The organism is Paenibacillus vietnamensis (assembly GCF_020169515.1).
GTDB classification, from domain to species: Bacteria; Bacillota; Bacilli; order Paenibacillales; family Paenibacillaceae; genus Pristimantibacillus; species Pristimantibacillus vietnamensis.
In genome coordinates this window covers 1-57,671 of the sequence record NZ_JAHMHW010000020.1, presented here as the reverse complement: position 1 = coordinate 57,671, position 57,671 = coordinate 1, and the positions used below count along the sequence as shown (strand labels likewise).

53 protein-coding genes, 1 pseudogene, 1 riboswitch and 1 other annotated feature (1 of these 56 running past the window's edge) are annotated in these 57,671 nt (G+C 54.9%); of the genes and pseudogenes, 37 read left to right on the top strand and 17 right to left on the bottom strand.

What is annotated here, in order from left to right:
• The 4 genes from KP806_RS23915 to KP806_RS23900 all read left to right on the top strand — a co-directional run.
• Positions 1-298: the 3' portion of a beta-galactosidase gene (locus tag KP806_RS23915; RefSeq protein WP_224726274.1), read on the top strand. 206 nt of this gene lie to the left of the window's left edge; 298 of the gene's 504 nt are visible here — the last part of the coding sequence; its start codon lies off the left edge, out of view; the stop codon is at positions 296-298.
• A gap of 14 nt (positions 299-312) precedes the next feature.
• A complete protein-coding gene (locus KP806_RS23910; protein WP_224726273.1) occupies positions 313-1,275 on the top strand; it encodes an ABC transporter permease in 963 nt (320 codons plus the stop codon).
• Between the two features lie 24 nt (positions 1,276-1,299).
• Entirely contained in the window at positions 1,300-2,196 is an 897-nt protein-coding gene (locus KP806_RS23905; protein ID WP_224726272.1) for a carbohydrate ABC transporter permease, read from the top strand.
• Positions 2,197-2,306: 110 nt separating this feature from the next.
• Positions 2,307-4,070, top strand: a complete 1,764-nt coding sequence (locus KP806_RS23900; RefSeq protein WP_224726271.1) for a type 2 periplasmic-binding domain-containing protein — start codon at positions 2,307-2,309, stop codon at positions 4,068-4,070.
• Between the two features lie 164 nt (positions 4,071-4,234).
• Here KP806_RS23900 and KP806_RS23895 read toward each other — a convergent pair whose 3' ends face one another.
• Both KP806_RS23895 and KP806_RS23890 read right to left on the bottom strand, forming a co-directional pair.
• On the bottom strand, positions 4,235-4,513 hold the full coding sequence (locus KP806_RS23895; RefSeq protein ID WP_224726270.1) for a DUF2277 domain-containing protein: 279 nt from the start codon (positions 4,511-4,513) through the stop codon (positions 4,235-4,237).
• Between the two features lie 25 nt (positions 4,514-4,538).
• Complete coding sequence (locus KP806_RS23890) at positions 4,539-5,486, bottom strand: helix-turn-helix transcriptional regulator (protein ID WP_224726269.1); 948 nt, start codon at positions 5,484-5,486, stop codon at positions 4,539-4,541.
• Positions 5,487-5,567: 81 nt separating this feature from the next.
• Here KP806_RS23890 and KP806_RS23885 point away from each other — a divergent pair, with 81 nt between their 5' ends.
• The 5 genes from KP806_RS23885 (at position 5,568) to KP806_RS23865 (ending at position 11,755) form a co-directional block, all read left to right on the top strand.
• Positions 5,568-7,451: a beta-L-arabinofuranosidase domain-containing protein gene (locus tag KP806_RS23885; protein WP_224726268.1), complete on the top strand. Its 1,884-nt coding sequence runs from the start codon at positions 5,568-5,570 to the stop codon at positions 7,449-7,451.
• Positions 7,452-7,582: 131 nt separating this feature from the next.
• Positions 7,583-9,163 (top strand): spore germination protein, encoded by a 1,581-nt coding sequence (locus tag KP806_RS23880; RefSeq protein WP_224726267.1) that lies wholly within the window; start codon positions 7,583-7,585, stop codon positions 9,161-9,163.
• Positions 9,164-9,169: 6 nt separating this feature from the next.
• Positions 9,170-10,321, top strand: coding sequence for a Ger(x)C family spore germination protein (locus KP806_RS23875; protein WP_224726266.1), 1,152 nt, complete (start codon positions 9,170-9,172; stop codon positions 10,319-10,321).
• A 13-nt stretch (positions 10,322-10,334) separates the two neighbouring features.
• Complete coding sequence (locus KP806_RS23870) at positions 10,335-10,580, top strand: hypothetical protein (RefSeq protein ID WP_224726265.1); 246 nt, start codon at positions 10,335-10,337, stop codon at positions 10,578-10,580.
• Positions 10,577-11,755, top strand: coding sequence for a GerAB/ArcD/ProY family transporter (locus tag KP806_RS23865; RefSeq protein ID WP_224726264.1), 1,179 nt, complete (start codon positions 10,577-10,579; stop codon positions 11,753-11,755). The genes KP806_RS23870 and KP806_RS23865 overlap by 4 nt, the downstream gene beginning before the upstream one ends.
• 1 nt (position 11,756) lies before the next feature.
• On the opposite strand, the gene KP806_RS23860 is transcribed toward KP806_RS23865, so the two are convergent.
• Positions 11,757-12,626, bottom strand: a complete 870-nt coding sequence (locus tag KP806_RS23860) for a helix-turn-helix domain-containing protein (RefSeq protein WP_224726263.1) — start codon at positions 12,624-12,626, stop codon at positions 11,757-11,759.
• A gap of 139 nt (positions 12,627-12,765) precedes the next feature.
• Between KP806_RS23860 and KP806_RS23855 the strand changes: the two genes are divergently transcribed.
• The 6 genes from KP806_RS23855 to KP806_RS23830 all read left to right on the top strand — a co-directional run bounded on the left by KP806_RS23855 (position 12,766) and on the right by KP806_RS23830 (position 18,525).
• Positions 12,766-14,739 carry a glycoside hydrolase family 127 protein gene (locus KP806_RS23855; protein WP_224726262.1) on the top strand — a complete coding sequence of 658 codons (1,974 nt, stop codon included), beginning with the start codon at positions 12,766-12,768 and terminating at the stop codon, positions 14,737-14,739.
• An 88-nt stretch (positions 14,740-14,827) separates the two neighbouring features.
• Positions 14,828-15,139, top strand: a complete 312-nt coding sequence (locus KP806_RS23850; RefSeq protein ID WP_224726261.1) for a hypothetical protein — start codon at positions 14,828-14,830, stop codon at positions 15,137-15,139.
• Positions 15,140-15,274: 135 nt separating this feature from the next.
• A complete protein-coding gene (gene kduI, locus KP806_RS23845; protein ID WP_224726260.1) occupies positions 15,275-16,105 on the top strand; it encodes a 5-dehydro-4-deoxy-D-glucuronate isomerase in 831 nt (276 codons plus the stop codon).
• Between the two features lie 25 nt (positions 16,106-16,130).
• Positions 16,131-16,925: a DeoR/GlpR family DNA-binding transcription regulator gene (locus KP806_RS23840; protein ID WP_224726259.1), complete on the top strand. Its 795-nt coding sequence runs from the start codon at positions 16,131-16,133 to the stop codon at positions 16,923-16,925.
• 5 nt (positions 16,926-16,930) lie between these two features.
• Positions 16,931-17,686 carry a 2-dehydro-3-deoxy-D-gluconate 5-dehydrogenase KduD gene (kduD, locus tag KP806_RS23835; RefSeq protein WP_263575860.1) on the top strand — a complete coding sequence of 252 codons (756 nt, stop codon included), beginning with the start codon at positions 16,931-16,933 and terminating at the stop codon, positions 17,684-17,686.
• Positions 17,687-18,120: 434 nt separating this feature from the next.
• Entirely contained in the window at positions 18,121-18,525 is a 405-nt protein-coding gene (locus KP806_RS23830) for a secondary thiamine-phosphate synthase enzyme YjbQ (protein ID WP_263575859.1), read from the top strand.
• 86 nt (positions 18,526-18,611) lie between these two features.
• Here the strand turns inward: KP806_RS23830 and KP806_RS23825 are convergent, their stop codons facing one another.
• Together KP806_RS23825 and KP806_RS23820 are read right to left on the bottom strand one after the other, a co-directional pair.
• Positions 18,612-19,037, bottom strand: coding sequence for a hypothetical protein (locus tag KP806_RS23825; protein ID WP_224726258.1), 426 nt, complete (start codon positions 19,035-19,037; stop codon positions 18,612-18,614).
• A gap of 5 nt (positions 19,038-19,042) precedes the next feature.
• A riboswitch (cyclic di-AMP (ydaO/yuaA leader) is annotated at positions 19,043-19,206 on the bottom strand.
• A gap of 135 nt (positions 19,207-19,341) precedes the next feature.
• Positions 19,342-19,665: a winged helix-turn-helix transcriptional regulator gene (locus KP806_RS23820; protein ID WP_224726257.1), complete on the bottom strand. Its 324-nt coding sequence runs from the start codon at positions 19,663-19,665 to the stop codon at positions 19,342-19,344.
• A gap of 146 nt (positions 19,666-19,811) precedes the next feature.
• On the opposite strand from KP806_RS23820, the gene KP806_RS23815 reads away from it, so the two are divergent.
• The 3 genes from KP806_RS23815 (at position 19,812) to KP806_RS23805 (ending at position 22,431) form a co-directional block, all read left to right on the top strand.
• A complete protein-coding gene (locus tag KP806_RS23815; protein ID WP_224726256.1) occupies positions 19,812-20,576 on the top strand; it encodes a DODA-type extradiol aromatic ring-opening family dioxygenase in 765 nt (254 codons plus the stop codon).
• Between the two features lie 28 nt (positions 20,577-20,604).
• On the top strand, positions 20,605-21,351 hold the full coding sequence (locus tag KP806_RS23810; RefSeq protein ID WP_224726255.1) for a GTP cyclohydrolase II: 747 nt from the start codon (positions 20,605-20,607) through the stop codon (positions 21,349-21,351).
• A 117-nt stretch (positions 21,352-21,468) separates the two neighbouring features.
• Positions 21,469-22,431 carry an aldolase catalytic domain-containing protein gene (locus KP806_RS23805; RefSeq protein ID WP_224726254.1) on the top strand — a complete coding sequence of 321 codons (963 nt, stop codon included), beginning with the start codon at positions 21,469-21,471 and terminating at the stop codon, positions 22,429-22,431.
• A 68-nt stretch (positions 22,432-22,499) separates the two neighbouring features.
• Here KP806_RS23805 and KP806_RS23800 read toward each other — a convergent pair whose 3' ends face one another.
• Entirely contained in the window at positions 22,500-22,802 is a 303-nt protein-coding gene (locus tag KP806_RS23800; protein WP_224726253.1) for a hypothetical protein, read from the bottom strand.
• 155 nt (positions 22,803-22,957) lie between these two features.
• Between KP806_RS23800 and KP806_RS23795 the strand changes: the two genes are divergently transcribed.
• A complete protein-coding gene (locus KP806_RS23795; RefSeq protein ID WP_224726252.1) occupies positions 22,958-24,268 on the top strand; it encodes a vWA domain-containing protein in 1,311 nt (436 codons plus the stop codon).
• A 324-nt stretch (positions 24,269-24,592) separates the two neighbouring features.
• On the opposite strand, the gene argS is transcribed toward KP806_RS23795, so the two are convergent.
• The 4 genes from argS to KP806_RS23775 form a co-directional block, all read right to left on the bottom strand.
• The gene (argS, locus tag KP806_RS23790; RefSeq protein ID WP_224726251.1) at positions 24,593-26,299 is read right to left on the bottom strand and encodes an arginine--tRNA ligase; all 1,707 of its coding nucleotides are present in this window, start codon (positions 26,297-26,299) and stop codon (positions 24,593-24,595) included.
• 61 nt (positions 26,300-26,360) lie between these two features.
• Positions 26,361-26,590 (bottom strand) — a binding site (T-box leader).
• A gap of 69 nt (positions 26,591-26,659) precedes the next feature.
• On the bottom strand, positions 26,660-28,039 hold the full coding sequence (locus KP806_RS23785; RefSeq protein ID WP_224726250.1) for a Glu/Leu/Phe/Val family dehydrogenase: 1,380 nt from the start codon (positions 28,037-28,039) through the stop codon (positions 26,660-26,662).
• A gap of 150 nt (positions 28,040-28,189) precedes the next feature.
• A complete protein-coding gene (locus KP806_RS23780) occupies positions 28,190-29,479 on the bottom strand; it encodes a glycoside hydrolase family 27 protein (RefSeq protein ID WP_224726249.1) in 1,290 nt (429 codons plus the stop codon).
• A 122-nt stretch (positions 29,480-29,601) separates the two neighbouring features.
• Positions 29,602-30,486, bottom strand: coding sequence for an AraC family transcriptional regulator (locus KP806_RS23775; protein ID WP_224726248.1), 885 nt, complete (start codon positions 30,484-30,486; stop codon positions 29,602-29,604).
• A 71-nt stretch (positions 30,487-30,557) separates the two neighbouring features.
• Between KP806_RS23775 and KP806_RS23770 the strand changes: the two genes are divergently transcribed.
• Positions 30,558-30,971, top strand: a complete 414-nt coding sequence (locus tag KP806_RS23770; RefSeq protein WP_224726247.1) for a gamma-glutamylcyclotransferase family protein — start codon at positions 30,558-30,560, stop codon at positions 30,969-30,971.
• Here KP806_RS23770 and KP806_RS23765 read toward each other — a convergent pair.
• The gene (locus tag KP806_RS23765; protein WP_224726246.1) at positions 30,968-31,111 is read right to left on the bottom strand and encodes a hypothetical protein; all 144 of its coding nucleotides are present in this window, start codon (positions 31,109-31,111) and stop codon (positions 30,968-30,970) included. The genes KP806_RS23770 and KP806_RS23765 overlap by 4 nt on opposite strands.
• A gap of 256 nt (positions 31,112-31,367) precedes the next feature.
• On the opposite strand from KP806_RS23765, the gene tnpA reads away from it, so the two are divergent.
• From tnpA to zapA, 12 genes are all read left to right on the top strand, one after another.
• Entirely contained in the window at positions 31,368-31,796 is a 429-nt protein-coding gene (gene tnpA, locus KP806_RS23760) for an IS200/IS605 family transposase (protein ID WP_224726245.1), read from the top strand.
• A complete protein-coding gene (locus KP806_RS23755) occupies positions 31,780-32,598 on the top strand; it encodes an RNA-guided endonuclease InsQ/TnpB family protein (RefSeq protein ID WP_224726244.1) in 819 nt (272 codons plus the stop codon). The genes tnpA and KP806_RS23755 overlap by 17 nt, the downstream gene beginning before the upstream one ends.
• 139 nt (positions 32,599-32,737) lie before the next feature.
• A complete protein-coding gene (locus KP806_RS23750) occupies positions 32,738-34,165 on the top strand; it encodes a copper resistance D family protein (RefSeq protein ID WP_224726243.1) in 1,428 nt (475 codons plus the stop codon).
• A 22-nt stretch (positions 34,166-34,187) separates the two neighbouring features.
• The gene (locus KP806_RS23745) at positions 34,188-35,039 is read left to right on the top strand and encodes a sensor histidine kinase (RefSeq protein WP_224726242.1); all 852 of its coding nucleotides are present in this window, start codon (positions 34,188-34,190) and stop codon (positions 35,037-35,039) included.
• Entirely contained in the window at positions 35,039-35,758 is a 720-nt protein-coding gene (locus KP806_RS23740) for a response regulator (protein WP_224726241.1), read from the top strand. Before KP806_RS23745 ends, KP806_RS23740 begins: the two co-directional genes overlap by 1 nt.
• 11 nt (positions 35,759-35,769) lie before the next feature.
• Positions 35,770-35,931 carry a hypothetical protein gene (locus KP806_RS23735; protein ID WP_224726240.1) on the top strand — a complete coding sequence of 54 codons (162 nt, stop codon included), beginning with the start codon at positions 35,770-35,772 and terminating at the stop codon, positions 35,929-35,931.
• An 88-nt stretch (positions 35,932-36,019) separates the two neighbouring features.
• Positions 36,020-36,256, top strand: coding sequence for an MmcQ/YjbR family DNA-binding protein (locus KP806_RS23730; protein WP_224726239.1), 237 nt, complete (start codon positions 36,020-36,022; stop codon positions 36,254-36,256).
• A gap of 37 nt (positions 36,257-36,293) precedes the next feature.
• Positions 36,294-37,169: a hypothetical protein gene (locus tag KP806_RS23725; protein ID WP_224726238.1), complete on the top strand. Its 876-nt coding sequence runs from the start codon at positions 36,294-36,296 to the stop codon at positions 37,167-37,169.
• Between the two features lie 109 nt (positions 37,170-37,278).
• The gene (locus KP806_RS27700; protein WP_263575858.1) at positions 37,279-37,401 is read left to right on the top strand and encodes a hypothetical protein; all 123 of its coding nucleotides are present in this window, start codon (positions 37,279-37,281) and stop codon (positions 37,399-37,401) included.
• Positions 37,402-37,598: 197 nt separating this feature from the next.
• Entirely contained in the window at positions 37,599-38,633 is a 1,035-nt protein-coding gene (pheS, locus tag KP806_RS23720) for a phenylalanine--tRNA ligase subunit alpha (protein ID WP_224726237.1), read from the top strand.
• A 24-nt stretch (positions 38,634-38,657) separates the two neighbouring features.
• Positions 38,658-41,099 carry a phenylalanine--tRNA ligase subunit beta gene (pheT, locus tag KP806_RS23715; RefSeq protein ID WP_224726236.1) on the top strand — a complete coding sequence of 814 codons (2,442 nt, stop codon included), beginning with the start codon at positions 38,658-38,660 and terminating at the stop codon, positions 41,097-41,099.
• A 521-nt stretch (positions 41,100-41,620) separates the two neighbouring features.
• On the top strand, positions 41,621-45,283 hold the full coding sequence (gene zapA, locus KP806_RS23710) for a cell division protein ZapA (RefSeq protein ID WP_224726235.1): 3,663 nt from the start codon (positions 41,621-41,623) through the stop codon (positions 45,281-45,283).
• A 159-nt stretch (positions 45,284-45,442) separates the two neighbouring features.
• Here zapA and KP806_RS23705 read toward each other — a convergent pair whose 3' ends face one another.
• The 5 genes and pseudogenes from KP806_RS23705 to KP806_RS23685 form a co-directional block, all read right to left on the bottom strand.
• Entirely contained in the window at positions 45,443-46,465 is a 1,023-nt protein-coding gene (locus tag KP806_RS23705; RefSeq protein ID WP_224726299.1) for a Leu/Phe/Val dehydrogenase, read from the bottom strand.
• Positions 46,466-46,887: 422 nt separating this feature from the next.
• A pseudogene (locus tag KP806_RS23700) lies at positions 46,888-47,621 on the bottom strand (transcriptional regulator).
• A gap of 721 nt (positions 47,622-48,342) precedes the next feature.
• Positions 48,343-49,023: an SDR family NAD(P)-dependent oxidoreductase gene (locus KP806_RS23695; protein ID WP_224726234.1), complete on the bottom strand. Its 681-nt coding sequence runs from the start codon at positions 49,021-49,023 to the stop codon at positions 48,343-48,345.
• A gap of 232 nt (positions 49,024-49,255) precedes the next feature.
• The gene (locus tag KP806_RS23690) at positions 49,256-49,642 is read right to left on the bottom strand and encodes a cupredoxin domain-containing protein (RefSeq protein WP_224726233.1); all 387 of its coding nucleotides are present in this window, start codon (positions 49,640-49,642) and stop codon (positions 49,256-49,258) included.
• A gap of 305 nt (positions 49,643-49,947) precedes the next feature.
• The gene (locus tag KP806_RS23685; RefSeq protein ID WP_224726232.1) at positions 49,948-50,307 is read right to left on the bottom strand and encodes a phage holin family protein; all 360 of its coding nucleotides are present in this window, start codon (positions 50,305-50,307) and stop codon (positions 49,948-49,950) included.
• 178 nt (positions 50,308-50,485) lie between these two features.
• Between KP806_RS23685 and KP806_RS23680 the strand changes: the two genes are divergently transcribed.
• The 5 genes from KP806_RS23680 to cysK all read left to right on the top strand — a co-directional run bounded on the left by KP806_RS23680 (position 50,486) and on the right by cysK (position 56,354).
• Entirely contained in the window at positions 50,486-52,855 is a 2,370-nt protein-coding gene (locus KP806_RS23680; RefSeq protein ID WP_224726231.1) for an endonuclease MutS2, read from the top strand.
• A 64-nt stretch (positions 52,856-52,919) separates the two neighbouring features.
• Positions 52,920-53,342 (top strand): DUF350 domain-containing protein, encoded by a 423-nt coding sequence (locus tag KP806_RS23675; RefSeq protein ID WP_224726230.1) that lies wholly within the window; start codon positions 52,920-52,922, stop codon positions 53,340-53,342.
• Between the two features lie 110 nt (positions 53,343-53,452).
• Positions 53,453-54,058, top strand: coding sequence for a hypothetical protein (locus KP806_RS23670; RefSeq protein ID WP_224726229.1), 606 nt, complete (start codon positions 53,453-53,455; stop codon positions 54,056-54,058).
• 133 nt (positions 54,059-54,191) lie between these two features.
• Positions 54,192-55,403, top strand: coding sequence for an MFS transporter (locus KP806_RS23665; protein WP_224726228.1), 1,212 nt, complete (start codon positions 54,192-54,194; stop codon positions 55,401-55,403).
• A gap of 33 nt (positions 55,404-55,436) precedes the next feature.
• Entirely contained in the window at positions 55,437-56,354 is a 918-nt protein-coding gene (gene cysK / locus KP806_RS23660) for a cysteine synthase A (RefSeq protein WP_224726227.1), read from the top strand.
• Here cysK and KP806_RS23655 read toward each other — a convergent pair.
• On the bottom strand, positions 56,351-57,421 hold the full coding sequence (locus KP806_RS23655; RefSeq protein ID WP_224726226.1) for a CotH kinase family protein: 1,071 nt from the start codon (positions 57,419-57,421) through the stop codon (positions 56,351-56,353). The two genes, cysK and KP806_RS23655, sit on opposite strands and share 4 nt — an antisense overlap.
• Between the last annotated feature and the right edge of the window lie 250 nt (positions 57,422-57,671).

Here is a 57,671-nt window from a genome sequence, read left to right as displayed (position 1 = left end):
TGAGCTTGCGGTCCGTTACGGCTCCAATCCCTCCGTCATCGGTTGGCAAACCGACAATGAATTCGAAATGACGTTATGCAATTGCGCCAGCTGCGATGCCGGCTTCCGGGAGTGGGTGCGCCGGAAATACGGAACGCTGGAGACGGTGAACCGCGAGTGGGGCCTTGCGGTCTGGAGCGGCGAATACAGCAGCTGGGTCGAGCTCGACCGCGCTTACGAGAGCATCTTGTACGGGAAGACCGCAGAAGAGAGGATCCAACTGCAGCCGTTCGGCGTTGAAATTTTAGAATATAAATAAGGAGGGGAGCCAGCTTGCAAAATTCTATCCAGGCTCAGGCTAACGTTAAGACGATGAGCGACAAGAAGCTGTTCCATATCAAAAGCAAGCACACTCTATTTCTGATGGCGCTGCCGTTTCTCGTGCTCGTGTTCATATTCTCGTATATGCCGCTCTACGGCTGGATCTACGCATTCTACAATTTCCGGCCGGGCATTCCGCTGAGTGAGACCGACTTTGTCGGCCTGCAGTGGTTCAAGTCGATCTTCAGCAATCCGACGCAGACGGGGGAAGTGCTGCGCGTCATGCGGAACACGGTAGCGATGAGCTCCCTTAACATTGCAGCCTCCGTGCTTCCGGTCATCTTCGCCATCTTCCTGAGCGAAATGAGATCGGCGCGCTTCAAGAAGACCGTGCAGATTTTGACGACGCTGCCGAATTTCATCAGCTGGGTGCTCGTGTATTCCTTTGCGTTCATGCTGTTCTCGGTGGACAACGGCCTCGTGAACCAGATTTTGATCAATTTGGGGATCATCGACGCAGGCGTCAACTTTCTTGCTTCCGACAGCTACACCTGGCTTAAAATGGCGCTGTGGGATTTATGGAAAGGGCTTGGCTGGGGCGCCATTCTGTATATGGCAGCTATCGCGGGAATCGATCAGGAGCTGTACGAGGCCGCCAAAGTAGACGGCGCTTCCAGGTTCCGCTCCATCTGGCATATTACCGTTCCGGGCATTATGCCGACCTATTTCGTTCTTCTGCTGCTGACCATTGCCAATTTCATCAATAACGGCCTGGAGCAGTACTTCGTCTTCCAGAACGCGATCAACAAGGATCAAATCGAGGTGCTGGATTTGTACGTCTACAATGTCGGCCTGCTCGGCAGCAATTTCTCGTTCGCCACGGCCGTCAGTATGTTGAAATCGTTCATCAGCATCGGGCTGCTGTTCTTCGCCAACAGCTTGTCCAAAATCGTTCGCGGCGAGAGCATCATTTAATCGGGCAGCAAGGAGGAGAACCGAATGCACAAGAAACTCAGCGCAGGAGATAAAGCGTTCCATGCCGTCAACTATTTCGTGTTCGCGGTCATCGCTCTGCTTTGCATTTTTCCATTCTATTATTTGTTCATCAATACGATCAGCAATAACGATCTGAGCAGCCGGGGGCTTATCCACTTCTTCCCGCAGGAAATTCACTTCAGCAACTACGGACAGGTGCTGCATATTCCGGGCTTCGCTCATGCCGGTCTGGTGTCGCTGGGGCGGACGGTCATCGGCACGGTGCTTACGGTCGGCGGTGCGGCTTTCCTCGGGTTTCTTTTTACAAAGCAGGAAATGTGGGGAAGGAAATTCTGGTACCGGTTCATCATCGTCACGATGTACTTTAACGCCGGGATTATTCCGTGGTATATCACGATGCTTAATCTGAAGCTGACCAACAACTTTCTGGCGTATATTTTGCCCGCTATCGTATCCCCGTTCTTCGTCATCCTGGTCAAAACGTTTGTGGAATCGCTTCCGGCGGCGCTTCAGGAATCCGCGCAGATCGACGGGGCCGGCTACTGGACGATATTCACCCGCATCGTGTTCCCGCTCATTACGCCGATTTTGGCCACAATTGCGATCTTCTCGGCAGTCGGCCAGTGGAACTCGTTCACGGATACGCTGTTCCTTATGACGGATCAGAACCTGTACACGCTGCAATTCGTGCTCTACAAATATATGAACGAGGCTTCGTCGCTGGCGGCCATCGTGCGCAATTCCTCAGGCGGACAAGGGCTGGATCTGGCCAACCTGCAGACGCCGACTTCGATCCGGACTACCGTGTCCATGATCGTTGTGTTCCCGATTTTGCTGGTTTACCCGTACTTTCAGCGTTTCTTCGTCAAAGGAATTATGATCGGAGCCGTAAAAGGGTAACAAAGGTTTGGCGGAACGGCTTGAGAGGGGGAATGCCCAAGCTTTTTGTTCGGAATATTCACAATGTTCCAACTATTGAATCGCCTGAATAATAGGGAGGTCGAACACAAATGACGATTTTACTTAAAAAAGCGACGATTATTGCAGCGGCATCCGTGATGCTATTTGGCTCTGCGGCATGCTCGAACGGCGGCAGCGCAGGCAATACAGGCGGCAACAATGCGGCCGGAGCGGACAATGCGTCAGGGAAAAAGGAGCTTTACAAGATCGAGGTGCTGTCGCAGCTTGCGAACTTCGCCGGCGAGCAGGGCGGCTGGTACGGCAAAATTTTGAAGGATAAATTCGGACTTGAGGCGAACATTACGGCCCCGAACCTGGCGGGCGGCGCAGCCAAATTCGCAACCCTGATGGCATCCGGCGACCTCGGCGATCTCGTCATTTTCGGCAACGACGGCCAGGAGTACAGAGACGCGATCAAAGCGGGTCTGCTTCTCGACTGGACAAAGGACGGCCTGCTGGAGAAGTACGGCAAGGACATTCTCGCGAACGTTCCGGAAGCGCTTGAGAAGAACAAAAAGAACTTTGGCGAAGGCAAGGCGATATACGGCATCGGACATGACGCTTCGAACATGCCTCCGGGCCCTTCCGAGGGCAACACGATGACCTACCAGCTCGACATGCGCTGGGATCTTTATCAGAAGCTCGGCAGTCCGAAGCTGACGAAGATGGAGGATATTTTGCCTTTGCTCCAGAAAATGAAGGAGCTGGAGCCGAAGAGCGACAGCGGCAGACCGACATACGGCTTCTCGATGTGGGCCGATTGGGACGGCAATTACATGACGCTGGCGAAGCAGTTCGCCACCATGCACGGCTATGATATCGGCGACGGCTTTAACCAAGGCAGCCTGCTCGAGATCGCAGCCCATGAAGACAAATACCAGGGCATCCTGGACGAGAACAGCTATTATTTGCGTACGCTGAAGCTTTATTACGACGCGAATCAGTTGGGGCTTATGGACCCGGACTCCTTAACCCAGAAGTTCGACGATGTCGTGAACAAGTTCAAGGACGGACAAGTGTTGTTCTCCTGGTTCCCGTGGCTGGACAGCTCCTATAACACGCCGGCCCACACCGATGCAGGCAAAGGCTTCCAGATGGTCGGGTTCGAGGAGCAGAAAATTTACTCCTACGGCTTCTCTCCGCTGGGCAGCAACCGCATCTGGGCGATCGGCGCCAAGGCGAAGCATCCGGAGCGGATTTTGGAATACATCAACTGGCTGTACACGCCGGAAGGCATGATGGCGACGACCAACGGTCCGGAAGGCTTGACGTGGGAAATGAAGGACGGCAAAGCGGTGCTGACCGACTTCGGCAAGCAGGCGCTGAAGGACAATTCGGTGCAGGTGCCAGATGAATTCGGCGGCGGCACTTACAAGGACGGCGGACCGAAATTCAACAACTCGACGCTGAAGACGTCATCGATTAATCCGAACACGAACGAGCCGTACGACTGGAATATGTGGACGTCGGTGCTGCAGGACAATCCGAACCCGGTAGATAAATCGTGGCGCGAGGCGACGGGCGCATTGACGCCGAAGGATCTGCTGGTGAAAAATAACCAAATCGCGCTCAACAACCCGATCTCGACGACGGAGGCGCCGGCGGTTATGGATTCCATGCTGTCGCAGAAGCTGAGCCAGGTCGGAGCGATCATCAAGGAGCAGTCGTGGAAAATGGTGTTCGCCAAAAACGAAGCCGAATACAACAAGCTGAAGGACGAAATGATCCAGAAAGCGAAAGGACTCGGCTACGACGAAATTATCGATTGGCAGGTTGAGCAGACGGAAAAAGTGTTTGCATTGCGGAATAAGTAACGATTGCAGCAGACCGGGACAGGATATTTCTTGTCCCGGTCATAGCCGTGGTTACCTTCAGCCCGAAAGGGCGATAGAATGTTCGTTATGCTGCCTCAGCATCAGCCGAAGTTTCCCCGAACAGCCCTTAATCAGACCTCAGCCATGGTTACAGCTCTTTGGATTCATGCCCCGCCGCCACCGAACCGCTTGGCGTTTCTCTCGCGGGCGCGCTCGAGCTCGATCTCGCGGTTTTTCGGGTCGGCGTTTGTGACGAGCGAGTCGAGCAGCGTATGGGCGGCCGCCGCCACCTCGCGGATGGCGCGCTCGAAAGCCTCTTCGTTCGCTTTGGAAGGCGACTGGAAGCCCGACAGCTTCCTTACGAATTGGAGGGATGCGGCACGGACTTCCTCTTCCGTCGCCGGCGGATCGAAATTAAACAGCGTTTTAATATTGCGGCACATAACTTAACTCCTTTCAGGTTAACCGTTAATCGGATCTGTAGAAATGGCGGGAATACGTCGAAGGCGCTTCGCCCAGCACTTTCTTGAACACGCGGCTGAAGTAATACGGATTTTTGTAGCCGAGCCGTTCGCTGACCTCGGCGACGTTCATCGGAGTGTTCCGCATCAGGTCGATGGCCTTGTTCATGCGGAGCTTCGTATGAGCTTCAATGACGCTCTGGCCGGTGAGCTTCTTGAACGTCGCGGACAGGTAGCTGTAATTCAGGCTCAAATGCGAGCTTAATCGCTCCGATTCAAAATCCTTATCCGCATGGAGGGACAGATAGGACATCACTTTGCCGACGAGCATATCCCTCTTTCCCCCTGCGCTTTGCCCGGATTCGGGCTGGATGATGGCTTGATGAAGATCCAGGAACAGCCCGCACGCCTGCATGCTGATTCTGGTCATGCCGTGCCCTTGGGGCAGATGGTACTCATCCAGCAGCTTCATAAGCCTGTTTTCCAGGGTGTTGTGAAACGGCGAAGTGCCATGCTTCGGCAGCATGAAACGATATTCGTAATGCCGGGGATCGTAAAGGCCGAGCTCGGGGATCGGAAGATGCTCCTTGTAGGTGATCTTATCGTCCGCAACACTCCTAAAATGGATCCAATACCATGACGTTCCCGGCTCGGTTCCGGGCAACCCCCAATGGCGAAGCCCGCTTTTCAAAAATAAATGCTCCTTTTCTCCCACGAAATATTCCGTCTCATCCTCAATGACCTGCATGCTGCCCTTCGTGACGAATAAAAAAACATCGTAATCCAGCAGCCGGTCGGGATGCGTATACGCGCTTGCCGTCCGGTTCCAGCCAATGTCCCGGACGAGCGGCATACGGTCTGCGGTTAAATAAACGGCGTTGTCGATATCCGGCACCTCTCTTGCGGCAGCAAGCCTGTTTCTGTCCAGTATAAAACCTAAAAAAAGTATATGCAATCTAAGGTTTCGTGCATTTCTCCACGCAGGACCAGCCGATAAAATAGAACTAGGACAAAATGAACAGGAGGCTGACTACGCATGCTTCAAGCGTTATCCGAATTCCGGCCGGGACAGGCCCGGCTGATCGACGGGCCATTGGCAGCGCGATTCGAGCTTAACAAAAAATATGTAATGAGTCTGACCAATCAAAACCTGCTTCGCAATTTTTATTTGGAAGCCGGTCTTTGGAGCTACAGCGGGAATGGAGGAACTACAACAGCTTCCGCCACATCGGTGGACGGTCCCGAGCATTGGCATTGGGGCTGGGAATCGCCGACCTGCGAGCTGCGCGGTCATATGATGGGACACTGGCTTTCGGCGGCAGCGCGCATTTATGCGCAGACAAAGGACGGGCTCGTCAAAGCCAAAGCCGACCACATCGTCGCGGAGCTGGCCAAATGCCAGGATGCGAATGGAGGAGGGTGGCTGGCGGCATTTCCTGAAACGTTTATGCACAGGCTGATGAACGGGAAATGGGTCTGGGCTCCGCACTATACGGTACACAAGCTGCTTATGGGTCTTTATGAAATGTACGAATTGGCGGACAACGAACAGGCGATGCTGATTATGAAAGGAATGGCGGACTGGTTTGACCGCTGGACAAGCGGCTTCTCGCAGGAGCAGCTGGATGAGCTGCTCGATATGGAAACCGGCGGCATGCTGGAAACCTGGGCGGATTTATATGGAGTGACAGGTGAAGAGAAGCATCGCCGGCTGATGTACCGATATGACCGCCGCCGTTTCTTCGATCGGCTTCTTGCGGGCGAGGACGTGCTGACGAACAAGCATGCCAATACGCAAATTCCGGAAATTTTAGGCGCGGCCAGAGCCTATGAGGTAACCGGAGACGAACGGTTCCGAAAAACGGTCGAGGCGTTCTGGGCTTGCGCCGTTACGGATCGGGGATATTTGTGCACCGGAGCGGGGGACAACGGCGAGCTGTGGATGCCGGGCGGCGAGATGGCGGCGAGGCTGGGAGTCGGCCAGGAGCACTGCGTCAATTACAATATGATGCGCTTATCTCAGGTTCTGCTGCGCTGGACGGGGAATCCGGCTTACGCGGATTATTGGGAAAGAAGATTCGTCAACGGCGTCCTTGCCCATCAGCATAGCGAGACAGGAATGATCTCTTATTTCCTCGGGCTCGGAGCGGGCAGCAGCAAAACCTGGGGCTCGGAGACGCAGCATTTCTGGTGCTGTCACGGGACCCTTGTCCAGGCGAACGCTTCCTATGAGTCGCAAATTTATATGGAGGACGAGCAAGGCCTTGCCGTTTCGCAGTGGATTCCATCTCAGATTGCACTTGAGCGCGGAGACATCCGAATCGGACTCCGGATCGAGCAGGACGGACAAAACGGGCTGTATCCGCTTAATAAATGGTCGGTTACCGGTATGGAGGCGATCACGAGAGTGCACGTGAAGCCGATTCCGGTACGGCGGCCGGACCGCTTCATCTACCGTCTGACCGTTTCTTGCACCGAACCGGCTGCATTCCGTTTGAAGCTGCGGCTTCCGTGGTGGCTGAACGGCGATGCGATCATTACGGTAAACGGGGTGGAGCAGGAAGGGCCGTTCCATGCCTCGTCCTATTACGGGATTACCCGGCTTTGGGAGGACGGCGACATCGTAGCCGTAGAGCTGCCGATGAAGCTGACGGCGGAGCAGCTGCCGGGAGAGCCCGGTACGGTCGCCTTTATGGAGGGGCCGATCGTCCTTGCCGGCTTGGCAGAAGAGGAGCGGCTGCTGTACGGCGACCCTGACCGGCCGGAAAAGCTGCTTGTGCCGGACCGCGAACGGAACCATTCCTGGTGGAATCCGGGTTATTACCGGACGGTCCGGCAAGATCGCGGCTTCCGCCTCGTCCCGCTGTTCGAGATTAAGGATGAAGCTTATACGGTGTATTTTCCGATCCTGGAAGCATAGCAAGTAATCGATAAGGGATGCGCATACCGGCGCATCCTTTTTTTGTTTATCCGCTCACCGTTATGTCAATAATGAAATACATGCTCGAACCAACACAGAATATTTGAGAAGCGATAAAGCGAGGCATGCACATGACAGAGGGCGGAAATCAGGGAGAAACAGTCAGTCAGGGCGCTGCGGCGAATTCGACTTTAAAGGGCAGCGGCAAAGACAGCGGAGGAGCAAAAACGCCAATCTCGAAAAGCCTTGATGAAAACCGGCAGCTCATAGAGGATACCTTCAGCGGCTGCTACGATTTGGTATACCTGCCTTGGAGCTACGGTCCCAAGCTTGGTTTTAAAGCTTTCTCCGTCTATTTCGATACCTTGGTGGAAGAAAAAAAAGATAATTACATGAAGTCCGTGCTGCAGGATCTGGTGACCCATGAAATCGGGCCGGGTACCGATATTACGCTCGCGGTTATTATGGATTTTTTCGAAAAAAACGGAGTCTCCAGACAGAGCGGGCAGCTTATTGACGATTTTGAATTTGCGGTCGCCAGGATGTTGAGGGGCGATCTTGTTGTTTTTATTGACGGTTGGGATAAAGCGCTGAGCTTTCAGACCGTTATGGTTCAAGGCAGACAAATTACCGAGCCGATCTCCGAGCCGGTCGTTCTTGGCCCCCGTGAAAGCACGGTAGAAAATCTGAAAAAAAACATCGGCCTCATCCGAACCCGTGTAAGATCTCCGCGCTTTAAGCTGGAAGCGATATCGGGCGGCGGCGAAACTCAAACACAGGTCGTATACGGCTATATCGACGGCAGCGTCAATCCGGAAACGCTGGCCGAATTTAAACGTCGAATTGGCGTGATCACAGACAAGGAAATTTTGGATATCTCGTTTGTGGAAGAGCTGATCGAGGATTCGACGTACTCCCCTTTTCCGCAATTCCGGTACACCGAGCGTCCGGACGTTGTGGCGGCGGCGCTTATCGACGGCAAGATTGTCGTCATGTGCCAAGGCACCGGGATGATGATGCTTTGTCCGGGCTTGTTCTCCGAGCTGCTGCAGTCCAGCGAAGATTATTATCAGCGGACCGTTGTGTCCACGCTGATCCGGCTGCTGCGTTTTATCGCGTGCATCATTGCCTTGACATTGCCCAGCATCTACATTGCCTTAACGACGTATCACCCCGAATTGATTCCATCGGTGCTGCTCCTGGCGATAGTCGATGCGAGGGAGGGCATTCCGTTTCCGGCTTTCTTCGAAGCGCTCATTATGGAATTTTTCTTCGAGCTGCTGCGGGAAGCCGGAGTCAGGCTGCCTCGTCCGGTCGGCTCCGCCGTCAGCATCGTAGGCGCGCTGGTGATCGGGGAAGCGGCCATTTCGGCCGGAATCGCCTCCCCGATCATGGTCGTCATCGTAGCCTTGACGGGTATTGCTTCCTTCGCCGTTCCGCAGTATAACACGGCCATTTCCCTAAGACTGCTGCGATTTCCGTTAATGGCGGTTGCCGCTCTGCTCGGTGGCTTTGGCCTGTTATTCGGTTTGATGCTCATCTTGCTGCATCTTGTAACCTTACGTTCGCTCGGGCAGCCTTATTTTGCTCCGATCGCTCCGATTAGACCGCGGCAGCTCCTTGACGTGTTTGTCCGTGCGCCGCTCAAGCAGCTTGTGCGCTCGCCGCGCAACCGGCATATGCATATGTCCATCAATCGCAAGAAAGGATGACCGGGGTTGAGAAAGCTTTATACGAAGCTGCTTTTGTCGGCAATGGTTCTTCTTTCTTTAACGGGCTGCTGGAGCAAGCTGGAGCTTCCCGAGAGGGCCTTTATTATGTCCCTGGGCGTTGACGAAGGCAAAAACGGCAATATCCAACTGACGGCACAGCTGTATAAACCGAACACCGGTCTAAAAGAAAAAAAAGGCGGCGATGCGTTTGTCAACGTGCAATCCGAGGATGAGACGATGTTCGAAACCGTACGCGATTTGACCCTGCATATGGGGCGCAAAGTCCATTGGAGCCATATGCGCATCATTGTCATTAGCGAACAATATGCCAAGAACAGAGGCCTGAGCGAGATTTTGGATTTCTTTTACCGCAATTCGGAGCTTCGGCTTACATCCTATGTCCATATCGCCAAAGGGAAAGCGAGCGAATACATGACGACCAAGCCGCTCATTGAGAATACGCTCGGTCAGCAGCTGCTCACGATTCAGGAAGTGGCGTATAAATATTCCGGAAAAACGGCGAATGTCACCTTGCTCGATCTCGGATTTCAAATGAAGGGCCAGGTCGACGATGCGATGATCCCTTATCTTTACAAGAGAAAGAGAATTACATCGACAACGCCGGTAGCCGGGGCCGCCCTTCTCAAAAAAGGGAAAATGATCGGCAAGCTTTCATCCAAGGATATGGAAAGCGTCTTAATGCTCCGTGATGAGTACGTTCATGGCGTGTTCGAAATTCCATGTCCAGACCAGCCGAAAAGGAAGGAAACGGTTCAGATCATTTCCACAAATACTCAGCTTTCTCCCGAAATCAAAAATAAGTCGTTGACGGTGAAGGCATCCGTCACGCTGGAAGGCACGATTGCGGAGCTTAAATGCTCGAAAATCACGACAAACGAAGAGGAAGTAAAATTTATCAACGAAATTAAGTCATTTATCGAGCAGGAATTGCAGAAATCGTATAAAGTGCTGCAGCGGAAAAAAATTGACGTCCTCAATCTCGGCAACATCATTTACCGAAGGCATCCGGCGGTGTGGAACAGCGTGAAAAAAGACTGGGACAGCATTTTTGCGAGCAGCAAGCTGGTGATCCAATCCGATGTGAGGATTATCAACACCGGGACGATTACCGGGAAATCGGTGCTGACCAATAAATAGGAGGGTAATCCGCGTGCTGGAGAAAATGATCGTTCTGATTACCATGTATTCGCTTATGCTTGCAAGCGACATACCAAGAATCAAGCAGCTGCAGAAGCGGGAGAAGCTTGGTTACGGGGCCGTCATGCTGCTCGTTGTTTATTTCAGCGTGGATTATATGACCAGAATCGATCTGCCAAGCCTGCACCGGATTGCCGTTCACCTGCTTGAAGGGCCGGCTGAGCTGATCGTGAATTATTTAAAGGCGGGAATCTCTTGAAAAACCAGGAAACCATCACGGCTGGACAACTGGCCCGTTTATTTTTTACGTTTATGACGGGATCTTCCATCATTAATATTCCGGCACCGCTTATCTCTTTCGCCAAAAACGATGCATGGATGTCTCTTCTTGTTTCAGCGGTGCCGGGGCTGCTGCTGCTTAGCTGCCTCTTATATATGAATAAGCAGTATCCCGGATTAACCTTTATCGAATATAGCAACAAGGCGGTCGGCAAATGGGTCACCTTTATTTTGGCCATCCCGTTTTGCACCGCTTTATTCCATATGACCGCTTCCATCGTGCTCGATGTCGACTTGTTCATGACCAGTTCCATGATGGACGAAACGCCGATGTATGTCTTCTCGATTATCGTCATGTCGGCGGCCGCCATTACGGTAAGGGCCGGCATCGAAGCGATGGCCAGAATGTTCACGATAATGATAGTGGTTACGATCAGCTTAATTTTCGTTATTTTCATATTGGCGATTCCCGATTACCGCCCGGAACAATTGCTTCCGCTTATGCCGCAAGGCATCAAGCCGATGCTGCACGGGGCTTATTTTACATACGGATTTCCTTTCGGCGAGGTCATCGTATTTACCATGCTGCTCAAGTTCGTCCGCAAGCAGGACGGCAAAGTGTTAAACAAATACATGTATACGTCGCTGATCATGAACGCGGTGGTGTTAATCATATCCGTGGTATGCACGATTATGATGTTCGGCCCGATGGCAGGCGAGAGAAAATATTCGCTGTATCAATTTGCCCGCATTATCCAGGTCGTCGACATTATCGAAAGAATTGAGTCTATCATCGCAATGGCCTTAATCGCAGGCTCTTATATGAAAGCTACAATTACCCTTTTTGCACTTAACTTGACGATAACCCAGCTGCTGAAGCTGAAAGATGACCGGATTCTCGTCCTCCCCATCTCCGTGATCTGCGTGCTGCTCTCGCTAATACTTTCCGAAGGGATGGCCCGGTTCGAAGAAACGGTATCGTCGGTGCATCCGCTCTTTATTACGGTGTCGTACGTGATTCCGCTGCTAATCGTTATGATCGTCAGTATGTTCCGCTCCCATAAGGCCTCAGGACAAGGCGCGGGATCAGGCTCGAGTGCGGAATCGGGCTCCAATGCAGGATCAGGCTCCAGCCCAGGCTCCAGCTCGGGCTGATTCAGGTCGTAAACTGCTTGCGGTATTTGCTTGGCGGAATTCCGATATGGCCCGTGAAGCAATTGGAAAAGTAGGGCACGTTCTCGAACCCGACGTGAAGCGCGATTTCGGAGACCGGCCATTCGGTCTTAAGCAAAAGCAGCTTCGCCTGCTCGAGCCGGAATTTCGTCAAATATTCGACCGGCGTCATGCCGTAAACCTGCTTCATGCAGCGCGTAATGTAGTTGTAATGAAAATTGAGCGAATCCGTCAGCGTTTGACTCGTAATTTCCGAGCGGTAATTGTTTTTGAGATAAGCCTCCGTTTTTTCCGCCAGGGTGACGACAGGGCTCGTATAGCTCTCGTTCTGCCGCAGGTCCATCATGCGCAGCAGCTCCTCGAACGCCTGCTGCCGCGTCCAGAAGGCGCTCGACTGGCGCTCGCCGCCCGCTCTGTTCAGCGTCCGCATCAGCCGGAACGCCTGCTCGGGATAGGGGAGCGTCCACTGCTTCGGCAGCGTGAGCGAATACGGCGAAGTCAGAAACTGCTGGTTATGGGCGTCATGGCTTAAGCTCGCGTGCTCCTGATCGGATTGCTGCCACTCCCCCAAGGCTTGGAAATGCACCCAATAGAAATGCATGTCCTCCTCGGACGGCTTTACCGAGTAATGGTACCGGTCAGGCAGCAGCAGCAGCGTCTGCCCGGCCGCCAGCGTCCAATGCCGCTCCTCCTCGCCGATAAATAACCGCCCCGATTCCACCATAATCAGATCGAACACGCCCAGCTGCTTGCGGCTCGGATGCTGATCCCCGGGCACATAGTGCGTTTCTCCGCTTTCAAGGTAATAGGGAAGGGGCGGCGCTGCGAAATAGACCTGATCCTTTCTTTCCATGGAAGGACTCTCCTCTACGCTTGTGTGAAATTTTATAAGAAACAGGTTTCTATCCTTTATCGATTTGTTTTATTGTAACGCATAAAATAGAAGCCAGCAGCAGCAATATTATAAGTTTTCATAAGAGGAGCGATTCGGTATGGGACAAACGGCAAGCGCGGCGAAAGCAAAGCCGGTTTCTATGAAGCAGGTCAATATTCAGGATGATTTCTGGAATTATTATATCCGTCTCGTCAGAGACGTCGTCGTTCCGTACCAGTGGGAAGCGATTAACGACCGTGTCGAAGGTGCCGAGCGCAGCGGCGCCGTAAGCAACTTCAAAATCGCAGCAGGACTGGAGCAGGGCGATTATTACGGATTTGTGTTCCAGGACACTGACGTCGCCAAATGGTTGGAAGCGGTTGCATATTTGCTCGCTGCGAAACGCGACGCCGCGCTGGAGCAGGTGGCGGACGAGATGATCGACGTGATCGGACAAGCGCAGCAGCCGAGCGGCTACCTGAACACCTATTTTACAATCAAGGAGCCGGAAGGCAAATGGACGAATTTGACGGAGTGCCATGAGCTCTACACGGCGGGTCATATGATCGAAGCGGGCGTCGCTTATTATCAGGCGACGGGCAAGCGGAAGCTGCTCGATATCGTATGCCGGATCGCGGACGATATTGCGGTCGTGTTCGGAGACGGGCCGGGCCAAATTGCCGGCTATGACGGCCATCAGGAAATTGAGCTTGCGCTGGTCAAGCTGTATGAAACGACGGGCGAGCGCAAATATTTGGAGCTCAGCCGTTACTTCATCGATAAGCGCGGCCAGCAGCCTAGCTTCTTCGTGGAGGAAGCGGAGCGCAGAGGCTGGACGACGCATTGGAGCAAAAACAAAATTCATATCGATCCGGAATATTTCCAGGTCCATAAGCCGGTAAGGGAGCAGGAGGCGGCGGTCGGCCATGCGGTCCGCGTCGTGTATATGCTGGCCGGGATGGCCGACGTGGCGCGCGAGACGGGAGACCGGTCGCTGCTGGAGGCCTGCCGCAGGCTGTGGGACAACATCGCTTCCAAGCAAATGTACATTACGGGCGGCATCGGGTCGATGGCGCACGGCGAAGCTTTCTCGTTCGATTACGATTTGCCGAACGACACGGTGTACTCGGAAACGTGCGCATCGATCGGACTGATCTTCTTCGCTCACCGCATGCTGCAGCTCGAGCCGAACAGCCGTTATGCGGATGTCATGGAGCGTGCGCTTTACAATACGGTCATCGCGGGCATGTCGCGCGACGGCAGACATTTCTTCTACGTCAACCCGCTTGAGGTGACGCCTGACGTATGCGAAGGACGCAACAAAAACTTCAATCACGTGAAGCCGGTGCGCCAGGAATGGTTCGGCTGCGCCTGCTGCCCTCCGAACATCGCGAGGCTGCTGGCGTCGCTCGGCGAGTATGTGTACTCCGTAAAGGAGAATACGGTCTATTCGCATCTGTATATCGGAGGTCAAGTCGAGCTTGAGCTCGGCGAAACGAAGCTTACGCTGAATCAGCAATCCGGCCTGCCTTGGGAAGGGAAAGTCCGCTTTGAGGTGGCGCTGCAGCATTCTGCGAAGTTCGCGCTGGCGCTCCGCCTGCCGGATTGGTCCTCGAAGCAGGAAGTGCTCGTAAACGGCCAAGCGTACGACATTTCCGGCAAAATCGCGGACGGCTACGCGATGATCGAAAGGGAATGGGCGACGGGCGATGTGGTGGAGCTCGTGCTTGAAATGCCGGTCATGCGCGTCAGAAGCCATCCGCTCGTCAAGCAAAATGCGGGCAAGGTCGCGCTGCAGCGCGGACCGCTCGTCTATTGCGTCGAGGAGGCGGATAACGGCGCTCAGCTGCAGGAGCTTATTTTGCCGCAGGATTCGAAGCTCGAAGTAAGTGCCGACGACAGCCTTGCAGGCGGGCTGAAGGTCATCACCGCCGAAGCGCTGCGCCTCGACACGGAGCAATGGGGCACGCAGCTGTACCGTACGGACGCAGATGTCAAGCTGAAGCCGGCGGCCGCAACCTTCATTCCATATTACGCTTGGGCGAACCGCGGCAAAGGCGAAATGGCGGTATGGGTGAAGGAGCGCGTTTAAGGAAGTCAGCCGGAAAATGAAAATGAGGATAACCAGTAGCTGCATATCTATATAAATGAGGTGATTATTTTTCGCAAAGGAGACCGCCATGAATCTGCTGAAAAAAATAATCGGCCGAACGCTGCTGTGCGCGCTCTTGATCCTATTCATTGCTCCGGCGCTTCTGTTTTCCGTGTTGGTGATAGAATTGGCGGAGTCTGCGGAGACGGGCGCCGTCATGCTCGGATCGCTTCTGGTCCTTGTGATCGCCCTCATGCTGTACGATTTGACCCGCCCTTCGGCCCCGTCGCGCAGAAAAGCGCCGCCGTCGCTGCAGGATATTTACCGGGAGCTCGGCTCCCTGGATCCGGATGCGGATCTGGCACGCCAGGCGACGCGCGGGAACCGGAAAAAATATTGAATATTTTCGACAGTCCTTAGCCATAACAGGCGAAGGGCTGTTTTTTTTTCTGAAAGAATGGTACTGTTTAGGTTCGTAAATGTGTGTTATGATTATAAACGAACAATATCAAACCTATTAGGAGGTTTTACCCCAATGGAAGTGCGTCACACAACTAACCCTACGGATGTAAAGCAATATACGACTGAACGCCTGCGCAGCGAGTTTTTGATCGAAAGCCTGTTCGTGCAGGATCAATTGAAAATGACATATACACATTATGACCGTATGGTAGTCGGCGGAGCGTTCCCGGTTAACGAAACGCTTGAGCTTGAAGCGGCGGCTACGCTCAAAACCGAATATTTTCTGGAGCGCCGCGAGATCGGCTTCCTGAATATCGGCGGCCCGGCCCAAATTTCCGTTGACGGAGAAGTTTACGAGCTGAACAAGCTGGACGTGCTGTACGTCGGCAAAGGCAAGCGTCAAGTGCAGGTGTCGAGCCCGGATAAAACGAACCCGGCGAAGCTGTACTTCTGCTCCGCGCTGGCGCACAAAGAAATCGCAACCCGCAAAATGACGATGGAAGAAGCGAACCCGACGCATCTTGGCTCCCAAGAAACGTCCAACGAACGCATTCTTTACAAATATATCCACGCAGACGGCATTCAAAGCTGCCAGCTGATGCTCGGCGTAACAAGCCTGCAAACGGGAAGCGTATGGAATACGATGCCTTCTCATGTGCATGACCGCCGCATGGAAGCTTACCTGTATTTCGATATGAACGCCGATACCCGCATTTTCCATATGATGGGCGAGCCTTCGGAAACAAGACATCTGGTCGTTGCGAACGAGCAGGCGATCATTTCGCCTCCTTGGTCGATCCATTCCGGCGTCGGCACAAGCAACTACACGTTCTGCTGGTCGATGGCAGGCGAGAACTATACGTTTACGGACATGGACGCGGTACCTGCCAGCGAGCTAAAATAGATTCATTCGCTACGGGAGGTGCACCATGCTTGCTGCAGAGAGGCATCGCAAGATTATAGAAAAACTAGAGCAGCTTGGCGCGGTCAAAGTATCGGAGCTTAGCGAGCAGTTCCAGGTCACCGAGAAGACCGTCCGGGAGGACCTGGAGAAGCTGGAGGAGAAGGGGCTGCTGAAGCGGACGCACGGCGGGGCGGTGCTCGAGCAGGGCGGCGAAGACAGCCTGTTCCCGCTGCAGTTTCCGAACAGCAAGCATCAGCAGGAGAAGGAAGCGATCGCTTCTCTTGCGCTTACCTGCATCGAACCGAATGATATCATTGCGCTGGACGCGGGCAGCACGACGCTGGAAATGGCCCGGAGGCTGCCGAACATTCCTGTGACGGTGCTGACGAACGACTTGCTGATTATCCGGGAGCTGACCGCCAAGGACCAGGTCCGGCTGGTCGTCCCCGGCGGCTATCGCCATAACAATCTGCTCATCGGCGCCGAGTCGCATGACTGGATCAAAAAGCTGAATGTCCACAAGCTGTTCCTGTCTACGACCGGTGTGCATCTGGAGTACGGCCTGACGATTTTTACCGAAGAGCTGACGAAGCTAAAGAAACTGTATATGGAAAATGCCAAGACGGTTTACTGCTTGGCTGATCGCAGCAAGTTCGACAAAGGCGCCTTGATCACCTATGCCGGCCTGGAAGAGATCGACATCATCATTACGGATGAGGGGATCGAAGACGAGGTGGCCGCCAAGTACGAGGCGCACGGCTTGCGGATGATGAAAGCGGCGCTGCCGGGCAATGGCAAGAAAGCGAAGGGGAAGGTGTAAAGATCATGAGTTTGTTTGATTTGACAGGGAAGGTCGCGATCGTGACCGGCGCGGGAAGAGGTCTTGGCGAAGCGATTGCGCTTGGCCTTGCGAAGGCCGGAGCCGACGTGGCATTCGTAACGAACCGTACGCCGGCCGACAAAGGCGCGGAGGCTGCTCGCGCGCTAGGCCGCAAAGCGATTACCATTCAAGCCGACGTAGGCGACCGCTCCAAGCTGGCCGGCATTATCGAACGCACGGCGGACGAGCTTGGCCGCATCGATATTCTGGTGAACAACGCGGGCATTATCCGCAGAACGCCGGCAGTCGATCACAGCTATGAGGATTGGCAGGAAGTGCTTGACGTGAACCTGAACTCCGTATTCGTGCTTAGCCAGCTGGCAGGCCGGTACATGATCGAGCAGGGCTCCGGCAAAATCATCAACATCGCTTCGATGCTTTCCTACCAGGGCGGCATCAACGTACCGGGCTACACGTCCAGCAAACACGCGGTTGCAGGCCTTACGAAAGCACTTGCGAGCGAATGGGCAAGCAAGGGCCTTCAGGTCAACGCGATTGCGCCGGGCTACATGAGCACGGACAACACGGAAGCGCTCCGTGAGGATCCGGTCCGCAGCACGCAAATTTTGCAGCGTATTCCGGCAGGACGCTGGGGCTCCTCCGAGGATCTCGTAGGTCCAGCGGTATTCCTGGCTTCCGCAGCGTCGGATTACATGAACGGACATGTGCTTGCCGTCGACGGCGGCTGGCTCGTCCGATAGGATTTGGCTTAAATCGGGCTGTTTCCTGTGCGGCATATGCTGCATGGGAGACGGCCTTTTCGCGTCTCACTTGCTCATCCATTGCACTCTGCCCCGTAAGGTCCGCTTGAGTCGCGCCTAACCTAACTGGATTTAATGCAGTTATTTTTTAAACATGCTCTTCTTTTTAGAAAATAACTGTATTTGCTCCCTATAAATCGGCTAATCATGTTCAGATGTGAGGTTTCGCGTAGATTTACATACATGGAATCCAGTTATTTTGCTAAGAAGAGGGATTAAGCTGAAATAAATACATCGATTCCAGTTATTTTGCTAAGAAGGAGAAACAGGCTAGTCAGAGTAGCGCATTTAGAGGATACAGCGGAAGGCGTAAAAGGGGCGGAAGGATTGTTTTTAATGCTATAATACACCAAAATAGAACGGAGGAAAGTATCATGAGAACATTTGAATTATCTACGAGTGCAAGAGACCAGATGGCCGAGGTTACGCATCTGGTACGTGGTGCCGTCCGCGAGAGCGGAGTGAAGGACGGATTCGCAATCGTCTATTGTCCCCATACGACGGCAGGCATGGCCATTAACGAAAATGCGGACCCCGACGTCGTACGCGACGTGCTGCGCCGCCTGGATGAAATTTATCCCTGGCATCACAGAGAAGACCGCCATGCCGAAGGCAACACCGCGGCGCATTTGAAAGCCATTACGACCGGCTCGAGCCAGACGGTGCTGATCGCAGGCGGAAACCTCGTTCTCGGCACGTGGCAGGGTATCTATTTCTGCGAGTTCGACGGGCCGCGGTCGCGTCGATTCTATGTAAAGATTGTGGAAGACCGCTGCTGATCCGGCAATAAATACGAAAAAACGAGTGGCAGAGGCTTCGCTAACTTTGTTGACGGTTAGCGAGCTCTGCCACTCGTTCTTTTAGTTTAGAACAACGATACATAGTTCACGGCCCGCTGACGAAGCACATACTCTTCGGTATCCGCCGCTGCCGGAGCGGTTTCGGCGGAAAGCGTTGTGACTTGCTGGATGGCTGCGGCTAACAGATCTAATGCGCGGCCTTCCTGATCGAACTTGTCATATTGGAAATCATGGAGCAACGGGAGGCTGACGCTCCTAATGAAGGAGACAAGCAGATCACTGCAGCGTTCGAGATCCATCATCTCATCGGCTTCGTCAATAAACATTTCGCTCCAGCCAAACCCTAAATCCGAAGTCAAACGAAGACAGATCCGGTATCCGGCGGAATCGATGGCCAGCGCGGGAATGACGAAAAGCTCGATGCGGGTGATGGTAATTGAGGAGGAGTGTTCGGTGGATTGGGGCACGTGCTGTGAAGATTGGCAAAACATAAAAAAACCTCTCCTTTGGTCGCTTACGAGGTTAGCTGTCGGATTCGGGCTAGAGAGAAAGCCCTACCGGGGGCACAAATCCCCGGATTCACCCCTTGCGTACCGGCATTCGTCACGGACGCGTTGGTTCCCCCGCTTTTTCTTGCGAAAAATTAAGCGTTAATGGTTTCATTAATATTTTAAACCTGCAGCGCAACTTTGTAAACCATTCATTGCTTATGCTTGCTTGCATCTTATGCGGCTAAATCCAAAAGAATGCCGGCCGCAGCATGAAACCGCGTGCCGGCATTCTGAAAGCTGTCATTCAGTGAGGGGCATCGGGCTTGATCCAATCTTGCGACCAGGCTTGAATTTCCCGGATGATAGGCTCGAGCGCGCGCCCTTTCTCGGTTAACGAATATTCGATCCGGACCGGTATCTCGGGGTAGACGTGGCGGTCTACGATGCCCTCGGTCTCCAGATCCTTGAAGCGCTCCGAGAGCAGCCTGCCGCTGATCGGCAGCGCGGACTGCACGGCGCAGAAGCGCTGCGGGCCGGATAACAGCTGGTATATGATTAGGCCGGTCCAACGTTTGCTTATAATGTCCATTCCCTTCTGGAAACGGGGACAAAGGTTTGACTGATCCATCGGTATCACCTCTTTTTGCTTCTTTTAAGTATACCTCCAATATCTTATTTATACAAGCACACTAAGTTGTTGTTAATTACTTGACTAACACAAGTTATAAAATTATAATTAGTTACAAATAGTAAGTGATTTGGAGGGCAACACTCATGAATCCTTTATTTCTGGCGCACGGATCTCCGATGCTGGCCATTGAACAAAACGAATACAGCCGGTTTTTGCAGCAAACCGGAGCTTCTATAAAGCCTGACGCGATCGTGATTTTTACGGCTCACTGGGAGACGGATACGGTCACGATATCTTCGAAGGATGACGAATACGAAACGATTTACGATTTTTACGGGTTTCCGGATGAGCTTTATCAAGTCAAATACCCGGCCAAAGGCTCAACGGAGGTGGCCGCGCTGGTCGGCAGACTGCTGGAGGACGGCGGTTTTCCCGTTCAGTTCGACCGGTACCGCGGATTGGATCACGGCTCCTGGACGATGCTGAAGCATATGTTCCCGAAGGCGGACGTGCCTGTCGTGCAGGTATCGGTGAATCCCTTCCGGTCCCCGGAGGAGCAATACCGGATTGGAGAGGCTCTTCGGAGCTTAAGCGGCCGGAACATTCTGGTCATCGGCAGCGGCGTAACCGTCCATAATTTGCGCGCGGTGAAGTGGGGCCAGCGGGAGCCGGAGCAATGGGCGGTCGAGTTCGACGATTGGCTGATCGAGAAAATGAATGCCCATGACACCAAATCCTTATTTGACTATGAACGGCTTGCTCCACATGCTAAAATGGCAGTACCGCGCGCGGAGCATTTTGTTCCGTTATATATCGCGCTCGGAAGCGGAGACCCTTCGAAGATGCCGCAAATCATTCACCGCAGCTATCAGTTCGGAACGTTAAGCAATCTGTCGCTGCGATTCTAATCCAATCAATCGAAGAAGGTGCGCCGCTATGATTAAATCAAGCATTGAAGCCATTATTAAGGATAAAATAACAAAAACGCAAAATGGCAGCGAAGACATTTACGTTGTCGGACCCGTCAAGCTGCCCGTCGAATTGGACGGCGAGACGAAAATTTTCGCGTGGTACAGCTGGCTGAGGAAAGAAGCGGGCAAGGAGCTGGCGGCAGCCGAGCTGGTCGAGGAGCTGAACCGGGTCCATTACGCGGACCATCAGCAATCGAGCGTGCTCGTGTACGGCGATTTTGCTCATAACCCCGACGCGCTTATCCGGATGCACAGCATTTGCCATACGGGCGACATTTTCGGAAGCGCCAGGTGCGACTGCGGCTTCCAGCTGAAGCAATCGATGCGGATTATTGCCGAGCACGGCTCGGGAGCTCTGTTTTATTTGGCAAATCACGAAGGGCGCGGTATCGGCCTCTTCAGCAAAGCGATCGCTTATTTGCTGCAGGAGGAAGGGCTCGACACGGTCGACGCGAATCTGGAGCTCGGCTTTGCCGACGACTCCCGCGATTACAGCGACGCAATAGCCGTGCTGGGTCTGCTGCGCAAGCTGCCGGTATCGATCATCACGAACAATCCGCGTAAAGTGGAAGCGATGCGCAAGGCCGGCATGAGCGTCTCCGGCAGAGTGCCTCTTTGGGGCAATGCCTCCGCTTATAACGAGAAGTATCTCCAGACGAAGATCAGCCGTTCCGGACACTTTGCAGGGGAGCCGCAAAAGATCGTAAAATAGCGGATGCGGAAGGCTCCAGATTCAGCCATTTATCGACAAAAACATTTTGCGTTCCTCCTCCTTTTCAAGTAAAATGAGAAAAACTGAACTCATGTTCACATCAAAGGAGTACTACGCATGCAATCAAAAACGAGCCATTGCAAAATTGTTGACTGCACGGTCCGCGACGGCGGTCTCGTCAATAACTGGGATTTTAGCGTGGAGTTCGTTCAGCACTTGTATCAAAGCCTGAACGAAGCCGGCGTCGATTATATGGAAATCGGCTATAAAAACTCGCCAAAGCTTCTGAAGGGCGCGGAAAGCGCCGGCCCTTGGCGTTTTCTGAACGATGACTTTCTTAGAAAAGTCATTCCGAACAAAGGCAACACGAAGCTGTCCGCGCTTGTTGACGTGGGCCGCGTAGACGAGAGCGACATTTTGCCGCGTAGCGAAAGCATGCTCGACCTGATCCGCGTTGCCTGCTACGTTCAGGACGTGGATAAGGCGCTTGAGCTCGTTCAAGTATTCCATGACCGCGGCTACGAAACGACGCTTAACATTATGGCGCTGTCCAACGTGATGGAGAACCAGCTGATCGAAGCGTTCCAGCTGATCAATGAAAGCGTCGTAGACGTCGTGTACATCGTGGATTCATACGGCAGCCTGAAGCCGAACGACATGAGCTACCTGGTCGATAAGTTCAAGAAGCACCTTCCGAACAAGCGGCTTGGCGTTCATGCGCACAACAATCTGCAGCTTGCTTTCGCGAACACGCTTCTGGCGGCCGAGAACGGCGTAGAGCTGCTTGACTCTTCCGTATACGGCATGGGCCGCGCGGCAGGCAACTGCAATACCGAGCTGCTCGTCGCCGAGCTTCAGAATACGAAGTACAGCATCCGTCCGGTCCTCGACATGATCGAGAAATTTATGATTCCTCTTCGCGAGAGAGAAGAGTGGGGTTATATTATCCCTTACATGATTACCGGCATTTTGGACGAGCATCCGCGTTCCGCTATGGCGCTCCGCGACTCCGCCGACAAGGACAAGGGCGTAGAGTTTTACGACCGCTTGACGACACCGGAAGTCGCTCACAGCAAATAAGAAGTAAAAAGCAGCTCCGACGGGCCTGAACCAGGTTTTGTCGGAGCTGCTTTTTAATGATTATAAGTCTACTGCGCAAGCAGCTCTCCGTCGCCGCGGATCGCCGCAGCCTGATGCGGTTCGTTGGGATGCAGGTAGCCTGTTCCCCGGAAAGCTTGGCCGCTGTCCGCGACGGCTGTAAGCTGCACACGGATATCCTCGCTTTGCCCGAACCATGCTAACAGCTCGCGGTCCGCGACTCCGTTGATGTCGACGTACCACAGCCGGTCCCCGTAATCCGAGACGATAACAAGCGCCGCTGACGTAAAGGACAGAGCCTTCGTCTGCTGCTGAAACGAAATTTCGATCGCGATAAGGTCAAAGGTTTCCAAAGGTGAAGTCCTCCTATGTATGAACCATGCCGCCGTCCTGCCCCGGAACTTGCCGCATGTCTGAAACCGATTGTAATCTTTGCGGAGCATTTATGCAACATTTGTAAGGCGCCCCACGTCAGTGTAGCAAATACAAATAAAAAGGGGTTGAAAGGATGAAGGAGGGTCTTTCATTCAAAGGGTCGGGCCGCGCAGGGAAAGGCGTCAGTATTACTTTCGCGGTTTTTTTGGCGTTGGCGCTGCTGCTTGGCGCATGCTCCGGGGCGGCGGGAAACGACGCTTCGGAAAGCGCCGACAGCGGTAATGCGGGCGATCGGACATCCGAGGGGGCCTCGAATGGAGAAGTTTCGAATGAAGTTGACCGCGCCCCTTCGGGCGGCGAGCCTGAAAGAGAGAAAGAAGAAGGCAAGCGGCGCTACCCGAATCAAGGACAAGAGGCGCAAGCCGGCCAGTTGACGGCCGGGGAATGGGACGATTTGGCGGCGTGGGAAAGCTTCGGCAATTTGCTGAATACCCAGGAAGGAGACGACAGCAAGAGGGTCTGGCAATTTGATCCGTTTCAAAAGCTGGAGGTCGTCGTAACGGCTAACGGCAGGGCCGTAACGGATGCCGAGGTGCTGCTGATGTCTGGGAAGGATACGGCTTGGAAGGCGCGTACGAATACGGAAGGCCGGGCTTATGTGTATGCGGGCATGTTCAGGGAGTCGGCGAATCAAGGGGCTTATACGGTTCAAGTTCGCTCGGGCCAGGAAAGCAAAACGACGCAGCCGCTTAGCATCCCGCAGCAGGGAACGGTCAAGGTTGATTTGGGCAAGGCAGCTGCTATTTCAATGCAGGTTGACCTGATGTTCGTCGTCGATACGACCGGCTCGATGGAGGATGAGCTCAACTATTTGGAAGCGGAGCTGAAGGATGTGGTGAAGCGGGTGTCGGACGAACAGGCTGATCAGCTGGGGATGCGGGTCAGCGCGAATTTTTACCGGGACCGGCATGATGAGTACATTGTGAAGCCTTATCCGTTCACGGCGGACGTGAATAAGGTCATCGACCAGTTCAGCAAGCAGGAAGCGCAGGGGGGCGGCGATTACCCGGAGGCCGTCGATCAGGCGCTGCGCGATGCGATTCATGAGCACGATTGGAGCAAGGAAGCACGGGCGCGGCTTCTGTTTCTCGTTCTCGATGCGCCGCCGCACGACGATCCTCAGGTTATCGACGAGATTCATCAGCTGACGGAGGATGCCGCCGCCAAAGGCATCCGGATCATACCGGTCGCCTCGAGCGGAGTGAGCGTCGATACGGAGTATATGCTCCGGTTCATGTCCGCGGCAACCGGCGGAACCTATTTGTTCCTGACCGACGACAGCGGCATCGGAGGCGACCATCTCGAGCCCGCCGCCGGCGAATACGAGGTGAAGCTGCTTAATGACCTGCTCGTCGAGGTCATTAACCGGTACGTACAGCCGTAATGATGGTGTTCGGCCGGTAACGGGAGGCTGGACAGGCACAGCCGGATGAATTTTCAATGGCCGTGGAACTGTAATTTTTACAAATTTAATGTGTTTTACGTGATTTTGTGACCTGGGATCCGTTATTTGCTGCTTAAGCCTTCTAAATCAGGCCGATTTGGAGCAAGTAACGGATCTGCAGTCCGGTTTTGCCTTATTTTGAGCCAAATGGAGCAAATAACGGATCGCGAGTCCGGCAGGCTGCTTAGCAAGTCCGCGTAACTCAACCGAATCGGACGAACGGGTCAGGCACAGGCACAGCAGAAGGGGGGTACTCGCACTCCGCTACATTTTCTCAGGGGATTCCAGCCCGATCAGATGCATACCGCTGCGCAGAACCGTCTGTGTGACGCTCACCAGTGCGAGCCGGGCTTCGCGGGCTTGCTCATCCTGAACAAGGATAGGGCAATGATGGTAAAAGCGGTTAAAGGCTTGCGCGAGTCCGATCAAGTACCGGCTGATGACGGACGGCTCCAGCTTGTTCAGCGCCCACTCGACATGCTCTCCGAACATCGACAGCTCCTTAAGCAGGGAGAAGGCGGCCTCATGATTCAGATGCGTCAGGACCAGCCCTTCCCGCGATGCGGCGGCTTCCGCGCCTGCTTTTGTGAGCACGCTGGAAGCGCGCGCATGAGTGTACTGCAAATACGGGCCGGTTTCCCCTTCGAAGTTCAAGGCTTCATCCCAGGAGAAGTCGATGTCTTTGATCCGGTTCGCGTGCAAATCGTTGAAAATAACGGCGCCGACGCCGACCTGCCTAGCGACCTCGTCCACATTTTCCATCTCCGGATTTCTCGCTTCGATGATCGCTTTTGTTTTTGCGATCGATTGCTGCAGAACCGCTTCCAGCTTGACGATATTGCCTTTGCGGGTGGAAAGGCTCGCTCCTTCCATGCTCACGCGGCCGAATGCAACATGGGCAAGCTCGCTTGACCATTCGCAGCCGAGCAGCTCGACTACCTTGAACCACTGCTGGAAATGGAGGTTTTGCGCATAATCGGTCACGTAGACCGCCTTGTCGAAGCCGTACGTTTCCTTCCTGTACAGCGCGGCGGTAATGTCGCGCGTATGGTAGAGGGAGCTGCCGTCTTTTTTCAGGATGAGGGCGGGCGGCATGTCATAGGCGTCCAGCCTGACGAGCCAGGCTCCCTCGTCTTCCTCGAGGAGGTTTTTGGCTTTCAATTGGTCCACGACGGCGCTCATCTTATCGTTATAGAAGCTTTCGCCGGCGAACGAGTCGAATCGTACGCCGAGCAGCTCGTAAATCCGCATGAACTCCTTCAAGCTGATGTCTACGAACCACCTCCACAGGCGTAAAGCCTCTTCATCGCCTTGCTCCATCTTCGCAAACCAGGCCCGCGCCTCGTCCTCGAGCGAAGGATTCCGGTCGGCTTCGTCGTGGAATTTGACGTACAGACGCAGCAGTTCGTCGATCCCGCCATCATTTACACTGTCGGGATTGCCCCAGCTTTGGTAGGCGACGATCAGCTTCCCGAACTGCGTGCCCCAGTCGCCCAGATGGTTGATGCCGACGCAGGAATAACCCTGGAACGAGAAAATCCGGTACAGCGAGTGTCCGATCACCGTCGACCTGAGGTGGGCAACGTGGAACGGCTTCGCGATGTTCGGCGACGAGTAGTCGATGACGACCGTTTTGCCGGCTCCGGTATTTTTCGAGCCGTACCGGTCCCTTTGCTCCAGAATGTCGCGGATTACGCCGCCCGCGAACACTTCCTTATCCAGGTGAAAATTGAGGTAGCCGGCAGCCGAATCGATTTTATCGACGGCATCCAGCTTGAGGCGCTGCTTAAAGTCGTCGGCGATGGCCGCAGGCGATTTGCGGAGCGTTCTGCTGAGCTTAAAGCATGGCAGCGACAAATCCCCCATTTCAGGATTCGGGGGATATTCGAACCAACCCGCTATTTCTTCTGCCGTCACGCTGTCTATCAGCTGCGAAATTTGTCCGGCTATAAGCGTTTTGTACGTTTGCATGGCGGTGCACTCTCCTTCGGATTGGTGATGGACGGCAGAACGCAAAAAGCCCCCGTCTCAAATAAGAGACGGGAGCTGGCGCTTCCCGCGGTGCCACTCTAAGTGTCAAACGAATCGTCTAACCTCTCGATTACTGATAACGGTCAGTGACCGGGTTTGCTTAGCTTGCTTCAAGCCGTTCGGCAAACCGTTTCCCGGGCCCGTTTCCTTCATGAGCTACGTACCGGCTTCCACCAACCCGGCTCGCTGAGACTGTTCTCCATGAAGTACTGTTCCGTTCATAAACGTTATGATATGTGATTTGATCGTACGATACCATAATATTGCCGTACTGGCAAGTCTCTACAGCCGGATCTGCTGCTAGTAAAGCTTACCCTGCCGGTACAGCGCGGCGGAAAGCTTCATGACGGCGTGGATGTAGCAGTGCTGGCGGAGAGGGCGGGGGTCTCCGAAGAAGGCGGGCAAAATGGCATTCAGCGTTTTTTGCATTTTGTCGTACAGCATGCTGTAAATGTGCTCCTCGGTGAAAAATTGCGTTTCCCGGCCCTGCAGCCACTCGAAATAAGAGACGATAACGCCGCCGGCATTGGCCAAAATGTCGGGGATCACGATCGTCCCCCGTTCCGCAAGCGCAGCGTCCGCCTCGCCGGTGACGGGAGCATTCGCGCCTTCAACGATAATGCGCGCCTTCACCCTGCCGACGTTGTCCTTGCGCACCTGCTCCTCCAAAGCGGCAAGGATAAGCACGTCGACATCCAAATAAAGCACATCCTCCCGCCCTAATAGCTGCGCCTTCGGATCGAGCTCGGCCAGCGCCGCCTCGGTCGCCGGCAGGTCGCCCTGATGCCGGGCCGCATAATCGGCTAAGGCCGGCACCGGCAGCCCGTCGGGATTATAGAGGGTAACGCTGCGGTCGCTGACTGCGACCACTTTATTATGCAAATACGTGCATTTGTAAGCCTCCAATGCAGCTACGGAACCGACATTTCCGAAGCCCTGCACGGCGACCGATAACGGACGGTCCGCATGTGCGAGCGCCGTCCGGACGAATGGATTCGTGCTGCCGGACAGCCAGCCGCTTTGCCCTTTCAAGAAGTCATGGAGCATATGGCGGAAGGTGAAATACACGCCTTTGCCCGTAGCTTCTCGGCGTCCGAGGGAGCCGCCGTTCAAAATGCTTTTGCCGGTGAAGCTGCCAAGGTACGGGTGGCCGGGATGAATGCTTTTGTATTCGGACATCATCCAGTCCATTTCGCGCTCTCCGGTTCCCATGTCTGGCGCCGGAATATCTTTGTCGGGTCCTAGCACGTCGGAGAAATACTGCACGTATTTTTTACAGATGAGATACAGCTCTTTCGCTGAATAGGTGCGCGGGTTGATGACGACTCCGCCTTTTCCGCCGCCGAAGGGCACCTCGTGAAGGGCGTTTTTCAGCGTCATGAGCGCAGCCAGATTCGTCACCTCCTCCTCGTTCACCGATTCGTGGAAGCGGATGCCGCCTTTGTAAGGCCCGAGCGTGTCGTTATGCTGGATACGGTAAGCGGGAATGCGGACGACGTTGCCGCTGTCGAGGGTGATGCGCAGAAACGCTTTATGTACTTTGTTCGGGGTGGAAAGAATGGCGGCAAGCGACAGAAAAGCCTGCTCCCGCGCCTGATCCTGCAAGTTAGGAAGAAAAGCCGCATCTCCCATTAGAGCTTGCAGGGACTGCTGAACGATGGAGCCGGTTTGACTGGCCATAACGGAACGACCTCCTCATGCTTATGGTAAATGACTTACCTAACTTTACCATATGTTTCCCGCCAGACCAAAAATGCCCCTGTACCGATCCGGCCAAAACGCCGTTACCGTACAGGGGCTTAAGGTGCAATCTTATTCTGCTGAAGAAGCCTAAGTCAATTTAAGAAGAACGGAGCTGTGCGGTGCAAGCGTGAAGGATAGCCCGTCCAGCAGGCCGAGATCCTCGCGCTTCCAGAGATCGCGTGCCTGAGGAACGGTGCTTAGTCCCAGCTGCTCCAAAGAAACGGCGACCGTATCCTCCGCTTCGCCGGCATTGAACAAGGCGACGTACAGGGCGCCGTCTTCGCCGTTTGACGTCCATACGATGCGCTCTCCGTCGCGGAATAGCTGCCGGGCGCCTCGTCCGCTGCGGTGCAGCTCCAGCACCTCTTCATTCGTCAGCAGCGACAGCGTCCATTCGTCATTGTCTCGCAGCTCGCCGCCGAACATGAGCGGCGAACGGAAAATCGCCCACAGCGACATCATCGTTACCTGCTCGTCGCGCGTAAATCTTGTCCAGCGGTCGCTGGCGCCGCCGTCGACCGAGCGGATGCCGATATGACCGAGCGGCAGCATATCGCAATCCGGCCATGCGCCTTCCGTCACATAAGGAGCCCATTTTTCGCAGCGCTCGAACATGCCGTGCAGCAGATGCCAGATGTCCCAATAGTCGTCGGTCATCCGCCACATGTTCGCCAGGCCCGCGAGCTCCTCGGCGCGCTCGAGCGGTGCGGGGCCGGGAGACAGGCTGAGCACCATCGGTCTGCCGCAGCTTTCGATTGCGTTGCGGATTAACTCGATTTCCGGCAAGTGAATGCCGTACAGCCGCGATGCCGCGATATCGTCCACCTTGACGAAGTCCACGCCCCAGGAAGCGTACAGCTCGAACAAAGAGTTGTAATATTGCTGCGCGCCGTCCTTGGAGGCGTCGACACCGTACATATCCGTATTCCATGGGCAGATGGAATTCGTATGGGCGATGGAGCGCGCCGTTGCGTCGGTTCCGGCGATTTTGGTATCGGCGTGGACGGCCTGGCGCGGAATTCCCCTCATAATATGAATGCCGAACTTCAGCCCAAGACTGTGCACGTAATCGGCAAGCGGCTTAAAGCCTTGCCCTCCTGCGGCGGACGGGAACCGGCCGGCGTCGGGAATCAGGCGCGAGTATTCGTCCATCTCAAGAGGAACGAACGGCCGGTATTGCGAGGAACGGGCGCCTGGCTCGTACCACTGGATGTCGACAACGACATAATCCCAGCCGAATTTCTTCAAATGCTCGGCCATATACTCCGCGTTGCCTCGGACTTCTTCCTCCCTTACGGCGGCGCCGTAGCAGTCCCAGCTGTTCCAGCCGAGCGGAGGTGTTGCCGCATACTGGTGATGCTTCTTCACGTTAGTCATTCGATTTCGTCCTCTCTCATCTTTATATTGCTCTTCTGCAATTATCGTAAAACGGGAAGGGACCGTATGACTAGCACAATATGTTGCGAATACATGTAAAATATTGCTCATTTCCACTAACGTTAATCGATATGCAGCCGTTCGATCGAGGGCAGCCCCTTTGCCAGCCGGAAGTCGCCGGGAGGGAAGCCTACCCTGGCGCGGAACACCTTGCTGAAATAGCTTCCGCTCGCGTATCCGACCCTGGCGGCGATCTCCTCGACGGACAACGTCGTAAACCGAAGCAGCTCCGCCGCTTTTTCGATCCGGAGCTTTGTCACATAATCCATCGGAGAGAGTCCTGTCGCCGCCGTAAACATTCTTGTAAAATAATATTTGGACAACGATACGGAGCCCGCAATGTCGTCCAGGCTTTGAATACGGCCGTATTCCGCTTCCATAAATGCGGCGGCCTGCCTGACCGGCTGCGGCCAGTTCGCGCGCTCCTGCTGCGGCGCTGTCCCCGCAGCCATCAATTCCATCATAAGCTGATAGATCATCGACGAAGCTTGATAGCTGTTGTGAATCCGGTTTGATCTGGCCTCCAGAAATAAGCGCTGCAGGCACAGCACGGCGCCGCCGGCGGGCTCCAGGAACGGGGTGTCGCCGACGGCCCCGATCAGCTCGCCCCACAGCCGCTCCAGATGCCGCTTCCGGAACAACGCGAAATAGAAGGTCCAGTGATCGCTTTCTTCCGGCAGGCAATAATGGTGGTCTCCGGGTATTTCCGCGAGAAACGCCCTGCCGGCACGCATGTCGTGCACGTTCGGCCCGTTCCGGAAGCGGCCTTGGCCGGATACGGTATACTGCACAAGATATAAAGGACCGTCGATCCGTTTCATCCCGTCCCAGTAATAATCGGGCTTCGTCTCCCTCTGATAGCCCGTCGCGAACAGCTGGAAGATGGGAAGCTCGGGAGGATCCTGAAAGCGGTAGCCGTATACGCCGTAAGGATGCTGCGTAACCATGCGTTGAATTGCTCCCTTCGCAGAAAGTGCGGGTTGTATCTGTATAGATAATAAGAAAGGACGGTTTGCTCATGAAACCGATATGGGTTTTTATATACGGCACGCTGCTTCCCGGAGAATGCAACCACCATGTGGTGTCCGGCCGAATGGAAGCGGGCCCGCCGGGCCAAATAGCCGGCAGGCTGGTCGACTGCGGCGAGTATCCCGCGGCCGTTCGCGATCCGGTTTCCCGGGAACGCAATTGTATTATACGCGGACTATGGATCGCCGTCGATAGAGAGACGCTTGCCGCCATGGATGAGCTCGAAGAGTTCGGAGGGATCGAGGAGAGCAACGATTACGAGCGCGTTTGGGTGAGGGACGCCGCAGCGGCCAACAGGGCGGGATGGGTTTACGTATGGGCCGGTGACAGGGGATGTCCGGCTATCCCGGGCGGCTATTGGCCGGATTACGGCAAAGGTAAAGGCAACGGCAGCGGCGCCTAATTCTCTTCCTTATCTTCCGAGTAAGCGACCAAGGCAACTTCCGAGCCGTACTGCTCGGTCAATTGCTCCTCCAGCCTGCGGATCGCGTCAAGCGCGTCCGGCTGCCCGTTAAGCTCGGCAAGGCGAAAATCTTTTTTCATATGCAGTCTCCTTTCCTCTTCATGGAAGTACACCGTCTAGATTGTTCTTTAAGCCGGCGCTCTATGCGTATGAGCCGGGGATTGTAGAGGCGGAACCGGTTTGTTCGAAAATAAGATAGGATAAGTTGTTCAATACGCGATGCAATACCGGAATCGATCATCCCGCTTACGGGGATGCAGGGAAAACATACACCATCTGTAACTCATAACAATGGAGCTTACTTGAATAATAACTGATTTTTAGTAGACTATACGTATGACAAAAAATATAAAGCACGCAAGAACATGTGTTTATAACGTCAATTATCACATCGTTTGGTCCGTTAAGTATCGCCAATCGGTACTTTCAGCAGAAATCGAAGCCTATCTGAAAGAACTATTCCAGGAAATTGCTCAAGAAAAAGAATTTGAAGTGGTTATGATGGAGGTGGGCGAAAAGGACCATATTCATGTTTTCGCGTCCGCACATCCAAAAATAGCACCATCCTACATCGTTAAAATGTTAAAAGGTATCTCTGCAAGAAAACTGTTTCAGAAGTTCCCTTACTTGAAAACAAGATTATCGGGCGGGCATCTCTGGAACAGCAGCTTTTTCATTGAAACCATTGGTTCGATCTCCGAACAAGCGATAAAGCAGTACATCGAAAAACAAAAAAAGGAGACGACTGGTGCAGAGAACCTATAAATTTCGATTATATCCGACCAAAGAAGAGCAAGAGAACATTCATTTTGCGCTGGAACGCTGCCGTTTCCTCTACAATCGCTTGCTCGCCGAACGAATCGATGCCTACAAGCAAACAGGTCAAAGCTTGACCTATTACGAACAAAAAGCAACGTTGCCAGAGAGAAAAAAGTACATACCCGAACTTAAAAACGTTCACTCCCAGGTTCATCAAAATGTGGTGGAACGGCTGGATAAGGCGTACCAGGCCTTTTTTCGACGCGTCAAAACTGGCGAAAAAGCAGGCTTCCCGAGATTCAAGCCGGAAAGTCGGTATAACTCCATTACTTACCCGCAAAGCGGGTTTACCATAGAGGGAAAGCATCTTCGCCTTTCCAAGATCGGCGATGTGCGAATCCGACTTCATCGACAGCCGCAAGGCAACATCAAGACCTGTACGATCATGGTCAAGAACGGCAACTATTACGCCTGCTTTTCTTGTGAAGTCGAGAACGTCCCTCTTCCCGCGTCAGAAAAACAGATCGGCATTGATCTTGGCATCTTGAGGCTTGCGGTCACATCAGACGGAGAGCGGATCGGATGGAATGGGCTGGTTCAATTCGTGACGTACAAGGCTGAAAGCGCCGGTCGTCAGGTTGTTCAAGTGAATCCATACCGCACCTCGCAACGCTGCTCGAATTGTGGCGAAATCGTCAAAAAATCACTCGCTGTACGTGTTCATCAATGTTCTTGCGGATACGATGCAGATCGAGATGAAAATGCAGCCACCAACATATTAAAACTAGCTTTGCAAGACATATCGTAGCAAAGACCATTTCAATCAGGCCAGGAACTGGCCTTCAAGGAGGGACGAGGTTGCGAGTCCCGATGATTTGAGAAGCTCGTCAATTCATCGACGAGAGGTTCACTACACTGTAGCTGAACAACTTAAAGGAAGTGACATCGTGCGTAACATTCGAAGCCAGCTTCAAAGCGTCTTATTCGCAGACGGATTCCCCTTATTACGGCACAAATACGACGCAGCCTGCCTGCTTGCGGCGGTTGCTCTGGCGGCGGCCTGCCTGATGCTTCTTCCGGCCGATGCGTCGGCGCAGACGTATGCCGCCGTGAAGGAAGCGGCCGCCTTTGATCCCCATGAGCAGGTCGGCCATCATCAGCATCAGGCCGGCCAGGGTGACGGCGGGGTTACGGCAGCGCAGGCGCTGCTTTTTGCCGTAAGGGCCGCTTATTATATTTTGCTGATACTGGTCTCGGGGCTGATGCTCTGGACAGCCGTTCTTCCCGAGGACAAGGGCGGCAGCGCGCGAAGGCTGGCCGGCGGGTGGGGGCTGCCGGCGATGAGAGCGCTGCTGCTCGTCGTGCTGCTGTACGTTTTTGTACATATGGAGAGCTTGATGCAGGGCTTTGACGGGAACAGGGGCGAGGAATGGCTGCGCTTGCTGGCCGAAACGACGACAGGCCGCTCCTGGCTGGCAACGGGACTGCTGGCCCTGCTTGGGTTTGCCGTACTGCGCTTGCCCGATCCGTTAAAGGCGGTATGGGCCCTGCTGCTGCTCGCGTCCGAAAGCTTTAACGGGCATGTGAACGCTCTTCCGTCCAATACGCTCGCCATCCTGCTCGATTTCATCCATCTGGCCTGCGCCGCCCTATGGGCCGGAGGGATCACGCTGCTTCTGCTCTATTGGCGCACCGAACGCCAAGAAGCGGGCCGGTTTGCCGAACGTTTCGCAGGCATCGCCTGGATCACGATCGTGCTGCTGACCGTGAGCGGCATCGTCATGACGGCGCTTCTGCTGCCCTCCTGGCTTTATTTGATTTATTCGGGCTGGGGCATGCTTCTGCTGGCGAAAGCCGTGCTGCTGCTGCTTGCCGCGGGAACCGGCTTTTTCCTGCACCGCCTTGCGAGACGCGGGGAGCTTCCGAAGGGCAAGCTGCTGAAGCTGGATGGCGTCATCATGACCGCCGTGCTGATCCTTGCGGGATTCTTAACCTATGTAAGCCCGGTCCCTCATACGGAGCCGCTCAACTACCACAAAATGGGGGAAAAGCTGCATTATACGCTGGATATCAATCCGAACGGCCCGGGCCCCAATCAGGTGAAGCTGAAAGTATGGCTTCCCGAGCAGCTTGACTCGCCGGCATCCGTCAGCCTGCTGCTGCGGCCTGCCCGCGACCCGGAGCGCGGCGCCGTCGAGGTGCCGCTGCGCAGCGATCGTGCGGATGAAGATCAGGCTTTCCCTGGCTTCAAACAAACCGATTATAATGCGGATAACGTCGTGCTTGCCTCGCGCGGCGAGTGGACGGCGGAGCTGGTCATTACGGACAAAGCAGGCGGCGTAACGACACAGATGATTCCGTTCCGCAACGACTAAAGCTGAAGGGCGTGATGCCTGCGTGTCTTACAAATGGTTAAAACGGCTGATCCTGTGGATCCCGACGGCGACAATAGGGATGTGGGAATATTTGCGGCATACGCTGCTGCTTCCCGTCATCTCGATGGAGCTCGGCAATTGGCTGGCACCGGTATTCGTATTTCTGGTGACGCTGACGTTACTGCGCGGGCTGTTCGCCAAGCTGGAGCAGATGCAGGAATCGCTGCAGAGCGAGAGGGTTGCGAAGGCGGCCTTTGAGGAACGGGAACAGCTGGCCAGGGAGCTGCACGACGGCATCTCGCAGTCGCTGTTTCTGCTTTCCGTCAAGCTGGACAAGCTCGAGCGGGCCGAATCCGGCGAGGCTGCCAGGCAGACGACGGAGCAAATCCGGCAGACGGTGCGGCGCGTGTACGATGACGTAAGGCAATCCATCTCCAATCTGCACACGGCGCCGCTTCCGCCGGAGCAATCCTGGATGCAGAGCATCCATCATCTGACTGTGGAGATGGAGCAGGTTTCCGGCATTCGGACGACCGTCGACTGGCGGGTTCGGGACGGCATGCTTACTCACAAACAGAAGGTAGAGCTGCTCGCGATTATGCGTGAAGCGCTGATGAACGTGCGGAAACACGCGCAGGCGGGGCATGTCGTCATCCGCGGAACGGGCGGGAGCCAGGGCTTGGCGGCGGACGCCTTCCGCTGCACAATCGAGGATGACGGGATAGGGGCGGAGGAGCGCTTGCTTAAAGGAAGAGGCAAATACGGAGTGAAAATGATGAGGGACCGCGCGGAAGCGATGGGCTGGTCCTTATCCGTGCAGCAGGCGCAGCCCCGGGGAACGGTCGTTGAAATAGCCGGAAGGAGCGGTGCGTAATGGAAGGAAGAGAATCAGGCGTGCGCGTGCTGCTCGTGGACGATCATCCGGATGGCCGGGAAGGCATGCGGGAAATCGTGACGGAGGACGGTTTCTTTGAGGTCGCAGGCGCTGCCGCGAGCGGTGAGGAGGCGATCGAGCTGATGCCGGTCGTCCGGCCCGATCTGGTGCTGATGGATATCAACATGCCCGGCATGGGCGGCCTTGAAGCTACCCGCAGGCTGAAGCAGGAGTGGCCTGCGGTCAAAATCGTCATGGTCACGGTTTCGGATGACATTACTCATTTGTTTGAGGCGATCAGACGCGGGGCACAGGGCTACTTGCTCAAAAATTTGGCGCCGTCCGCCTGGATGGAATATTTACGCGCCGTTGCGCTTGACGAAGCTCCGATGTCCAAGGAGCTTGCCTTCCGCCTGCTCCAGGAGTTCGCGGCAGGCAAGCCGCATTCGGACAAGGCTCCGGCGGGGCCGGCAGGCAGCGGGACGGAGGCGATGACGACGCCGCTGACCGGCCGGGAGAAGGAAGTGCTGGAGCGGGTGGCGACGGGCGCTTCCAACCGGGAAGTGGCTGCAGCTCTGGGCGTATCCGAGCACACCGTCAAAAACCATCTCAAAAATATTTTGCAGAAGCTGCATTTGGATAACCGCGTACAGCTCACGCGTTATGCCTTTGAGCAGGGCTGGATCGACAGGCGGCAGACGTTTGCGCCGGAGAGGTAAGGAGGATTGGAATGGGACATGATCTAAGCGGCATGAAAACGCCGAAGGGATTCGAAATGCTGGAGCGGGTGCGCTCGATTTGCGGGGAGCTGCCCGAGGTGACGGAGCTGATCGACGGCCATGGTCACAATACGTTCAAGGTGAAGGACAAATCGTTTATCCTCAAATTCTAAGAGTTTATAAGTTTCACACTTATATCCGCTTAGAATTCTCCGCGAAACGAAGCTTCGCCGCCAGAGGACGGCGAAGCCGTTTCCGCTTGTGAGCGACAATGGCATTACCTTCAAATCGGATCTTGAAACCCAGGAAATTTTGCTGCAGCATGAACGCTTCTATAAGCCGGCGTATATCGGTCACCGCGGGTGGGTATCGATTCGCGAGCCTGAGGATTGGGAGGAGATGGGGGCGCTGCTGAAGGAAGCCTATTTGCGCGCCGCTCCCAAACGTTTGGCGAAGCAGGTAATGGAGGAAGTAAACTTTACCAGCAACAATCCGTGATCATTTTCGTCTGTAAGTAGAGAGGAGATGATCATGGATGAAACAGCCGATAGTTAAAAAGGGACTTGCTCTATTTCTTGCCGCGATTATGACGGGGTTGCTGCTGACGGGCTGCGGAGCCCGGCAGGAGACTGCAGGGGATAACGGCGCCGTTCGGCCGGAAGTCCGGATCAACGACGCTGCTGATGGCGCTGCTGCCGGGGCAGGGGTCTTCCTTCCCAAATTACAGCTTCCTGAGCAGGAGAATGCTGCCGCCGCCGATATGATCGGGCTTATCGTATACAAAGGAAAAATTTACACGCAGACGGGCAGCCGAATCGCTCCCGGGAAGGCTGCGGACCTGCGCGGGGCAAAGCTCGGCCGCACGAAACCGGCGATCGACGAGTGGAGCAGCCAGGACGATTTCGCGACGGAGTTCGCCTCTTCCGTAGGCGAAAAGGACGTTTACAGCGTAAAAGGCTATGAAAGCGGATTTCGGATCATGACGTACGAGGAATATGAAGGTAAAGTGTATGCGGAGTTTTATGAATGCCTGAACGGCATTCCGGTCACAAGCGGTGCTGACGTATTCTCCAAGCTGAAGCTGGACGGCAATGTTCGTTCAGCCGTCTGGGAGACGCATGACAGCTGGAATTACAATAAGCAGGAGTACAGGGAGCTGCAGGCTGAGGATGCGATCCCCGCATTTCTTGAGGCGCTTTCGGCGGCACAGCCGATCGAGCAGCAGACTTTGCAGGCGACGGGCATTTACGACAACACGGAGCAGAAGATTCTGTACCTGAAGCTGGCTGACGAGACGGTAGTCGGGATTCGCCTGTTCGAGGGCCGATATGTAAGATACCAGAATGCCCACGTCTTCTTTCAGCTGGAGGAAAAGGCGTTTGATGCGTTATGGGACCATATGAAAGAGTAATTTTGTACGGAAAAAAGAGCCGCCGTTGTTGCAACGGTTATGCGCTTTGCATATAATATAGATTATGGTTTCATATTCGCACTAAAGCGATGATGGAGAAGAGTAAGCAGTGCTTTCGCACAGGGAGAAGACGCCGCAGATTGAGAGCGTCTTTCGCGAAATCAGGCTGCCGAAGTTCGCTCCGGAGCAGACGCCTGAAACGACGCAGCGGCCGATCGCCATGCGCCGGTAGGGAGGGTCCGGTTCCCGCCGTTATGGGCTTAAGGGATTGCAATCCGCGGCATGGCTGCCGCAGCGGCCGCAAGTATGGCGGTAAGCTGCAGGCAGGGCCGGGAGCGTAATCCGAATTAGGGTGGTACCACGGTTCTTTCGTCCCTTGCGGGGAGAAAGGGCCTTTTTTTTGTTATGAAGATACGGAGGCGAAGAGGAATGAAGGAAAGATTGGAAGGGCTGCGCGTCGAGGCGCTTCAGGAGCTTCAGCAGGTGGACAGCCCGCAGCAGCTAAACGATTTGCGAGTGAAATATTTAGGCAAAAAAGGCGCGTTAACGGAAATTTTGCGCGGCATGGGCGGCCTAAGCGCCGAAGAGCGTCCGGTCATCGGCCAGGTGGCGAACGATGTCCGTGCGGCGATCGAGTCGGTGATCGACGAGAAGCAGAACGCGTTCCAGCAGGCCGAAACGAATAACCGGCTGCTCGCGGAGACGCTGGACGTTACGCTGCCGGGCAAGCAGCTGCCGACAGGAGCAGTGCATCCGCTTAATAAGGTGGCGCAGGAAATCGAGGATATTTTTATCGGCCTCGGCTACACGATTGCGGAAGGTCCCGAGGTCGAAGAAGATTACTACAATTTCGAAGCGCTCAACCTGCCGAAAAACCATCCGGCCCGCGATATGCAGGATTCCTTCTACGTGACGGACGAGATTCTGATGCGTACGCATACGTCGCCGGTGCAGGTGCGCACGATGAAGGCGATGAAGGGAAAAACGCCGGTTAAGGTCATTTGCCCGGGCAAAGTATACCGCCGCGACGACGACGACGCTACCCACTCGTTCCAGTTCAATCAGATCGAAGGTCTGGTCATCGGCAAAAACATCCGCATGAGCGACTTGAAGGGGACGCTGCTGCAGTTCGTGCAGCAAATGTTCGGGGCACAGGCGCAAATCCGTCTCCGTCCAAGCTTCTTCCCGTTCACGGAGCCGAGCGCGGAAGTGGACGTGACGTGCGTACAGTGCGGCGGCGGAGGCTGCCGGATGTGCAAGCATACGGGCTGGCTCGAAATTCTCGGCTGCGGCATGGTTCATCCGCGCGTGCTTGAAATGGGCGGCTACGATCCGGAGGAAGTGAGCGGCTTCGCGTTCGGCATGGGTGTCGAGCGGATCGCTTTGCTGAAATACGGCATCGACGACATCCGTCATTTCTATACGAACGATCTGCGGTTCCTGAACCAGTTTGCCAGAATGTAGCGACGAGAGAAGGGAAGAAAAACAATGAACGTATCCTATAAATGGTTAAGCCAATATATCGATTTGTCAGGCTATACAGGCCAGGAGCTTGCGGAAAAAATGACGAGGGGCGGCATCGAAATCGACGTCGTGGAATCCCGCAACAAAGGGGTAACCGGCGTTGTCGTCGGCTACGTCAAGTCCAAGGAGAAGCATCCCGATGCGGATAAGCTGAACGTGTGCAAGGTCGACGTCGGCACGGGCGAGGAGCTGCAGATTGTGTGCGGCGCCAAAAACGTCGATGCGGGCCAGCATGTGCCGGTTGCCGTCATCGGCGCGGTGCTGCCGGGCGATTTCAAAATCAAACGCGCGAAGCTGCGCGGCGTCGAGTCGCAGGGCATGATCTGTTCCGCGAAGGAGCTCGGCCTGAACGACAAGCTGCTGCCGAAGGAGCAGCAGGAGGGCATTCTTGTGCTGCCGGCAACGCTTAAAATCGGCACACCGATCACAGACGTGCTCGGCCTGGACGACGAGGTGCTGGAGCTGGATCTGACGCCGAACCGTTCGGACTGCCTCAGCATGCTGGGCGTAGCTTACGAGATCGGCGCTTTGACCGGACGCGAAGTGAAGCTTCCGGATCATACGGTCAATCATGCGGCTGTCCGCGCGGACGGCCTTGTAAAAGTAAGCATCAGCGCACCGGAGCAGTGCTCGCATTATTCGGCGCGTTATATTAAAGGAGTAAAGATCGGTCCTTCGCCGCTCTGGCTGCAAAACCGTCTGATCGCCGCCGGCGTGCGTCCGATTAACAACGTCGTTGACGTGACGAACTTCGTTATGCTCGAATACGGCCAGCCGCTGCATGCGTTCGACGCCGACCGCATCCCTGGCGGCCGCATTGACGTTCGTCTTGCCAAGCCGGGTGAAACGCTGGTGACGCTTGACGATCAGGAACGCAAGCTGGAGCCTCATATGCTCGTCATTACGAACGGCAGCGAGCCGATCGCGCTTGCAGGCGTTATGGGCGGAGCGAGCACGGAGGTGTCCGGCGAGACGGTTAACATTTTGCTGGAATCGGCTAAATTCGACGGCGGCACGGTGCGCAAAACGTCGCGCCAGCTGGGCTTGCGCTCGGAATCCAGCATCCGTTTCGAGAAGGAGGTCGATCCGGCGCGTGTGATCCCGGCGCTGGACCGCGCCGCATCGCTCATTGCCGAGCTCGCGGAGGGACTTGCGGCCGAAGGCATCGTCGAAGCTTCTACAGGCAGCGTGCAGCCGCTTAAGGTGGAAGTGTCCCTCGACAAAATTAACGGCTACCTCGGAACGGAGCTTTCCAAGCTGGAAGTCCAGACGATTTTCGGAAGATTGCATTTCGAATACGAATTGGCGGACAAAGGCGTATTCACGGTAAACGTGCCGACTCGCCGCGGAGATATTACGCGAGCAGTCGATTTGATCGAAGAGGTTGCCCGTCTGCACGGCTATGATGAAATTCCTACGACTTTGATCCATGGCGATGTCGTTCCGGGCTCGCTGACAAAGCCGCAGGCGATCCGCCGCGAGCTGCGCAAGCGGCTGAGCGACGCCGGCCTGAACGAGGTTGTCAGCTACTCGTTCACCGGACCTGCCAAGACGCAGCTGTTCCCTGCGCTTGCTAAGGATACGAAGCCGGTACGCCTGGCGATGCCGATGAGCGAGGACCGCAGCGTGCTGCGGACGACGCTGATCGCGCAGCTGCTCGAAACGGCCGCATACAACCGCAACCGGAAAAACGAGTCCGCGGCGCTGTTCGAAATTGGCAGCGTGTTCCATACGGATGAAGAGCAGCTGACCCGTTTGCCGCACGAGAAGCACCGCTTCGCGGCGCTCCTGACCGGCAACCGCTCGGAGGCACAGTGGAATACGAAGGCGGCAGCCGTTGATTTTTACGATGCGAAGGGGATTCTGGAGACGGTGTTTTCCGTGCTCGGATTAACGTCAATCGTTTCGTACGAGGCTGCTCAGCCGGAGCATTTCCACCCGGGCCGTACCGCGGCGGTGATGATCGATACGCCTAAAGGCCGCGAGGCGATCGGTTATGTCGGACAGCTTCATCCGGCGCTTCAGCTGGAGCTGGATCTGGCCGACACGTATGTCCTTGAAATCAGTCTGGAGCCGCTGTATGAACTTGCTACCTCCGACATCGAATACAAGGCGCTGCCGCGTTACCCTGCGATTCAGCGCGACATTGCAGTCGTCGTGGACCAAGAGGTCGCGGCGGCCAAGCTGACCGGCACGGCCTGGAGCATCGCAGGCGAATTGCTGGAGTCCGTGCGCGTGTTCGACGTGTACACGGGCGAGAAGCTTGGGGCCGGCAAGAAGAGCGTGGCGATCTCGCTCGTTTACCGTCATGCAGACCGTACGCTGACCGACGAAGAGGTAACGGAGCTTCACGGGAAGGTCGTTTCACAATTCGAGCAATCTTTTGCAGCAGAATTGCGTAAGTAGGCAGGAAACCTTAAAAGCCGCATCGAAATAGTTCCTTAGTGGGCTGCGATGCGGCTTTTTCGTATCATTTTTTGAAGAAATGATATGTTTTTTGCTCGTTTTGCGATGAAATATAAGTCATGCATTCATTCAATACTTATACATCTTTGTTTTTGAAGAAAAAACGCAGATATTTTGCTCAAAAAAGCAGGGATTTGGCGATGAGAGCGGAATTTAGATGCATGAAATAGTAATTACAATTTGCTCTATTGAAATGTTATGGGTAATTAGATTCGTTTTCCGAACTAATGGCCCTCTTGTCCATATGGCGGCTAGTAAGGCCGGGTTTCGTTTGAACGATGGAACATCGTGATGCGTAAGCCGGCTGGAGTCGTTAGCGGCGATAGCAGTCCTGCCCGCGCAATCTGCGCAGGCGGACGTGACGGAATTTCGGAGCCTCGGCAAGAGGCGTGTTGACGGACGATAGATGGAGTCAGCGTACGCTTGTACGCATCACTTGGACAATAGGAGGATTTGCCTGAATGGATGCTGAACAGAATACGGTCGTTACGGTTGATATATATGGCGTGCAATATAAGCTGAAAGGCCACAGCAACGTAGAGTATATGAAAAAAGTCGCAGGCGCGATCGACGAGAGTATGAAGAAGCTTGCAAAAGGCTATCCACGCCTCGACATGCCAAGGCTGGCGGTGCTTTCGGCCGTACAGATTACGGAAGAGGTGTTCCGTCTCCGCCGCGACAATACGCGCCTGCAGGAAGAGGAAGCAAGGCTGCAGCTGATCGAGAAGCAGCTGGAGCAGGTCGGCAGGCAGGCAAGCGCGTTCGAGAACGAGCTGAAGGAAGCGAGACGGCGTGCCGAGGAGGAGCTGCGGGCGGCGAAGGCGGCAGCGGAGCAGGAGCTTGCGGATATGCTGGCGCTTGCGGCAGAGCAGGCGGCAGCTCAGCAGGCTGCGGCTGCCGAGGCGATGAAGGTGCAGGAAGAGACGATTTTGCGGCTGACGCAGGAGAATATGGACCGTTTGTCAGCGCTTCGGAATAAGAAAGACGAGCAGCTTGCACAGCTCGCCAAGGAGAAGGACGAGCAGCTGGCCAAGCTGCGTGGTGAGAAGGAGGCGGAGCTGGCCGAGCTGCTGCAGGCTATGGAAGCTCAGCGCGAGGAGCTGATTCGCGAGAAGGATGAGCAGCTGGCGGAGCTGACCGGATTGAAGGAGGAAGAGCTTGCTGCGGTAAAGCTGGCCAAAGAGGCGGAGCTTGCGGAGCTGGCGCGAGTGAAGGGCGAGGAGCTTCAGGAGCTGGTTAGCGCGAAAGATGCCGAGCTTGCGGCGATAGATGCCAATCGTACGGCAGCTCTTGAAGCGGCTCGGACGGAGAAGGAAGCGGAGCTGGCGGAGCTTGCGGCCGGCTGGCAAACGAAGTGGGAGGAGCGCGAGCAGGCTTGGACGGCCAAGGCCGAAGCGGAGCGATTGGAGCAAGAGCGGCTCGGCGAGGAGCGGGAGCAGGCTTTAAAGGCTGAAGCTGCGGAAAAGGAGCAGGCCTTCCGGGCCGATCTGGAGCGCCGGAGAAACGGATGGCTGGAGGAACGCGGCCGACTGCAGGGGCAAATTGCCGAGCTGCAGCAAAGCTGGGCGTCGGACAAAGCGGAGCTGGAGCAGCGCATCGCTGCATCGGAAGAGCAGCTTTTGCTTGCTATGGAGCAGGAGGAAACTTATCGCACTACATATGCGCAGCTAGAGCAGCAGAGCCTGGAGCTGGAGCGGCAAATTGCCGAGCTGAACGGCCAATTGGCGTCAGCCGGCGGGCGGGTGGCCGAGCTGGAGGAAGCGGGCGGCCTTGCGGAGCTGCAAATCAATGAGCTGGAGCAGAAGCTGGCCGAGGAGCGCAGCCGGGTATCCGCAGCGGACCAGCGCGCTACGGAGCTTCAGGCGCGGGTGAAAGAGCTGCAGGATAAAGATCTTCAGCAGTCCGGAAAGCTGCTGCAGTACGAGGAGCTGCAACAGCAGCAGGAGGAGCAGCTGCTGCAGCTGCAGCTTGAGCAGGAGGAGGCCAAGCTGGCGTTCGAAGCGGAGCGCGAGCAATTCGGCGTCCGGCTTCGCGAGGAGCTGGAGAAGCAGCGGGAGCAATTCGAGGAAGCCGGCGAGCTGCAGCTGCAGTCCTTTGAGCAGGAGAAGGCCGAGCTGGTCCGTTCGCTGCAGGCCGAGCAGGAGGAACGGCTCCGCCTCGTTGAGTCGGAGAACGACGAGCTCTTTAAGCAATTGGCTGCGGAGAGCAATGAGAAATTGGACAACATGCTTGCCGAGCATGACGGCCGGATCAAGCAGCTTGCGGCCGCCCACGAGGAGCAGCTGCTTCGGGAAGCTGCAGCTGCCGAAGAGAAGCTGGCGGCGCAGGCGGCGGATTATGAAGGGCGGCTTGCGCAGGCGGATACACAGCGGGCACAGCTTTCCGCCGAATATGAAGAGCGGCTTAAGGTACAATCGGAGCAATTCGAGGAGCGCATGAAGTCGCAAGCGGAGCAATTTGAAGAAAAAATCCTGGAGCGGGAAGTGGAGTTCGAGGACAGGCTGGCGCAGGAAGCGGAGAAGCAAAAAGAGCTCGCCGCAGAGTACGAGGGAAGACTCGCGTTCCAGTCGGAGCAATCCGAAGAACGGCTTGCCGCTCAAAGGACGGATTATGAAGAGAGATTTGCTGCGCAGCAAGCGGAGTTTGAGGGAAGGCTTGCAGCTCAACAGGCGGAATTGGAAGAGCGGATTGCCGCTCTAACGACGGAATATCAAGTAAGTTTTGCGGCTCAAAAGACCGAATTCGAAGAAAAGCTTGCTGCTCAAAACGCTCAATCCGAAGAACGGCTGCTTGCTGAGGCCTTGGAATATGAGGAGAAGCTGCAGGCGGTAGCGGAGCGTCAGCAGCAGCTGGTTGCCGATTATGAAGAGCAGCTGCTGGGCGACTCGGAGCTGCATAAGCGGCAGGTTGCGCGTTATGAAGAGCAGCTTCAGGAAGCGGAGCAATTCAGGCGGCAGGCGGCTGAGCAGGAGGAACGGCTCCGGGACGAAGCGGAGCGGTACCGTCAGCAAGCGGCTAAGCTCGAAGAACAGCTGCAGGAAGAGTCGGAGCTGTTCAAGCTTCAGGCTGCCGAATACGAGGAATTGCGCGGACAGCTGGTTTCCGGCTACGAGGAGCAGCTTCGTCAGCAAGCGGAGCAGGGCCAAGAGCGGCTGGCATCGCTCGAGGTGCGGTATAACAATCGCCTTGCCGAAGCCGAAGAGCAGCGCGAGCAGCTGATATCCGGTTATGAGGATCGGCTTCGCCAGCAGGCTGAGCTTCGTGAGCGGCTGGAAGCGGAGCATAAGGAGCAGTATAACCAGCTTGCTGCGGAGTACGAGGAGCAAGCCGAACGCGAAACGGCGCAGCGCAATGACAGCATTCGCGAGCTGAAGGAGCAGCAGGAAGAGCAAATGATGCAGCTTGCCGTGAACCATGAAGAGCAGCTGCATCAGCAGCGCCACGATTATGAGGCGGAGCTCGGGAAGCTTCAAGCTCGGCTGGAGCAAATCGAGAGCATTGCGGCTTCCGCAGCTCAAAGCGAGCAAAGATACAAGTCTGAGCTGGAGCAGCTTCAGACGAGAGAGCTGGAGCTGATCGAGCAGCTGGAGCTGACCGCTGCCCGCGAGAGACTGGCGGTTCAGCAGCTTGAAGCGCTGGCGGCACGCGAAAGACTGGCCGCGCAGCAGCTTGAAGCGGCGGCTGCCCGCGAGCAGGAGCTGAGCGAGAGGCTGCAGCAGGAGCAGCTATATGCGGAGCAAATGGCTGCCGAAGCGAGCAGGCTCGGCCAGGAGAAGCAGGAGCGGGATGAGGCAGAAGCTGCGCTTCGGAAGCAGCTGGAATTCGCGAGGGGCGAGGCTGCAGCGGCATCTGAGCTTCAGGAGGAGCTTAGCGAGCATACTGCCAAGCTGGAGCGCGAACGCGACGAAGCGGCCCGCAGAGCCGAGCAATTGGCGCAGGAGCGGGACGCGGCGGCGGGCCTCGCGGAATCGCTCGTTTACGAGCGGGACGAAGCGTCGCGTTCGGCCGAGAAGCTGTACGAGGATCACAGGCAGCTGCTCGAGCAGCATCACAAGCTTAAAAATGAATATTCGAAGCTTCAAACCGAATACAATGAATGGATCGAGCTGATCGAGCAGAGCTAGAAGGCTGTCCATTAAGACAATACTGCATTTCATGAACCTAAGTCCGTACCGTTGCGCGATCTAATAGGCAACGGCCGATGACAGGTTATGGAATGCAGTTTTTTTATGAGCTGCCGCAGCACGGCTCTAATGCACATTTTGTTTCATATACACGCTCCTTCAAATTCCGAGAAGCCCTTCGGCCATCAGGTCGGCAGCGTCCGCTGTCGGCAGCCCTCTCGCATCCGCCGTTTGGAAGACGTCCGTCAGCGTGCCGCTGATTTTTTCCACGTTTTGCTGCGCTGTTGCAGCATCACCGCCATTCAGCTCTGCAGCCGTAACGATAATGCCGCCAGAGTTAATGACATAATCCGGTGCGTACAAAATGCCTCTATCGTGAAGCAGAGCGCCATGCCGGCTCTCCGTTAATTGATTGTTGGCCGCTCCCGCAACGATGCGGCAGTGCAGCCCGCTGATGCTGCGGTCATTCAAAATGCCGCCTAAAGCGCATGGGGATAATACGTCACAGGGCTCGGACATGATGGCGTCCGGGTGCTTCGGGATTGCCCCGAATTCGCTGACAACCTTTTGCACTCGTACAGGATCAACGTCCGCTACGATTAATTTGGCTCCTGCATAATACAGATAGCGGCAGAGCTGGTAACCGACCTTGCCTAAGCCCTGCACGGCGACGGTTCGACGCTCGGCCGATCCGCTGCCGAAAACGCGTTTGAGCGCTGTAAGGATGCCGAGAAAAACACCGTAAGCGGTCATGGTTGCGGTTAAATCGTTAACGGCCCCGAGCGATCCGGACGTATCCGTAACATATGGGGTTTGAAGGCGGATCCAGTCCATATCAGTGACGGAGGTGCCGAGATCCATGCCGGTAATGTAGCCTCCCTGCATTTTTTGGAGCTGTCGTCCCAGCGCCTGAAATAATGCCTCGCGCGGACCTTGACCCGGGTGGCTGAGAATGACGGCTTTGCCTCCGCCGTACGGAATGCCGGACATCGCCGATTTATAGGTCATGCCTTTGGCCAGTCGCAGGGCATCGTCTATCGCTTCTTCGTCGCTGCCGTACTGCCGCATCCGGCAGCCGCCGAGCGCGGGACCGAGCTTCGTGCTGTGGATGGCGATAATCGCTTTCAGTCCGACCGAGCTGTCCTGGAGGAAAATGAGCTGCTCATAGCTTTGTTTCCACATGTCCAAGTGAACTCCCCCTTCGAAGCGTGCATGCTGCGCTTCTTCTACAGTTTATTCACGGACGGCAGCATGGGCTACAAGGCGGAGGAGCTTATCGGAGTCAAATTAGAGCGCTTGATGGTATGAAACGGAAGTATGATCGCTATATTTGTGGTCTTTTGAGACAGCACTGTTTCTTTGGCTTAATTGGCTTAATAGAGTCAATGCGAGGCAGATCCGGTATTCAGTTTTTGAAGGCAGCGGTGTATGTGATGGCCATCTTTTGGACAAAAAAGACACTTAGACAGCATATTGTGAGATTTCCACATTTTAACGGTCATCTCATAGCTTTACAGTTATGTCTCTGAAGAAAACAAACTTTCTATCCGTCCTAAACGATACTCCTGACCGTTAGGCCTCCGACACTTGCTGCTTAGTCATTCTTAGCGACGTTTTTGACCGTTACCGGATAAACCAGTCGAGCCAGACAATCCAGCCGAGCCAGACAATCCAGACAATCCAGCCGAGCCAGATAAGTCTACAAGCCTATAAATTCGATATCGTTGTTTTTCGTCAATATTCTCCAATAAGTCCATGTCAACCAGCACCTGCAAAGTACGTCTTGTCTGTCTGTCAGATCGCTGCAGATGGGCGGCAAGCTCTCCCGTAGTAAAAGGCCGAAGAATTCGGCGTGCAAAACGCAGCGTTTCAGCTTCAGCCCAACCAAGCGCCAGAAGCGGAAATGAAACAAACTTGCCTACGAAGGAAAGCACAAGCTGTTTGCAAAGCCAGGGCTCTTCCTTAATCGACAAGTATGCTATAGGAAGAAACAACCAATCATCGAGTCCCAACAACGCTTGCTTCATGCACAGATCTTTAAACCTCGACACCCGATATCCCGGGCATGTGAACGGTATCCATGTATCTCCAGACAGCCTTTAGCCCCATAAGGCATATATGCAAGATCAATATAGCGATATTTATTGTTCAGGTCTCGTATTTCCCACTCCGGGTATAAGTGATCCAGGCTGCCTATCGTCGGGTACCATATTGTTCTCAGGAACTCAAGTGTCCCATGTCCTAAACCCTTCTTAAGAAGTTCAACTCTTCTCGGATTAGATTCTAAGGCTATTTGTTGAGCCATCCATTCCTCAATTTTCGTATCAATAAAGGCCATTATGATCTCCTTATCACATAAAATAAAAATGCCGCTTTGACCACGAAACCTTACGGTCTCATGGATCAAAGCGGCAAGTGCTTCAAGCCGAATGAAAAAATATAGTTGTAGTATACTGGATATTACTGGGGATCGCAATGCGTTTTTGTTCGGGCGTGCGCAGAAACATGCATCTGCGTAAATGGTGCAACTCAGATAAGGGAGGGGCCAAGTCGCTGTGCAGCTAGATACCCAGGTATGGTGAAATCCATTCGCAGAAGCGTATCTACGAGAGTAACTAGCGTTAGCATGGAGAGCATTATGCGCCATACCCGAGGGCGATCCCCGGGGCTTTGGTCGTCTTTATTAATGGACAAAAAAGACTCTTAGACAGCATATTCTGTGATTTCCACATTCTAACGGTCATCTCGACACTTTAAAGCCATGCCCCCAAAGAAAGCAAACCTACAGTCCGGGCTAAAAGACTCTCCTGTCCGTTAACCGCTGACACTTGCTGCTTAGTCGTTCTAGGCATCGCTTATGTCCGTTACCGATACAACCAGATAGCTTCAGCCATAGGAAACGTTCGCCCTGGTTGACTTATCCGCCGGGAGGCATGCAGGAAGATGATTAGTCATGCTAGGCATCGCTTATGTCCGTTACCCACGACATTAGTCCGTAGGTGACAGAATCTTATCGGTCAAGGAGGCGTTCTCTTCGGTCGGCCCGCTACCCGACAGCTTTAGCCATAGGATACAATCGTACCGGTCGGCCCGCCGCCCGGCAGGCATGCCAGACGGATCAGGTCCGGCGTAACGATGGCCGGATCCTTGCCTGTCGCATGCATTTCCGTGCGCAGGGTGCCGGGATTATATAAATTAACGAGAATACCGTGCTCGTATTCTTCATCCGCCAATGTGCGAGTCAGGGATTCAAGTCCTGCCTTGGCTGCACTATAAGCGGCGTATCCTCCTGCCCCGTTCCAGGACAATCCGGAAGTAATATTAATGATTCGCCCGTATCTGGCCTGGCGCATGGCGGGCAATACCGCTTTGGTCAGCAGGAACGGGCCGGTCAGATTAACGGAAATTTGGTGCTGCCACTCGTCGGTCGATAATTCGAGCACAGTTCCGGGCTCGAAAATGGCGGCATTGTTGAGCAGAATGTCAATGCGTCCGAAATGTTTGACTGCGGCGCCAATCGATTCCTGTACCTGGCTCTCTTCGGCTACGTCGGTCTGCAGGATAAGCGCATCCTTGCCCGTTCGTTTGTTGATGAGCAGCGCAGTTTCCTCAAGCTTTTCTTTACGCCTTCCGAGCAGCACGACTTCCGCGCCTTCCGAAGCGAAAGAAATCGAAGCGGCCCTGCCAAGACCAGTTCCGGCTCCGCTAATAACGGCAATCCGATTGTTTAACGCTCCCATCACCGATTCCCCCATTCAAGATTCGTATTGTGAATATCTTATCAGAGGCGGCGCGGGAGGGAAAGAGGATATTCATTAGTCTTTTTTAGTGGCGTTGTAAGGAATTTTTATATTGAGATTTTGTGAAATTAACCTTTTCGAGCATTCGGTTATGGACATCTTCCCTATAAAAAAAGTGCAGCAGATAAACTGACCGGTGCTGAATGTCAGTTATCTGCTGCACTTTTTACGGCTATTCGACGATCAGCTTGGCCGCCATCGTCCGGTGGCCGCCGCCGCATGGCACGTTGCAGATCATTTCGTATTCGCCCGGCTTGCTGATGCTGACGGCTACCGTTTTGCCGTTTGCGATAGCATAGTCGGTATTTTTGATTTGCACGCCGTGTATCCCGTCGATGGAGTCAAGCTTCACGTTGACGGTTTCGCCTGCTTTGATTTTGTATTCCGCCTGATTGAACTTCCAGTTGGATGCCGTGATGACGAGCTCGGAGCCGGCAGCGCCGCCTGTCTGTACCGCTTCTTTATCACCCGTATTGCCGCTGTCCGCCGAATTTGCGCCGCATGCCGCAAGAACGATAACAAGGCACAAGACGCTTGCAAAAAATAGCCATTTTTTCATCTTAAATGCTGCCCCTTTCCATAACCAAACCATGTTTTTTATTTTGCTACCTTATTGTAACCCATCTTTTCCCGGAATGCAGTGACAGGCTGATGACAAACCTATGAAAAACCTGTGAAGGCAAGCGTAAACGGCTTTCGCTACGCACGAGCCGTTAGCTGCATCTTTGAGCAGCTCGGTTCTGTGCCGTCTTCAGGCGGTAAAAGCTCGTTTCATTTCACGGACGGAAGCCCGCACCTTCCCGCGTAACGCAAGCAGCCCTTGGCCGCCGCTAAGGGCAGTCAAGGGCTGCGGCTTCAAAACGGTTAATCGCGATTTCGTCTGCCGGCTTCATAAGGCGTGCTGACCGGGATGAACAGGTCAATCAGCCCGATGACAAGAGCGGCAAGAATGGCCCCGAGCAAGGTGACGTCAACGCCGCCGACGATAAACTGAGCGATCCAGATAACGGCTGCGCTGGCCAGAAAGCCGACGATGCCGCGTCCGAACGGCGTAACTCTTTTGCCGAAAATGCCTTCAATAATCCAACCGAGAGCGGCGATGACAAGAGCGAGGAACAACGCGCTCCAGAAGCCACCGACGCTGAATTGAGGAACGATAAACCCGACTAGCATAAGCACTAGCGCGGCAACGATAAAGCGGACAACATGACCTAAAAACGTCATACTTTAAACCCTCCTTAACGGTAACTTTCCAGAAGCATTGCAAAAGTGAAATTGTAAGGCGGTCCATTCGTTTATATTGTGGCCAACTGCGCATCATTTATGTATGTTATCCAAACTAATGCCCGTGCATCGCGGACGCGGTTCGGCTATAATAGGAAGGCGAGAGGAGTGTTAATTGTTGGACGCGAAAATTTTAACGACACTTGAATATCCGAAAATCATATATAGATTGTCCCATCACGCCTCCACGGCTATAGGTAAAGAGGCCTGCGAAGCGCTTCACCCGGTATCCGATTTGGAAGCGGTTAAAGACATGCTGCAAATGACCGATGAAGCATACGCAGCCGACCGGCTGAAGGGCAGCGCCCCGTTCGGCGGTATCGTCGATATCAAGGCGCCGCTGCACCGCGCGCGCATAGGCGGCACGCTGAACCCGGCGGAGCTTCTCGACATCGCGTTAACGGCGCGCGGCGGCCGCAGGGTGAAAAAGCACGTCGCCGTTCTGCACGAGGATCATCATCCGATACCGAAGCTGCAGTTTACAGCGGATCAAATCAGCGAGCACAAGCCGCTCGAGGATGCCATCTTCGATTGCATCGACGAGCAGGCGGAAGTGATGGACAGCGCCAGTCCGGAGCTTGCTTCGATCCGGCGGGAGCTTCGCAGCGGCGAGGGCCGGATCCGGGAGAAGCTGGAGCAGATGATCCGTTCCGCTTCCGTTCAGAAAATGCTGCAGGACGCCATCATTACGCTGCGGGGCGACCGTTACGTTATTCCGGTGAAGCAGGAATACCGTTCGCATTTCGGCGGCATCGTGCATGACCAGTCCGGCTCCGGCGCCACGCTGTTCATCGAGCCGGAGGCCATCGTGGCCATGAATAACAAGCTGAGGGAACTAAAGGCGGGCGAGCTGAGGGAAATTGAGAAAATTTTGCAAAAGCTGACCGCGCTGGCCTCCGATTACGTGGAGGACTTGCTGATCAATCAGGATTTGCTCGGCCAAATCGATTTTGCCTATGCGAAAGCGCGGCTGGCCCACGAGATGAAAGCGTCGCTTCCGCGCATGAACGACCGCGGCTTCCTGAAGCTGAAGCGCGGCCGCCATCCGCTCATCGCGGCGGATAAAGTCGTGCCGATCGACGTGGAGCTGGGCAACAACTATACGGCCATTATCGTCACGGGCCCGAATACGGGGGGCAAAACCGTTTCCCTCAAAACGATCGGCCTGCTCAGCCTGATGGCGATGTCCGGATTGTTCGTGCCTGCGGAGGACGGCAGCCAGCTTTGCGTCTTCGATGCGATTTATGCCGATATCGGCGACGAGCAAAGCATCGAGCAAAGCTTGAGCACCTTCTCCAGCCATCTGAAGAACATTATCCGCATCCTCGGCTGCATGACGTCGAAGAGCCTTGTCCTGCTCGACGAGCTGGGCGCAGGAACGGATCCGGCAGAGGGCTCGGCGCTTGCGATCGCTATTTTGGAGCATGTACACGCGATGGATTGCCGCATTGTTGCGACGACTCATTACAGCGAGCTGAAGGCTTACGCCTACAACCGCAAAGGCGTCATCAATGCGAGCATGGAGTTTGACGTTGCGACTCTTAGTCCGACCTACCGCCTGCTCGTCGGCGTTCCCGGCCGAAGCAACGCGTTTGCAATCGCGGAGCGTCTCGGCCTGCAGCGGTCGATTATCGAGCATGCTCGCGGCGAGGTGAGCGAGGAAGACCAGCGCGTGGAGAATATGATCGCCTCGCTGGAGGAAAATCGTCTTGGCGCCGAGACGGAGCGGCAGACGGCGGAATCGCTGCGCAGGGAACTGGAGGAGCAGCGGGCGCGCTACGAAGCCGAGCGCCGGCGGTTCGAGGAGCAGAAGGAGAAGCTTCTGCACAAAGCGCAGGAAGAGGCGCGCGAAGCCGTGGCGAAGGCGAAGCGCGAGGCGGAGCAAATCATTGCCGATCTGCGCCAGCTTGCAAAGGAAGAGGGGGCTTCCGTCAAGGAGCATAAGCTGATCGAAGCCCGCCGCCGGCTGGAGGAAGCGGCTCCCGAGCTTCAGAAGGAGCGCCGCGGAACGGCAAAGGCCAAGGGCAAGGCGGCTAAGGTGGAAGCCGGAGACGAAGTCATGGTATACAGCTTGAACCAGAAAGGAACGGTCGTCGAAATTCACGGTACGGACGCTACGGTTCAGCTCGGCATACTGAAGATGAAAGTCGCGCTGGACGATATGGAGCTGCTGAAATCGACGGCTGCGGTCAAGACGCAGCAGCCGAAGCAGTCGGCCAGCCTGAAGCGGTCGCGCGACGAGAACGTGAAGATGGAGCTTGATTTGCGCGGCGAAAATTTGGAGGAAGCCATTATGGAAGTGGATCGCTTCCTGGACGAAGCCTTTCTTTCGGGGCTCGGGCAGGTCTCGATCATTCACGGCAAGGGCACAGGGGTGCTGCGTGCCGGCATTCAGCAGTATTTGCGGAAGCACAGCCATGTAAAGAGCTTCAGGCTCGGCAATTACGGGGAAGGCGGCGTCGGCGTGACGGTTGCGGAGCTGAAATAATGCACCGCGGCCGCAGGCTGCCGCATGAATGATCATCATGCTTGACGGTGGAGGTTAATGTGTAATGGACAATGAAGTCGATAAGCTTCTTAGCAATCCATATGCCGCCCTGCTCGTGCACGTGTCGGTAACGGTGTTATCCCTCATCGTGTTTTTATCCATTTTCGAGCTGGTTACCAAGTACAAATGCTGGAGCGAAATCAAGAAGGGCAACGTAGCCGTGGCGATGGCGACGGGCGGGAAAATTTTCGGGATATGCAATATATTCCGCTTCTCGATCGAAGCCAACGAATCGGTATACCAGAGCTTGATCTGGGGGGCGTTCGGATTCGTGATTTTGATGGCCGCTTATTTTTTATTCGAATTTTTAACGCCTGTATTTCGCATTGACGAGGAAATCGCCAAAGATAACCGGGCCGTCGGGCTTATTGCGATGCTGATTCCCGTGTCGCTTTCTTATGTAATCGGAGCGACCGTCATGGTCTGATGGGAGGAAGACCCTTGAAATATTTGTGGAAGGTTCTTGCCGTAATTTCGGTATTGTTTTTTGTGTTCGGTATCGTTTATATCATAAATAATTAGAGAGGAAGTAATGCGATGGAACAGCAAACCGTTTGTCCATGGTGCATGACCGAGATCGTGTGGGACGAGGAGATCGGACCGGAGAAGCATTGTCCGCACTGCGAAAACGAGCTTAGCTCTTACCGTACGATCGAGCTTGGCTACGATGAAGACGAGGTGGAGGAGGACGAATACCAGCGGGCTAAAGAACTGCTCAAATCGCGGGACGAGTCGCGGGTTTCCCGTCAAGCCGGCCGTGATGAAGAGTGGTCAGGAGAGGAAGATGACGAACAGGACGATGACGGGGACGAGCATGCCCATGGCTGGTACGATCAGGGCGACGGCGTCAGAACCGCGAATACATCGAGGTTCGCCGTCGAAGCGAGCATGCAGCGAATTCTGGACGATCAGGATGAGGTGCCGGAATGTCCTTCCTGCAGGGAATATATGCTTGAAGCCGGAACGCAGGTTATGGATAACAGCCGTTTTGCGCCAAGAGTCGCCCCAAGCCTCGGACGGACGATTATCGATACGCCTTTCGAGCTGATTTTGTACATATGCCCTTCCTGCTTCCAAACCTCGACGGCGCTGGCCGGAAAGGACCGCGAAAGCATGCTTGCCAAGCTGATGCCTGCAGAGTAGCCCGCGGCTGGCAAAAATGGACGGGCATGGCTTGCCGCCGTTAAGGGAACCTTACAAAACGTAATTCTAACCGCTTAATACAGATGGATGCGGGTGGCCGCTCCGATCTGAAGCAGACGGGAGGAGAATCGTTTTGGGCAAAGCTTTAGGCGGTCAATGCGCGCTGTTATTGGTCGTACAGGCGCTGTACGGAGTGGCGAATGCGTTATCAGGCACCTTTGTGCCGGTTTATTTGTGGAAGGCCAGCCAGTCATATACGCTGATCGGGTGGTTCACCTTCGGCCAGTATCTCATGAGCGGACTCACGTTTTATGTGGCAGGCAAATGGGTGAAAGAGCATGACAAAATGATCAGCCTGCGCATCGGCATTATTTTATCGGGCGTCTTCTACTGCTCGGTGCTGCTGCTCGGACAGCAGGCGAAATCGTATGGCGTCCCTTTGGGCATTTTGCACGGAATGGCGCAGGGCTTTTTTTGGCTCGCATATAACGTCGTGTACTTCGAGGTGACAGGCCCCGACAACAGGGACCGCTTTAACGGCTGGGCAGGACTGCTCGGCTCGACCTGCGGGATTATCGCCCCGTGGGTATCCGGTTTGCTGATCACGACGATGCACGGAGAAAAAGGGTACCGGTTGATCTTCACGCTTTCGCTTGTGATCTTCTCGATCAGCGTCATCTTAAGCTTCTGGCTCAAAAAACGCCGGGTGCAAGGAAGGTATAACTGGAAGCACGGTTTCCAGCAGCTAATGACGAAGGGAAATCCATGGAGGCGGATGCTGCCTGCCATCATGGCTCAAGGGGTGCGCGAGGGCGTATTTATGTTTCTCGTCGGACTTACCGTCTACATTGCCACGAAGAACGAAAGCAAGCTGGGTACTTACTCCCTGATTACATCCCTTGTCGCTCTGGTCAGCTTCTGGCTTGTCGGCAAGTTTCTTAAGAAAAACAACAGGAAAGCCGTCATGCTGATCGGGGCCGTTATGATTGCCGTCGTTATTTTGCCGCTTTTCTGGGAGGTTTCGTATACGACGCTGCTTATGCTGGGGATCGGCACTTCGCTGTTTATGCCGATGTACATCATTCCGATGACCTCCAGGGTGTTCGACCTGATCGGGCAATCGGAGGAGAGCGCGCGGGAGCGGGAGGAGTTTATCGTACTTCGGGAAGCGGGGCTCGTGCTCGGAAGACTTATCGGGTTATCCTCGTATTTGATCGTACTTCCGTACAATCATTCGCCGCTTGCCATCACATGGCTGCTGTTTGCCGTCGGGGCGGTGCCGATCGCGGGCTGGTGGTTCATCAAGCCTTTTCTGGAGCGGCAGCAAGTCCAGCAGCAGGGCTGACTCCAGGAAGAAAAGAAGAAGGGGGAACAGCCATTGGCTAAGGTTGCAACGAATATTACGCAGCTGATCGGCGGTACGCCTGCCGTCAAGCTGTCCAGGCTCGCAGAAGCGGGAAGCGCGGAAATATGCGTCAAGCTCGAGCGCTTTAATCCGAGCGGCAGCGTCAAGGACAGGGCCGCGTTCTCGCTAATTCACGAAGCCGAGAATGCGGGCCTGATCCGGCCGGGCGATACGATCATCGAGCCGACCAGCGGCAATACGGGCATCGGTCTCGCGATGAATGCCGCCGCCAAAGGCTATAAGATGATTCTGGTTATGCCGGACAATATGACGGCGGAGCGGATCAAGCTGCTTCAGGCCTATGGCGCCGAAGTTGTCCTGACGCCGGCCGCCGAGCGGATGCCCGGAGCAATCCGCAAGGCGCGCGAGCTTCAGGCAGGCCTGCCGGGAAGCTTCATCCCGAATCAGTTCGAAAATCCGGCCAATCCGGATATCCACCGGACGACGACCGCTCTTGAAATTATGGAGCAGACGGAAGGCAGGCTCGATGCGTTCGTAGCCACCGCCGGTACCGGAGGTACGATCACCGGCACCGGAGAGGTGCTGAAGAAGCTGCTGCCTCATCTTCATATCGCAGTGGTGGAGCCGAAGGGCTCCCCGGTGCTGTCCGGCGGGCAGCCGGGGCCGCATAAGCTGGTCGGAACAAGCCCGGGCTTCGTGCCGGCCATCCTGAATACATCCATTTACGATGAAATCATTCAAGTGTCCGACGAAGACGCTTTAACGACGATGCGGAAGCTGGCTGCCGCCGAAGGACTGCTGCTCGGTCCTTCGTCCGGCGCTTCCGTGTGGGCGGCCATGCAGGTGGCGAGGCGGCTGGGCTCCGGGAAGCGAGTACTCTGCATTGCGCCGGATACGGGAGAGCGTTATTTGAGCATGGGCATTTTCTAATTCCAATCTCGTAATGCCTGCTTCAAAATCTGACGCCGCTCCAATATATAATCCTGAATAAATTCGGGCTCCGAGAGAAACGTATCGAAGCTTGCCTTGCGCGTATAATCATTCCGGATAGCCGGCGACAGCCGCTCGTGCATGCTCCGGATAACGGGCTCGAGCCTATCCACGGTAAAGGCGGATTGGAGCAGCCGCTTCAAGATCGCCTTATACCTTCTCCTGCAAGACGGAAATGCAAACAGCTTACTTGTCAGCTTGTTATAGCCCTGCAAACGGACCAGATCGCTCCCGCAAGGCTTCCCGTAGCAGTTCCTTCCCCACGTTCCCTCGTAATCCCAAGGGATAATCCTGTATTTCCCCGTTTTCTGAAATTCGTAAATCGCGTAATTCTGATCGAATCCGTCATAATTTCCCGTAAGTACGGCGCCGGCCAGCCATAGCAAATATTGAGGGATGTCAAGCCTGCGCACGGTAAAGGCGCCAAGGCTCTTGCCCGACATCCGGTTCAAATTGCGTATGAAGGACACGAGCTTCCCCTTTGTGCTCCGCCCGCCGTGCATGATTTCGTAACCGTCGAACAACGAAGACTTAGCCTTTCTCGTGTCCGGATCAATGAGACTGAAATCGGCGCTGTCGTTCACGGCATAAATGAGCGAACGGAAGCCGATCTTTCTTTTTGCAAAAAACAAGCGGTCGACCGACTCGATCTCTAAGTAAACGCCTTGCGGCACGTCATTGATCATCAGCCAGAAATGATTCGTTTCCGGAGAAGGCAGCCCGATGTCATTCAGAAAATGGAACGAAAGCGCATTGCGCATCATCGACGGGTCGTCGTACTCGGCATTCCAGTGCAGGGTGACTCCGTTCTCCAGTCTGACCTCGTACGATTTCTTCGAATAATTGCGCGTATGGCCGCCCCGCAGTCCAAACGTCCCTTTGTAGGATTGTCCCTCACGCGTCAGCTCCACCGGCTTGAACGCTTTCCCCCATGCATTGCTTCGAATTTCCTCCAGATCGGCATCGTCGATCCGAATCGAACGAACAGGCAGCAATTCAGCAGCCATCTTATCATCTCCCGAGGCAAAAGATAAAGCCTACCGTTAGACAGTAGGCTTTTTATCTTATTTACCGTATTCAGCAAATGCCCGGATGGTCACCGATTTATCGGATGAGACGTTCTTAGAAACCAAACGGAAAAATGATCTGGAAAGGGGAGGCCGCCTCGTCGGGGCTCACGGCTTGAACGGCCGGCGCGTTGCCGCCGGACTTTCTACCGCCGGATTGATTGCCTGGAGACTGGTTGCCGCCGGACTT

Bases quoted from the DNA above. Each gene is read 5' to 3' on its own strand.
- KP806_RS23735 (WP_224726240.1), top strand. From the start codon at position 35,770: ATGGGACATGATCTAAGCGGCATGAAAACGCCGAAGGGATTCGAAATG.
- KP806_RS23695 (WP_224726234.1), bottom strand. From the start codon at position 49,023: ATGGGAGCGTTAAACAATCGGATTGCCGTTATTAGCGGAGCCGGAACT.
- KP806_RS23805 (WP_224726254.1), top strand. From the start codon at position 21,469: ATGCAATCAAAAACGAGCCATTGCAAAATTGTTGACTGCACGGTCCGC.
- zapA (WP_224726235.1), top strand. From the start codon at position 41,621: ATGGATGCTGAACAGAATACGGTCGTTACGGTTGATATATATGGCGTG.
- KP806_RS23850 (WP_224726261.1), top strand. From the start codon at position 14,828: ATGAATCTGCTGAAAAAAATAATCGGCCGAACGCTGCTGTGCGCGCTC.
- KP806_RS23820 (WP_224726257.1), bottom strand. From the start codon at position 19,665: ATGGATCAGTCAAACCTTTGTCCCCGTTTCCAGAAGGGAATGGACATT.
- pheS (WP_224726237.1), top strand. From the start codon at position 37,599: ATGAAGGAAAGATTGGAAGGGCTGCGCGTCGAGGCGCTTCAGGAGCTT.
- KP806_RS23795 (WP_224726252.1), top strand. From the start codon at position 22,958: ATGAAGGAGGGTCTTTCATTCAAAGGGTCGGGCCGCGCAGGGAAAGGC.
- KP806_RS23725 (WP_224726238.1), top strand. From the start codon at position 36,294: ATGAAACAGCCGATAGTTAAAAAGGGACTTGCTCTATTTCTTGCCGCG.
- KP806_RS23770 (WP_224726247.1), top strand. From the start codon at position 30,558: ATGAAACCGATATGGGTTTTTATATACGGCACGCTGCTTCCCGGAGAA.
- KP806_RS23675 (WP_224726230.1), top strand. From the start codon at position 52,920: ATGGACAATGAAGTCGATAAGCTTCTTAGCAATCCATATGCCGCCCTG.
- KP806_RS23780 (WP_224726249.1), bottom strand. From the start codon at position 29,479: ATGACTAACGTGAAGAAGCATCACCAGTATGCGGCAACACCTCCGCTC.
- KP806_RS23670 (WP_224726229.1), top strand. From the start codon at position 53,453: ATGGAACAGCAAACCGTTTGTCCATGGTGCATGACCGAGATCGTGTGG.
- tnpA (WP_224726245.1), top strand. From the start codon at position 31,368: ATGACAAAAAATATAAAGCACGCAAGAACATGTGTTTATAACGTCAAT.
- KP806_RS23860 (WP_224726263.1), bottom strand. From the start codon at position 12,626: ATGGAAAGAAAGGATCAGGTCTATTTCGCAGCGCCGCCCCTTCCCTAT.
- KP806_RS23685 (WP_224726232.1), bottom strand. From the start codon at position 50,307: ATGACGTTTTTAGGTCATGTTGTCCGCTTTATCGTTGCCGCGCTAGTG.
- pheT (WP_224726236.1), top strand. From the start codon at position 38,658: ATGAACGTATCCTATAAATGGTTAAGCCAATATATCGATTTGTCAGGC.
- kduD (WP_263575860.1), top strand. From the start codon at position 16,931: ATGAGTTTGTTTGATTTGACAGGGAAGGTCGCGATCGTGACCGGCGCG.
- KP806_RS23895 (WP_224726270.1), bottom strand. From the start codon at position 4,513: ATGTGCCGCAATATTAAAACGCTGTTTAATTTCGATCCGCCGGCGACG.
- KP806_RS23905 (WP_224726272.1), top strand. From the start codon at position 1,300: ATGCACAAGAAACTCAGCGCAGGAGATAAAGCGTTCCATGCCGTCAAC.
- KP806_RS23855 (WP_224726262.1), top strand. From the start codon at position 12,766: ATGGGACAAACGGCAAGCGCGGCGAAAGCAAAGCCGGTTTCTATGAAG.
- KP806_RS23815 (WP_224726256.1), top strand. From the start codon at position 19,812: ATGAATCCTTTATTTCTGGCGCACGGATCTCCGATGCTGGCCATTGAA.
- KP806_RS23810 (WP_224726255.1), top strand. From the start codon at position 20,605: ATGATTAAATCAAGCATTGAAGCCATTATTAAGGATAAAATAACAAAA.
- KP806_RS23880 (WP_224726267.1), top strand. From the start codon at position 7,583: ATGACAGAGGGCGGAAATCAGGGAGAAACAGTCAGTCAGGGCGCTGCG.
- KP806_RS23785 (WP_224726250.1), bottom strand. From the start codon at position 28,039: ATGGCCAGTCAAACCGGCTCCATCGTTCAGCAGTCCCTGCAAGCTCTA.
- kduI (WP_224726260.1), top strand. From the start codon at position 15,275: ATGGAAGTGCGTCACACAACTAACCCTACGGATGTAAAGCAATATACG.
- KP806_RS23775 (WP_224726248.1), bottom strand. From the start codon at position 30,486: ATGGTTACGCAGCATCCTTACGGCGTATACGGCTACCGCTTTCAGGAT.
- KP806_RS23885 (WP_224726268.1), top strand. From the start codon at position 5,568: ATGCTTCAAGCGTTATCCGAATTCCGGCCGGGACAGGCCCGGCTGATC.
- KP806_RS23825 (WP_224726258.1), bottom strand. From the start codon at position 19,037: ATGTTTTGCCAATCTTCACAGCACGTGCCCCAATCCACCGAACACTCC.
- KP806_RS23900 (WP_224726271.1), top strand. From the start codon at position 2,307: ATGACGATTTTACTTAAAAAAGCGACGATTATTGCAGCGGCATCCGTG.
- KP806_RS23830 (WP_263575859.1), top strand. From the start codon at position 18,121: ATGAGAACATTTGAATTATCTACGAGTGCAAGAGACCAGATGGCCGAG.
- KP806_RS23655 (WP_224726226.1), bottom strand. From the start codon at position 57,421: ATGGCTGCTGAATTGCTGCCTGTTCGTTCGATTCGGATCGACGATGCC.
- KP806_RS23740 (WP_224726241.1), top strand. From the start codon at position 35,039: ATGGAAGGAAGAGAATCAGGCGTGCGCGTGCTGCTCGTGGACGATCAT.
- KP806_RS23840 (WP_224726259.1), top strand. From the start codon at position 16,131: ATGCTTGCTGCAGAGAGGCATCGCAAGATTATAGAAAAACTAGAGCAG.
- KP806_RS23705 (WP_224726299.1), bottom strand. From the start codon at position 46,465: ATGTGGAAACAAAGCTATGAGCAGCTCATTTTCCTCCAGGACAGCTCG.
- KP806_RS23690 (WP_224726233.1), bottom strand. From the start codon at position 49,642: ATGAAAAAATGGCTATTTTTTGCAAGCGTCTTGTGCCTTGTTATCGTT.
- KP806_RS23765 (WP_224726246.1), bottom strand. From the start codon at position 31,111: ATGAAAAAAGATTTTCGCCTTGCCGAGCTTAACGGGCAGCCGGACGCG.
- argS (WP_224726251.1), bottom strand. From the start codon at position 26,299: ATGCAAACGTACAAAACGCTTATAGCCGGACAAATTTCGCAGCTGATA.